Origin of the sequence: Streptomyces araujoniae (assembly GCF_050871195.1) — a bacterium.
In the GTDB taxonomy this organism is placed as follows: Bacteria; Actinomycetota; Actinomycetes; order Streptomycetales; family Streptomycetaceae; genus Streptomyces; species Streptomyces bacillaris.
The window spans coordinates 6,433,346-6,488,731 of record NZ_CP194070.1 but is presented as its reverse complement, the minus strand read 5'-3'; the positions used below and the strand labels follow the sequence as shown (position 1 = coordinate 6,488,731).

51 protein-coding genes and 2 pseudogenes (1 of these 53 running past the window's edge) are annotated in these 55,386 nt (G+C 73.0%); 26 read left to right on the top strand and 27 right to left on the bottom strand.

Translation table 11 applies throughout. The features are described from left to right. The first annotated feature begins 210 nt into the window (after window positions 1-210). The gene (locus tag ACQ9ZG_RS27765) at window positions 211-1,320 is read left to right on the top strand and encodes a DUF2637 domain-containing protein (protein ID WP_028418173.1); all 1,110 of its coding nucleotides are present in this window, start codon (window positions 211-213) and stop codon (window positions 1,318-1,320) included. Window positions 1,321-1,363: 43 nt separating this feature from the next. Here the strand turns inward: ACQ9ZG_RS27765 and ACQ9ZG_RS27760 are convergent, their stop codons facing one another. The 3 genes from ACQ9ZG_RS27760 to ACQ9ZG_RS27750 form a co-directional block, all read right to left on the bottom strand. After that, the gene (locus tag ACQ9ZG_RS27760; RefSeq protein ID WP_202439343.1) at window positions 1,364-1,738 is read right to left on the bottom strand and encodes an ATP-binding protein; all 375 of its coding nucleotides are present in this window, start codon (window positions 1,736-1,738) and stop codon (window positions 1,364-1,366) included. Window positions 1,739-2,052: 314 nt separating this feature from the next. Then, on the bottom strand, window positions 2,053-3,795 hold the full coding sequence (locus tag ACQ9ZG_RS27755) for a pyruvate dehydrogenase (RefSeq protein WP_028418172.1): 1,743 nt from the start codon (window positions 3,793-3,795) through the stop codon (window positions 2,053-2,055). Window positions 3,796-3,910: 115 nt separating this feature from the next. After that, entirely contained in the window at window positions 3,911-5,764 is a 1,854-nt protein-coding gene (locus ACQ9ZG_RS27750; protein WP_499281336.1) for a protein phosphatase 2C domain-containing protein, read from the bottom strand. Between the two features lie 674 nt (window positions 5,765-6,438). Here ACQ9ZG_RS27750 and ACQ9ZG_RS27745 point away from each other — a divergent pair. Further along, window positions 6,439-7,563, top strand: a complete 1,125-nt coding sequence (locus ACQ9ZG_RS27745) for a helix-turn-helix domain-containing protein (RefSeq protein WP_499281335.1) — start codon at window positions 6,439-6,441, stop codon at window positions 7,561-7,563. A 36-nt stretch (window positions 7,564-7,599) separates the two neighbouring features. Further along, window positions 7,600-8,082 (top strand): DUF456 domain-containing protein, encoded by a 483-nt coding sequence (locus ACQ9ZG_RS27740; RefSeq protein ID WP_018491582.1) that lies wholly within the window; start codon window positions 7,600-7,602, stop codon window positions 8,080-8,082. Here ACQ9ZG_RS27740 and ACQ9ZG_RS27735 read toward each other — a convergent pair. Both ACQ9ZG_RS27735 and rsgA read right to left on the bottom strand, forming a co-directional pair. Continuing rightward, a complete protein-coding gene (locus tag ACQ9ZG_RS27735; protein ID WP_499281641.1) occupies window positions 8,007-9,464 on the bottom strand; it encodes a DNA-3-methyladenine glycosylase 2 family protein in 1,458 nt (485 codons plus the stop codon). The two genes, ACQ9ZG_RS27740 and ACQ9ZG_RS27735, sit on opposite strands and share 76 nt — an antisense overlap. Before the next feature lie 76 nt (window positions 9,465-9,540). Beyond that, window positions 9,541-10,713 (bottom strand): ribosome small subunit-dependent GTPase A, encoded by a 1,173-nt coding sequence (gene rsgA, locus ACQ9ZG_RS27730; protein ID WP_109916928.1) that lies wholly within the window; start codon window positions 10,711-10,713, stop codon window positions 9,541-9,543. Window positions 10,714-11,058: 345 nt separating this feature from the next. On the opposite strand from rsgA, the gene ACQ9ZG_RS27725 reads away from it, so the two are divergent. Further along, on the top strand, window positions 11,059-11,559 hold the full coding sequence (locus ACQ9ZG_RS27725; protein WP_018491585.1) for a DUF5949 family protein: 501 nt from the start codon (window positions 11,059-11,061) through the stop codon (window positions 11,557-11,559). 163 nt (window positions 11,560-11,722) lie between these two features. On the opposite strand, the gene ACQ9ZG_RS27720 is transcribed toward ACQ9ZG_RS27725, so the two are convergent. The 6 genes from ACQ9ZG_RS27720 to ACQ9ZG_RS27695 form a co-directional block, all read right to left on the bottom strand. Then, complete coding sequence (locus ACQ9ZG_RS27720) at window positions 11,723-12,130, bottom strand: rodlin (RefSeq protein WP_018491586.1); 408 nt, start codon at window positions 12,128-12,130, stop codon at window positions 11,723-11,725. Between the two features lie 135 nt (window positions 12,131-12,265). Beyond that, complete coding sequence (locus ACQ9ZG_RS27715; protein ID WP_028418166.1) at window positions 12,266-12,502, bottom strand: hypothetical protein; 237 nt, start codon at window positions 12,500-12,502, stop codon at window positions 12,266-12,268. 138 nt (window positions 12,503-12,640) lie between these two features. After that, entirely contained in the window at window positions 12,641-13,051 is a 411-nt protein-coding gene (locus ACQ9ZG_RS27710) for a rodlin (RefSeq protein ID WP_018491588.1), read from the bottom strand. An 80-nt stretch (window positions 13,052-13,131) separates the two neighbouring features. Beyond that, the gene (locus tag ACQ9ZG_RS27705) at window positions 13,132-13,422 is read right to left on the bottom strand and encodes a hypothetical protein (protein ID WP_018491589.1); all 291 of its coding nucleotides are present in this window, start codon (window positions 13,420-13,422) and stop codon (window positions 13,132-13,134) included. A 243-nt stretch (window positions 13,423-13,665) separates the two neighbouring features. Further along, window positions 13,666-13,899 (bottom strand): chaplin, encoded by a 234-nt coding sequence (locus ACQ9ZG_RS27700; RefSeq protein ID WP_028418165.1) that lies wholly within the window; start codon window positions 13,897-13,899, stop codon window positions 13,666-13,668. Window positions 13,900-14,193: 294 nt separating this feature from the next. Then, a complete protein-coding gene (locus ACQ9ZG_RS27695; RefSeq protein ID WP_018491591.1) occupies window positions 14,194-14,595 on the bottom strand; it encodes a rodlin in 402 nt (133 codons plus the stop codon). Between the two features lie 597 nt (window positions 14,596-15,192). On the opposite strand from ACQ9ZG_RS27695, the gene ACQ9ZG_RS27690 reads away from it, so the two are divergent. After that, window positions 15,193-16,107: a chaplin gene (locus tag ACQ9ZG_RS27690; protein WP_165271919.1), complete on the top strand. Its 915-nt coding sequence runs from the start codon at window positions 15,193-15,195 to the stop codon at window positions 16,105-16,107. Between the two features lie 128 nt (window positions 16,108-16,235). Further along, window positions 16,236-16,436, top strand: a complete 201-nt coding sequence (locus ACQ9ZG_RS27685; RefSeq protein ID WP_109915692.1) for a hypothetical protein — start codon at window positions 16,236-16,238, stop codon at window positions 16,434-16,436. Here the strand turns inward: ACQ9ZG_RS27685 and ACQ9ZG_RS27680 are convergent. After that, entirely contained in the window at window positions 16,426-17,646 is a 1,221-nt protein-coding gene (locus ACQ9ZG_RS27680) for an acetyl-CoA C-acetyltransferase (protein WP_084991350.1), read from the bottom strand. The two genes, ACQ9ZG_RS27685 and ACQ9ZG_RS27680, sit on opposite strands and share 11 nt — an antisense overlap. Before the next feature lie 118 nt (window positions 17,647-17,764). Then, complete coding sequence (locus tag ACQ9ZG_RS27675; RefSeq protein ID WP_099219893.1) at window positions 17,765-18,670, bottom strand: LysR family transcriptional regulator; 906 nt, start codon at window positions 18,668-18,670, stop codon at window positions 17,765-17,767. 154 nt (window positions 18,671-18,824) lie between these two features. Here ACQ9ZG_RS27675 and ACQ9ZG_RS27670 point away from each other — a divergent pair, with 154 nt between their 5' ends. From ACQ9ZG_RS27670 to ACQ9ZG_RS27655, 4 genes are all read left to right on the top strand, one after another. Next, window positions 18,825-19,766 (top strand): CoA transferase subunit A, encoded by a 942-nt coding sequence (locus tag ACQ9ZG_RS27670; RefSeq protein WP_181398265.1) that lies wholly within the window; start codon window positions 18,825-18,827, stop codon window positions 19,764-19,766. Then, window positions 19,763-20,548: a CoA-transferase subunit beta gene (locus ACQ9ZG_RS27665; RefSeq protein ID WP_109915691.1), complete on the top strand. Its 786-nt coding sequence runs from the start codon at window positions 19,763-19,765 to the stop codon at window positions 20,546-20,548. Before ACQ9ZG_RS27670 ends, ACQ9ZG_RS27665 begins: the two co-directional genes overlap by 4 nt. A gap of 43 nt (window positions 20,549-20,591) precedes the next feature. Next, entirely contained in the window at window positions 20,592-22,139 is a 1,548-nt protein-coding gene (locus ACQ9ZG_RS27660) for a 3-hydroxyacyl-CoA dehydrogenase (protein ID WP_499281334.1), read from the top strand. Between the two features lie 156 nt (window positions 22,140-22,295). Continuing rightward, a complete protein-coding gene (locus tag ACQ9ZG_RS27655; RefSeq protein ID WP_181398153.1) occupies window positions 22,296-22,733 on the top strand; it encodes a VOC family protein in 438 nt (145 codons plus the stop codon). Here ACQ9ZG_RS27655 and ACQ9ZG_RS27650 read toward each other — a convergent pair. Both ACQ9ZG_RS27650 and ACQ9ZG_RS27645 read right to left on the bottom strand, forming a co-directional pair. Next, window positions 22,628-23,431 carry a helix-turn-helix domain-containing protein gene (locus ACQ9ZG_RS27650; protein WP_136017677.1) on the bottom strand — a complete coding sequence of 268 codons (804 nt, stop codon included), beginning with the start codon at window positions 23,429-23,431 and terminating at the stop codon, window positions 22,628-22,630. The two genes, ACQ9ZG_RS27655 and ACQ9ZG_RS27650, sit on opposite strands and share 106 nt — an antisense overlap. A 20-nt stretch (window positions 23,432-23,451) precedes the next feature. Further along, entirely contained in the window at window positions 23,452-24,711 is a 1,260-nt protein-coding gene (locus tag ACQ9ZG_RS27645) for a YihY/virulence factor BrkB family protein (protein ID WP_499281640.1), read from the bottom strand. Between the two features lie 74 nt (window positions 24,712-24,785). Here ACQ9ZG_RS27645 and ACQ9ZG_RS27640 point away from each other — a divergent pair, with 74 nt between their 5' ends. From ACQ9ZG_RS27640 to ACQ9ZG_RS27575, 14 genes and pseudogenes are all read left to right on the top strand, one after another. Continuing rightward, window positions 24,786-26,423 carry an acyl-CoA dehydrogenase family protein gene (locus tag ACQ9ZG_RS27640; RefSeq protein WP_109916937.1) on the top strand — a complete coding sequence of 546 codons (1,638 nt, stop codon included), beginning with the start codon at window positions 24,786-24,788 and terminating at the stop codon, window positions 26,421-26,423. A 241-nt stretch (window positions 26,424-26,664) separates the two neighbouring features. Then, window positions 26,665-27,957: a GAF domain-containing protein gene (locus ACQ9ZG_RS27635; protein ID WP_499281333.1), complete on the top strand. Its 1,293-nt coding sequence runs from the start codon at window positions 26,665-26,667 to the stop codon at window positions 27,955-27,957. 50 nt (window positions 27,958-28,007) lie between these two features. Beyond that, complete coding sequence (locus ACQ9ZG_RS27630) at window positions 28,008-28,616, top strand: GNAT family N-acetyltransferase (RefSeq protein WP_109914031.1); 609 nt, start codon at window positions 28,008-28,010, stop codon at window positions 28,614-28,616. A gap of 198 nt (window positions 28,617-28,814) precedes the next feature. Then, a pseudogene (locus tag ACQ9ZG_RS27625) lies at window positions 28,815-28,886 on the top strand (putative leader peptide); the annotation flags it as partial. 117 nt (window positions 28,887-29,003) lie between these two features. Then, the gene (locus ACQ9ZG_RS27620; RefSeq protein ID WP_084991367.1) at window positions 29,004-30,701 is read left to right on the top strand and encodes a nitrite/sulfite reductase; all 1,698 of its coding nucleotides are present in this window, start codon (window positions 29,004-29,006) and stop codon (window positions 30,699-30,701) included. Next, a complete protein-coding gene (locus ACQ9ZG_RS27615; protein WP_028418153.1) occupies window positions 30,698-30,877 on the top strand; it encodes a hypothetical protein in 180 nt (59 codons plus the stop codon). The genes ACQ9ZG_RS27620 and ACQ9ZG_RS27615 overlap by 4 nt, the downstream gene beginning before the upstream one ends. Further along, the gene (locus ACQ9ZG_RS27610; protein WP_028418152.1) at window positions 30,874-31,590 is read left to right on the top strand and encodes a phosphoadenylyl-sulfate reductase; all 717 of its coding nucleotides are present in this window, start codon (window positions 30,874-30,876) and stop codon (window positions 31,588-31,590) included. The genes ACQ9ZG_RS27615 and ACQ9ZG_RS27610 overlap by 4 nt, the downstream gene beginning before the upstream one ends. 23 nt (window positions 31,591-31,613) lie before the next feature. Next, window positions 31,614-32,159, top strand: coding sequence for an adenylyl-sulfate kinase (gene cysC, locus ACQ9ZG_RS27605; protein ID WP_018491606.1), 546 nt, complete (start codon window positions 31,614-31,616; stop codon window positions 32,157-32,159). Then, window positions 32,156-33,094: a sulfate adenylyltransferase subunit CysD gene (cysD, locus tag ACQ9ZG_RS27600; RefSeq protein WP_018491607.1), complete on the top strand. Its 939-nt coding sequence runs from the start codon at window positions 32,156-32,158 to the stop codon at window positions 33,092-33,094. The genes cysC and cysD overlap by 4 nt, the downstream gene beginning before the upstream one ends. 2 nt (window positions 33,095-33,096) lie before the next feature. Further along, window positions 33,097-34,437 (top strand): sulfate adenylyltransferase subunit 1, encoded by a 1,341-nt coding sequence (locus tag ACQ9ZG_RS27595; protein WP_018491608.1) that lies wholly within the window; start codon window positions 33,097-33,099, stop codon window positions 34,435-34,437. A 230-nt stretch (window positions 34,438-34,667) separates the two neighbouring features. Further along, window positions 34,668-35,783, top strand: coding sequence for an aliphatic sulfonate ABC transporter substrate-binding protein (locus ACQ9ZG_RS27590; RefSeq protein ID WP_028418150.1), 1,116 nt, complete (start codon window positions 34,668-34,670; stop codon window positions 35,781-35,783). A 41-nt stretch (window positions 35,784-35,824) separates the two neighbouring features. Continuing rightward, the gene (locus ACQ9ZG_RS27585; RefSeq protein WP_018491611.1) at window positions 35,825-36,616 is read left to right on the top strand and encodes an ABC transporter ATP-binding protein; all 792 of its coding nucleotides are present in this window, start codon (window positions 35,825-35,827) and stop codon (window positions 36,614-36,616) included. After that, entirely contained in the window at window positions 36,603-37,529 is a 927-nt protein-coding gene (locus ACQ9ZG_RS27580) for an ABC transporter permease (protein WP_028418149.1), read from the top strand. Before ACQ9ZG_RS27585 ends, ACQ9ZG_RS27580 begins: the two co-directional genes overlap by 14 nt. An 8-nt stretch (window positions 37,530-37,537) precedes the next feature. After that, window positions 37,538-38,290 (top strand): sirohydrochlorin chelatase, encoded by a 753-nt coding sequence (locus ACQ9ZG_RS27575; protein WP_109914032.1) that lies wholly within the window; start codon window positions 37,538-37,540, stop codon window positions 38,288-38,290. Window positions 38,291-38,312: 22 nt separating this feature from the next. On the opposite strand, the gene ACQ9ZG_RS27570 is transcribed toward ACQ9ZG_RS27575, so the two are convergent. The 10 genes and pseudogenes from ACQ9ZG_RS27570 to ACQ9ZG_RS27525 form a co-directional block, all read right to left on the bottom strand. Continuing rightward, window positions 38,313-38,930, bottom strand: a complete 618-nt coding sequence (locus ACQ9ZG_RS27570) for a mycothiol-dependent nitroreductase Rv2466c family protein (protein ID WP_028418147.1) — start codon at window positions 38,928-38,930, stop codon at window positions 38,313-38,315. A gap of 228 nt (window positions 38,931-39,158) precedes the next feature. Next, a complete protein-coding gene (locus tag ACQ9ZG_RS27565) occupies window positions 39,159-40,940 on the bottom strand; it encodes an ABC transporter ATP-binding protein (protein WP_499281332.1) in 1,782 nt (593 codons plus the stop codon). Beyond that, window positions 40,937-42,823 (bottom strand): ABC transporter transmembrane domain-containing protein, encoded by a 1,887-nt coding sequence (locus tag ACQ9ZG_RS27560; protein WP_499281331.1) that lies wholly within the window; start codon window positions 42,821-42,823, stop codon window positions 40,937-40,939. Before ACQ9ZG_RS27560 ends, ACQ9ZG_RS27565 begins: the two co-directional genes overlap by 4 nt. 238 nt (window positions 42,824-43,061) lie before the next feature. Continuing rightward, window positions 43,062-43,445, bottom strand: a complete 384-nt coding sequence (locus ACQ9ZG_RS27555; RefSeq protein ID WP_018491617.1) for a nuclear transport factor 2 family protein — start codon at window positions 43,443-43,445, stop codon at window positions 43,062-43,064. Continuing rightward, a complete protein-coding gene (locus ACQ9ZG_RS27550; protein WP_109915321.1) occupies window positions 43,438-43,986 on the bottom strand; it encodes a DUF1697 domain-containing protein in 549 nt (182 codons plus the stop codon). Before ACQ9ZG_RS27550 ends, ACQ9ZG_RS27555 begins: the two co-directional genes overlap by 8 nt. Window positions 43,987-44,129: 143 nt before the next feature. Beyond that, window positions 44,130-45,335 (bottom strand): S8 family peptidase, encoded by a 1,206-nt coding sequence (locus ACQ9ZG_RS27545; protein WP_109915318.1) that lies wholly within the window; start codon window positions 45,333-45,335, stop codon window positions 44,130-44,132. A 626-nt stretch (window positions 45,336-45,961) separates the two neighbouring features. Beyond that, window positions 45,962-47,152, bottom strand: a pseudogene (gene mgt, locus ACQ9ZG_RS27540) (macrolide-inactivating glycosyltransferase); the annotation flags it as partial. A 78-nt stretch (window positions 47,153-47,230) separates the two neighbouring features. Further along, complete coding sequence (locus tag ACQ9ZG_RS27535; RefSeq protein ID WP_109915319.1) at window positions 47,231-48,520, bottom strand: ABC transporter substrate-binding protein; 1,290 nt, start codon at window positions 48,518-48,520, stop codon at window positions 47,231-47,233. Next, window positions 48,520-49,359, bottom strand: coding sequence for a carbohydrate ABC transporter permease (locus tag ACQ9ZG_RS27530; protein WP_028418140.1), 840 nt, complete (start codon window positions 49,357-49,359; stop codon window positions 48,520-48,522). The genes ACQ9ZG_RS27535 and ACQ9ZG_RS27530 overlap by 1 nt, the downstream gene beginning before the upstream one ends. Before the next feature lie 55 nt (window positions 49,360-49,414). After that, window positions 49,415-50,386: a carbohydrate ABC transporter permease gene (locus ACQ9ZG_RS27525; RefSeq protein WP_109915320.1), complete on the bottom strand. Its 972-nt coding sequence runs from the start codon at window positions 50,384-50,386 to the stop codon at window positions 49,415-49,417. 125 nt (window positions 50,387-50,511) lie between these two features. Here ACQ9ZG_RS27525 and ACQ9ZG_RS27520 point away from each other — a divergent pair, with 125 nt between their 5' ends. Then, complete coding sequence (locus tag ACQ9ZG_RS27520) at window positions 50,512-51,378, top strand: phosphotransferase enzyme family protein (RefSeq protein ID WP_499281330.1); 867 nt, start codon at window positions 50,512-50,514, stop codon at window positions 51,376-51,378. A 43-nt stretch (window positions 51,379-51,421) separates the two neighbouring features. Here the strand turns inward: ACQ9ZG_RS27520 and ACQ9ZG_RS27515 are convergent, their stop codons facing one another. Together ACQ9ZG_RS27515 and ACQ9ZG_RS27510 are read right to left on the bottom strand one after the other, a co-directional pair. Continuing rightward, window positions 51,422-52,135 (bottom strand): 3'-5' exonuclease, encoded by a 714-nt coding sequence (locus ACQ9ZG_RS27515; RefSeq protein WP_099219880.1) that lies wholly within the window; start codon window positions 52,133-52,135, stop codon window positions 51,422-51,424. 98 nt (window positions 52,136-52,233) lie between these two features. Continuing rightward, window positions 52,234-53,469 carry a DUF5919 domain-containing protein gene (locus ACQ9ZG_RS27510; protein ID WP_026238151.1) on the bottom strand — a complete coding sequence of 412 codons (1,236 nt, stop codon included), beginning with the start codon at window positions 53,467-53,469 and terminating at the stop codon, window positions 52,234-52,236. A 407-nt stretch (window positions 53,470-53,876) separates the two neighbouring features. Here ACQ9ZG_RS27510 and glgX point away from each other — a divergent pair, with 407 nt between their 5' ends. Then, window positions 53,877-55,386, top strand: the 5' portion of a protein-coding gene (gene glgX, locus ACQ9ZG_RS27505; RefSeq protein ID WP_028418136.1) for a glycogen debranching protein GlgX. It continues 620 nt past the right edge of the window; only the first 1,510 of its 2,130 coding nucleotides appear in the window; its start codon is at window positions 53,877-53,879; the stop codon falls past the right edge of the window.

The window sequence follows — 55,386 nt, the reverse complement described above, 5'->3', positions numbered from 1 at the left end:
CGAAACGGAAGGCCCTGATCCACACCGCTCTTCCGGATGACGTGGAATCGAACGCAACTCGCTTTCACCGCGCGACAGTTCGGGAAGATTCCACCCATCGATAGCCTCTCCCACCCCCATGGCGTGCTCTTGTCCCGAAACCCGCGGAGCGGGACGGGAATTCCGTCACGATGGCGCACGAAACGCCCTACGTGATGCAAGGGACCGCGCATGAGACTGACCGACATATCGCTTGACTGGCTGCTTCCGGGCGCCGTGCTGCTCGTGGGAGTCATGGCGGCGGTGACGGTGGTCGCTCGCGGCAGGCGTGCCGCCGGCAAGGCCGCGGCTGACGACTCCTGGGAACGCAGCGAGGAGCGCCGGCGACGCAAGGAAGCGCTGTACGCCACCGCCAGTTACGTCCTGCTGTTCTGCTGCGCGGCCGTCGCCGCCGCGCTCTCCTTCCACGGGCTCGTCGGCTTCGGCCGGCAGAACCTGAACCTGAGCGGCGGCTGGGAGTACCTGGTCCCGTTCGGCCTGGACGGGGCCGCGATGTTCTGTTCCGTGCTGGCCGTTCGGGAGGCGAGCCACGGAGACGCGGCGCTCGGCTCCCGGCTGCTGGTGTGGACGTTCGCCGGGGCCGCCGCCTGGTTCAACTGGGTGCACGCCCCCAGAGGCATGGACCACGCGGGCGCCCCGCACTTCTTCGCGGGGATGTCCCTCTCGGCCGCGGTGCTCTTCGACCGCGCGCTGAAGCAGACCCGGCGGGCCGCGCTGCGCGAACAGGGCCTGGTGCCCCGCCCGTTGCCCCAGATCCGGATCGTCCGCTGGCTGCGGGCCCCCCGGGAGACCTTCGGCGCCTGGTCGCTGATGCTCCTGGAGGGCGTGCGCACCCTGGACGAGGCGGTGGACGAGGTGCGGGAGGACCGCAAGGAGCGGGAACAGGACCGGGTGCGCCGCCGCGACCAGGCCAAGCTGGAACGGGCCCGTATCAAGGCCCTCAACCGGCAGAACCGGGCCTGGGGGCGCGGCCGCATCGGCCACCAGGTGGACGTCCAGGCGCTCGCCCCGGCGGGCTCCGCGACGGGCGGCACGGCGCCGCCCGTCGCGGAGCCCGCCATAGCAGAGCCGGGTCAGCTGCCTCTGCGCCCCCGGCCATCCCTGCAAGCCGTCGGCCCGACACAGCCGGCGGACGGTTCGAGCTCGAAGAGCCGTGGCCCTTCGAACCCGGGAAGTGACCCGGGGACCGTCGACCTCACCGCCGAGGACGACACCCAGACACTCCCCCGGCTCGACTCGCTGGAGCAGAAACTGAAGGATCTGGAGCAGCAGTTCGGCTGAGCGTGCGGGCCGCCGGCCCGCACGCCGTGCGGCGGAGGGGCGTTCAGACCCCTTCGCCGCGCAGCTCGAACCAGACCACCTTCCCCAGGGCCCGCGCCTCGACCCCCCAGGCGTCGGCCAGGCTCCGCACCAGGATCAGCCCCCGGCCGTGCGTACCGTCGTCGGCGTTCGGTACGTACGGCGCGGGCAGATCCGCCTCGAAGTCCTGGACCTCCACCCGGAGCGCAGCGGTCGTGGCCGTCGCGGTGACCACGGCCCCGTGCCGGGTGTGGATCAGCGCGTTGGTCACCAGCTCGCTCAGCAGCAGCTCCGCCTCCTCGATCCGCTCGGCGCCGGAGCGATGTCGGAGGAACTCCCGCAGCTCGCGCCGGACCTCCCCCACCGCGGACCGTTCCGTATGGCCCACTCGTCGGCGCATCCGGGCAGGCTGCTGCGCCTCGCCCGGTCTCCGTCCCCGGGGGCCCCGCCCCTCGGTGGCCCGGTCTCTCTTCTGACGCTTCACCGTTTCCCCCGCCCGCACAGCGATCGGACCTCCTCCGTCTCGGCCGTCCGTCGAACAGCCTCACGGGATGCATGCCCCTGTACGCGCACGGTCACGCTTGCCGATCCGGCCGGAGGAGCACGGGCCGGGGCAGCGGGGGGCGCATGGGGAACGCCGCCCCACGGATGCGGTCAGGGGCGCTCCGGGCGGCGCAGGGAGCGCATCAGAGCCGGGAGGAGTCGCTCACGGTCTCAAGGACGGGGCACGTTACGGAGGTTGGAGCGGGCCATCTGGAGCATGCGCCCCACTCCGCCGTCCAGGACGACCTTGCTGGCCGAGAGGGCGAAGCCGGTGACCATGTCGGCCTTGATCTTCGGCGGGATGGAGAGCGCGTTGGGGTCGGTCACCACGTCGACGAGGGCCGGGCCCTTGTGCTTGAAGGCGTCCTTCAGCGCGGCCTGCAGCTGCTTGGGCTTCTCCACCCGCACCCCGTACGCCCCGCAGGCGCGGGCCACGGCGGCGAAGTCGGGGTTCTTGTTGGTGGTGCCGTAGGCGGGCAGCCCGCCGACCATCATCTCCAACTCCACCATGCCCAGAGAGGAGTTGTTGAAGAGGACCACCTTCACCGGCAGGTCGTACTGGACGAGGGTGAGGAAGTCGCCCATCAGCATGGAGAATCCGCCGTCGCCCGCCATCGCCACGACCTGCCGTCCGCGGTCCACGAACTGGGCGCCGATCGCCTGCGGCAGCGCGTTGGCCATCGAACCGTGGCTGAACGAACCGATCACCCGCCGCTTGCCGTTGGGCGTCAGATAGCGGGCGGCCCAGACGTTGTTCATGCCGGTGTCGACGGTGAACACCGCGTCCTCGTCGGCCATCTCGTCCAGCACGGAGGCCACGTACTCGGGGTGGATCGGGGTGTGCTTCTCGACCTTGCGGGTGTAGGCCTTGACGACCCCCTCCAGCGCGTCGGCGTGCTTCTTCAGCATCCGGTCGAGGAACTTGCGGTCGCTCTTGGGCTTCACCCGGGGCGTCAGACAGCGCAGCGTCTCACGGACGTCGCCCCAGACCGCGAGGTCCAGCTTCGAGCGCCTGCCCAGGTGTTCGGGCCGCACATCGACCTGCACGATCTTCACGTCGTCGGGCAGGAACGCGTTGTACGGGAAGTCCGTGCCGAGCAGGATCAGCAGATCGCACTCGTGGGTGGCCTCGTAGGCGGCGCCGTAACCGAGCAGCCCGCTCATGCCGACGTCGTACGGGTTGTCGTACTGGATCCACTCCTTGCCCCGCAGCGCGTGGCCGACCGGGGCCTTCACCTTCTCGGCGAACTCCATCACCTCGGCGTGCGCGCCCGCCGTCCCGCTGCCGCAGAACAGCGTCACCCGTTTGGCCTGGTCCACCATCCGGCAGAGCTTGTCGATCTCGTCGTCGCCGGGGCGCACGGTCGGCCGCGAGGTGACGAGCGCGTGCTCGACGGACTTGTCCGGGGCGGTCTTGGAGGCGACGTCCCCCGGCATCGTCACGACGCTGACGCCACCGCGCCCGATGGCGTGCTGGATGGCCGTCTGGAGCAGGCGCGGCATCTGCTCCGGGTGGGAGATCATCTCGTTGTAGTGGCTGCACTCCTGGAAGAGCAGCTCGGGGTGCGTCTCCTGGAAGTAGCCGAGCCCGATCTCGCTGGAGGGGATGTGCGAGGCGAGGGCGAGGACCGGGGCCATCGAGCGGTGCGCGTCGTACAGCCCGTTGATCAGGTGCAGGTTGCCCGGGCCGCACGACCCGGCGCAGGCCGCCAGCGCTCCGGTGACCTGGGCCTCGGCCCCGGCGGCGAAGGCGGCGGTCTCCTCGTGCCGGACGTGGATCCAGTCGATGGCCGAGTTACGCCGGATGGCGTCCACGACGGGGTTCAGGCTGTCGCCGACGACCCCGTACAGCCGCTTGACGCCCGCGCGGGCGAGGATGTCGACGAACTGCTCCGCCACGTTCTGCTTGGCCATGGGTGCGCGCCCTTCTCCCTCTGCTCCGTGCCCTGTCGGCTGTCCGGACTCCGGAGACCGAAACATCGGCCGGACCGCTCGGTCTCCGGAACCCATCAACCCACGGCGGACGCGGTTACGCCTCCCAGACGGCCGCGCAGGTGCGGTCGTCGGCGTACCCCTTGATCCGGAGCTGGGTGTCGGCGAGGAAGGCGGGCAGACCAGGCGGACCCGGCGGGCGCCAGCGCTCGGCCAGCTCGGCGGGCAGCTCCGGTTCGCCGCGCATCGGCTCGGCCAGTCCGTTGCTGCAGAGCAGCAGCGTGTCGTCCGGCCGGGCGACGGAGGCCCGGAAGCGGAACAGCTCGGCGGGCGGCGGGGCGGGGCCGTCGCCGTACGGGGACGGGGGCGTGGTGATCTGGAGGTCCATGGTCAGCCGGTCGCCGTCCGCCCCCTCCTCGGCGGGACTGTCGGCCGCCGCGGAGGGCTGCTGCTCCGGAATCACCGGCTCCAGGTCCTGCCACCGTCCGTCGCGGAGCCGGAACAGACCGCCGCTGCCGACGCCGAAGAAGACCCGGGTACGGCAGTCGGGGTCGGCGGAGAGCAGCAGGCACCGCAGGCTGGTGGTGTACTCCTGCGGTGCCAGGCCGAGTTCGGCGGCGCGGGCGCGGAGCTTGCCGTACGTACGGTCGGTGAGCCGGTGCAGCCCCGACTTGAGGTCGGCCCGGCGGCCCGCCCTTATGTCCTCGGAGAGCCGGGCGTGGCTGCGGGCCACGGCCCCGCCGATCCAGCGGCAGGCGTCGGCCGCCGCGAGGTGCGCCCCCTCACCACCCCGTACGCCCCCGGCGACGGCGACCAGCACGAGGGCGCTCTCGGCGGCCCCGAACCGCGCGGTGAGCAGCGCGTCCCGGCGGGGCTCGCCCCGGAACCGCGCGGAGTCCCCCCGCACGGAGGCGGCCCGCAGGGTGTACGTCCCGTACCGCGCGCCGTCCAGCACGGTGTCGGGGACCAGGGCGTCCAGGTTCTCCGAGGTGGCGGCGGGGAGCGCGGCGGGATCGGCGTCGTAGGTGGGAGGCCGGTCCCCCAGATGGCCGACGAGCGGCCGGGTCCCTCCGCCCCCGTCCGCCGGTGCGTCGCTCGCGGCCCAGTCCGGCGGGAGCTGGTGCAGGGCACCGGGATCCGGGACGGTGGCGGTCTCGTCGGCCGTCACCTCGGGTTCCGGCGCGGGCGGCTTCGGCGCCGCGAAGGTACGGGGGCGGGGCCCGGGCGGACCTGAGGGGGCTTCCCAGGGGGCGGGGAAGACGATGTCACGGGGCCCGGGAACGGCGGCGGGAGCCGGGGGCGCGGCGGACGGGGTGACGGCCGGGGCGGGTGGGGCGGCCGGGATGGACGGGGCGGAGGGCGCGGGATCGGGGGCCGGGGCCGAGGCGGTCGAGGGGGCAGGGGCGGTGACGGGGGCCGCTGGATACGCGTCCCAGGCGGACCGGGGGTCGGGGGCCGGGTCGGCCGGCCGTTCGGACTGCGGCACGGGGGCGGGCCCCGGTACGCCCGGCTCCCGCGGTGGCTCCGCAGGCCTTCCGGGCGGCGGCGCGGGCAGGTGCCCGAGCTCGCCCTGCCGCTCGGGTCCCCGCTCCGTCCGCGCCCCCGGCCAGGGCTCCGACGGCAGGTCTTCCGCCCCCGGTTCCGGTCCCCGCTCCGTCCGCGGCCCGGTCGGCCGTCCGGGCGGCGGCGCGGGCAGGTGCCCGAGCTCGCCCTGCCGCTCGGGTTCCCGCTCCGTCCGTGGCCCGGTCGGCCGTCCGGCCCGCTCCTCGGGTCCGGGTGCCGGTCTCCGCTCCGGGGCCGCTGCTCCGCTCACCGTGTCCGACACGGAGTCGAAGCGGTCGTCGAGGCTGTCGGGCGCGCTGCCCGGACCCGTGTCCGGCGCGGTCTCGTCGTACAGCTTCCGCCACCAGTCGTCCTCGTGGGCGGCGGGCTTCTCCCCCTGCTGACTCATGCCCTTATTGTCCACCGCGGAGCCCGCCCGAAAACGGGGCATCGGGAAAAAGTCCGCGGGCGAACTACCCCGCGAACAAGGCCCACCGGGCGGCCCCACCCCCATGGGAAGGACGCCCGGCGGACCGGTCGGTGTGATCGGCGGATCATCGTTCCAGCGGGTGACCGGCGTACCGTCCGCGTGGTCGACGGGCGCCGGTCGACAAGCGCCGCCCGCTTACCGCCCTGCCGGTCCGTGGCCGCCGCGTGCCAGCTCTCGCCGTACGAGAAGGAGACGGTGGCGGCGGTGATCCGGCCGGGGGGTGACCGGCACGGCCGGTGGCCGGGGGCCGAGGCGCGGGCCGGCCGTCGCGGGGACGGCCTTCATCCCGCCGGGCTGCCGGCCCCGACGACCGGAACGGTGCGGGCAGGGTGGCGGCGGGGGCGGAGGCCCCCGAGGCGCCCGTACGCGGTATCGGGCGCATCGCCCTCCCCCGGCCGTTCCGGACGAAGCAGCCCAAGGAACCGTATTCCGGAGGTTGCTGGTGCTGCGGTGGCGCAACAGTGGCAGCGGGGCCAGGGGTACAGGGGATGATGTGCGCGGCGGGTTCACGCCGTGGCCCTTTCCCGCCACGGCGCCGACCGGCCGGCACGGGCGCTGCGACGCGCGATCACCACACCGGGGAGGTCGAGGGAATGCTGGGGGCCATAGGTCTCGACGAGCGGCAGGAGGCCGTGTACCGCGTACTGGTGGCGGCCGGGGCGGCGGAACTCACCGATCTCGCCCACCGGCTCTCCCTCCCGGAGGCGGAGGCCGGGCGGGTGCTGCGCCGGCTGGAGCAGCAGGGGCTGGCCGCGCAGTCCTCGGCGCGCCCGGGCCGCTGGGTGGCGGCCCCGCCGGGCGTGGCGCTGGGGGCCCTGCTCACCCGGCAGCGTCAGGAGCTGGAGCAGGCGGAGCTGGCGTCGGCGCTGCTGGCGGAGGAGTACCGGGCGGAGGCGAGCGAGCCCGCGGTGCACGATCTGGTGGAGGTGGTGACCGGGGCGGCGGCGGTCGCCCGGCGCTTGCACCAGGTGCGGCTCGGGGCCGCCTCCGAGGTGTGCGCGCTGGTCACCGGGAAGCCGGTCGCGGTGACCGGCACGGAGGAGGGGTCCGAGGAGCGGGCGGCCTCGCGCGGGGTCGTCCACCGGGTGGTCGTCGAGCGCGAGGTGCTGTCGCTGCCGTCGGGGATCCTGGAGCTGTCGGCCGCGCTGGGCCGGGACGAGCGGTGCCGGGTGGTCGACCGGGTGCCGACGAAGCTGGTGATCGCGGACGGCACCACGGCCATGGTCCCGCTGACCGGCCGGGGCGCCGAGCCCGCCGCCCTGGTCGTCCACGCCAGCGGGCTGCTGGAGTCGCTGACGGGCCTCTTCGAGGCGGTGTGGCGGGAGGCCCTGCCGCTGCGGCTCGGGGCGGGCGGGTGCGGGGTGCGCGAGGAGGGCGTCGGCCCGGACGCGACGGATCTGGAGATCCTCTCCCTGCTGCTGGCCGGACTGACCGACGCCAGCGTGGCCAAGCAGCTGGAGCTGGGGCTGCGCACCGTGCAGCGCCGGGTCAAGGGGCTGATGGAGCTGACCGGGGTCTCCACCCGGCTCCAGCTGGGCTGGCACGCGTACGAACGCGGTTGGGTGGCCCGCTCGGGACCTCAGGCGGTGACCGGGACGACGGCGACGCCCGGTACGACGGCAACGGCCCCCAGGACACTCGCAGCACCCGGAGCAGCCGTCACCCCCTCCGCCCCGCCCGCCGCGCCCCCATCGGCGCAGGTCGCCGGGGTGCGCTGACGGGCGGAGCGGTGCTCTCTCCGGCACGCTGGTCGGATGAGTGTGTGGCAGCTCGTCGCCGTGGGCCTGGTCATGCTGCTGGGGCTGGTCGGGGTCCTGCTGCCGGGCGTGCCGGGCCAGGCGATCGTCTGGGCCGCGGTGCTGTGGTGGGCGCTGACGGACATGACCCCGACGGCCTGGGGTGTCCTGATCGGCGCAACGGCCCTGATGCTGTTGAACCAGGCCCTGAAGCCGCTGCTGCCGCCCCGCCGCCCGGGTGAGTCGGGGGCGCCCCGCCGGACGGTGCTGATCGGCGGGGTCGCGGGGATCGTGGGCTTCTTCGTGGTGCCCGTGGTCGGCGGGATCGCCGGGTTCGTGGGGGCGATCTACGGGGCGGAGCGGCTGCGGCTGGGCAGTCGCGGGGCGGGATGGACGTCCGTGCGCTCGGTGATGCGGGCGACCGGCTACGCGACGCTGGTGGAGCTGTTCGCCTGCCTGCTGGTGGCGGGCGCCTGGCTGGGCGCGCTGCTCTGGGGGTGACCGCTCCCGGCGCGCGGAGCGGCCTCCCGTGCGGCGGTCTCCCGGTGCCGTACGGCGTACGAGCGCCACGGCTGCCACCGCTCGGCCCCCGGTGTCCCGTACGGATCCACGTCCGGGTCGCCCAGCGCCCGCATCCGGATCAGCGCGGCGGTCCGCCGGTCCACCCCGGGCAGGGTGGCGAGCACGCGTCCGGCCTCCGCCCGGTCCGCCCCGGCGTCCAGCCGCAGCTGCCCGTCGGCGAGCGCGGTGGCCAGGGACTTCAGGGCGGGGTCGGGGACGGCACCCGCGAGCACGCCCGGCTCGGGGAACACGTGCGTCAGCGCGCCGCACGGCACGTCCAGCACCTTCCCGTACCGCTCGACCAGTTCCTCGGCCCGCTCCCGCCCCACCAGCGCCCGTACGGCCTCCTCCTCCGGGTCCGCGGCGCCCGGCGAGCGCAGCCCCGGGCAGGCGGCGACCAGCGGGGCGAGCCGGGGGTCGGCGGCCAGGGCCTCGTCGACGGCGTACGGATCGGCGTCCAGGTCGAACAGGCGCCGAAGCCGCTGGACGGCGGTGGTCATGTCGCGCAGATCGGTGAGGTGGATCCGGGCCTCCAGCCACGGCCCGGGGGACGCCTCGTCGACCGCGACGATCCCGGTCCCGTACGGCAGCCGCAGCGTACGCCGGTAGGTGCGGCTCCCCGGCTCCCCGGTCAGCTCCTCGACCCGGGCCACGGTCCCCTCCCCGAGCAGGTCGAAGACGGCCCCGGCGGCATACGGGCCCCGGTGGGCGAGCCGCAGCGGGATCCCCGCGCGCAGCCCCGTGGCCCGGCCGCCGCCGAGCCCGGTCCCGGCCTCCGCGCGCAGGGCGCTGGGGGTGCGGGCGTAGATCCGGCGGATGGTGTCGTTGAACTGCCGCACACTGGCGAACCCGGCCGCGAAAGCGATCTCGGTGACGGGCAGCACGGTGGTCTGGAGGAGCACCCGGGCGGTGTGCGCGCGCTGGGCGCGGGCGAGCGCGACGGGTCCGGCGCCCAGCTCGGCGTTGAGCTGGCGCTGGACCTGCCGGGCGCTGTAGCCGAGCCGCCCGGCCAGCCCGGGGACGCCTTCGCGGTCGACCACCCCGTCACCGATGAGCCGCATGGCCCGGCCGACGACGTCGGCGCGGACGTTCCACTCGGCCGAGCCGGGCACGGCGTCGGGGCGGCAGCGGCGGCAGGCCCGGAACCCGCCCGCCTGGGCGGCCGCCGCCGTGGGGTAGAAGCGCACATTGGGGCGTCGGGGGGTGACGGCGGGGCAGCTCGGCCGGCAGTAGATGCCGGTGGTCACGACGGCGAAGAAGAAGGCCCCGTCGAACCGTGCGTCGCGGCTGCTCACCGCCTCGTACCTGCTCCGGTCGTCCATCACACCGTCCAGTGTGCGGCAGCCGCCGCTGCCGCACTGGCGGTTTTCGGACGTCCAGCCGTACGGGCTCCGGGGGCTACCGCACCCGGCCGCCGCGCTTGGCCTGCCCGGCCGCACGCCCCTCGGCGCCCTTGCGCTTCCAGCCCTTGAGGATCTCCGAGCGGACCCGGGCGTCCGTCTTGGCGACGATCCGCTGGTTCTCGCGCAGCAGCTTGCGGTAGCTCTCCAGCCTCCGGTCGGGGAGCGACCCGTCCTCCAGCGCGCCGAGCACGGCGCAGCCGGGCTCGCTGCGGTGGGCGCAGTCGTGGAACCGGCAGCGGGCCGCCAGCTCCTCGATCTCCGCGAACAGCTCGCCGACCCCGGTCCCGGCGTCGTAGAGGCCCACCCCGCGCAGCCCGGGGGTGTCGATGAGGACGCCTCCCTGCGGCAGGACGAGGAGGTTGCGGGTCGTGGTGGTGTGCCGGCCCTTGCCGTCGGTCTCCCGGGCCGCCCGGACCTCCATCACGTCCAGGCCGAGCAGGGTGTTGGCGAGGGTGGACTTGCCGGCCCCGGAGATGCCGAGCAGCACGCTCGTACCGCCGGAGACGAGGGCGCCGAACACGTCGAGCCCTTCCCCGGTGGTGGAGCTGACGGGCAGCACCTGGACGCCGGGGGCGACGGCCTCGACGTCCTGGACGAGGTGGGAGAGGGTGACCGCGTCGGGCACCAGGTCGGCCTTGGTGAGCAGGACGACCGGCTCCGGCCGGTGCTCCCCCGGTCCGTGGCCGTCGCCCAGCAGGGCGGCCCCGTCGGAGCTGGAGAGGGCGAGGGCGAGGAAGCGCTCGATCCGCCCGAGGTCCAGTTCGACGGCGAGCGAGACGCAGATGGCGATGTGGTCGATGTTGGTGGCGAGGACCTGCCCCTCGGACCGCTCGGACGAGGTCGAGCGGACGAAGGCGGTACGGCGCGGAAGCAGCGTACGGACGAACCGCGGGTCGCCGTCCGCGTCGAGCGCCACCCAGTCGCCGGTGCAGACGATCCGCATGGGGTCGCGCGGCACCACGAACGCGGTGTCGGCCCGGACCGGGCCGTCGGGGGTGATGACATCGCACCGGCCGCGGTCGACGCGCAGCACCCGCCCCGGCACGAGGCCCTGACCTGCGCAGGAGGAGAAGGCGGCCGCCCAGCCGTGGTCCCAGCCGTACGGGGTCAGCGGGTGCGAGGAGGGAAAGGAGGAGGAGGACGGAACCGGAAGGAACGGGAGAGACAAGGGAAACCCTTCACAGGGTGGCCCCGGCAACGCGCTCTCGGCGCGGGAGGAAGACGTACGGCGTGTACGTGGAGTGGGTCAGCCGGTGGCCACGGGGGTGGGAACGACGCTCTTCGGCTTGTGGGCAGCGCCCACAGCGACGACAGTCATCAATGTCCTCACCTCCTGGTTCCTCGAAACGGTTCGCCGGGACCGGTTCACCGGCCGGCCGACGCGCCCACCTTAGCTCCGCGGCTCCCGGCGGCGTCAACGGATTTTCCGGCTCCCGCCCCGATCCCACCCATCTCCCTCGATCGGGTGATACGCGTGCATAACGACCGGTCCGGGGCCATTAGGGTGCCGGTCATGACCACACCTCAGACCTCCACCGGCACCTTCACCCCTGCCCAGTTGGGCACCCAGATCCTGATCGGCTGGAGCAGCCGCCAGCCCGACGCCGACCAGGACACCGCCTATCTGCTCTCCTACTCCCTCGGGGACGGGCAGGACGGCCCGGAAGCGGGCCGGGAGGCGCTGAGGATCGCGCTGGAGCGGGCGGGCCTCCAGGTGGGCGGCCCGATCCAGGACGCGGCCGAGGCCCCCGGCATCCAGGCGAAGCTCCTCGTCCAGGCGGGCCAGGCCGTCCTGACGATGCCTCATCTCAAGGCGCAGTACCCCGCTCCCCCGGAGTGGCTGGCGGCCGCGCTGGCGCAGGGCCAGGTGTACGGGATGTTCGCCACCGCCCCGTGGCCGGAGGCCGTTCCGGGCCGGCCGGTCAGCGAGGACCAGCTGCGGGCCTTCGCGGCGAACGAGGAGGTCGTCCGCACCGCCGCCCACTGCCTGCTCCCGGTCCGCTCCCTCGGCTGATCGGCGCCTCCCCCGGCCGACGGCGCGTACGGCGATGCCCACCACCCCGCGCGGGGTGGTGGGCATCGCCGTACGCGCCCCGCACTGCCGCCACAACACGGGCGGGCGGCCCGGGGAAGAACCCCGGGCCGCCCGCGCTCGATACGTGTCAGGCCGTGGTGCGTCAGTTGTTGCCGACGCCGTTGCCCGAGAGGACCGGGATGTCGTCCAGGATGTGCGACAGCGGCTCGTCGCCCTTGGCCTGGGTCGAGTTGTCGGTGCACTGCTGGTTCTGCGGGTTGGACAGGACGTTGATGTCCTGGACCGTGACCGGCACGAGACCGACGAGCGAACCGACGTTGACCTTGGCGGGCAGGCCGACGCAGAGCTTGTTCAGGGTGCCCTGGACGAGCTGGTTCTGCGGGCTCCAGTCGCCCTTGGTCACGGCGTTGCCGATCTCCGACTCGGCACCGTTGCCGTTGACGGTGGTGGTGCCACCGTCGTTGCCGATCGCCATGGCCGTGGGAGCCGCGACAGCGGACAGGCCGAGCAGGGACACGGCCACTGCGGCGCCGGCCATCATCTTCTTCATCAACTTCACCTTTCGGAGCGTCCCGTTGTGGAACGTACTGATCAACTGCCCGGGGGCCCGATCGGTTGCGCAGTACCACTCAAATGGGTTCGTTCCGGCGCAAGGTCGACGCCACTGCCCAGTTCCCCCACGGGTTCAGCCGCCGAGCGTCTCCTCCGGCACACGGGCCGCCGGTACGAAGGTGCCGCGCGGCGCCGGCTCCTGGTGCGGGCGTTCGGGCGACGGGGGTTCGGACGGGGACGGTGCGGCCGGCGGGTGCTCGCGCCCGGCCGCCCGCCACTCGGCGACGAGCCGGTCGTAGATCGGGGTGCCGCCGGCCGGTGCGGGCCACGGCTCTCTGCTCTGCGAGGTCTGACTGTCGTACGGATCCATGCGGAGGCCCTACCCGGCCGGGCACCGTCCGTCAGCCGGGGCTACGGCATCCGGCCCAACCGGATACCCCGGCCGGAGGCACCGGGACACGGCGAAGGGCCGGTCCGTGCGGACCGGCCCTTCGCGTACTGGCCGGACTCAGTTGTTGCCGGCGCCGTTGCCCGAGAGGATCGGGATGTCGCTGAGCAGGTGCGACAGCGCCTCGTCGCCCTTCGTCTGGGTCGAGTTCTCGGTGCACTGCTGGTTCTGCGGCGAGGACAGGACGTTGATGTCCTGGACCGAGATCGGCACGACGCCGACGAGGGAGCCGAGGTTCCCCTTGAGCGGCAGCGCGATGCAGGGCTTGTTCAGCGAACCCTGGATCAGCGCGAACTGCGGGGACCAGTCGCCGTAGGTGGCGGAGTTGCCGTACGCCTGCGAGGCGCCGTTGCCGTTGACCGTGGTGGTGCCACCGTCGTTGGCGATCGCCATCGCGGCGGGGGCGGTGGCGGCGGAGACGCCGACGACCGAGGCGGCGACCGCCGCGGAGGCCATGATCTTCTTCAGCATGGGGGGGACCTTCCGGAAAGTGATGCGGATGGGGATGCGGAGCGGTGAAGGGACCAGCGGAACGGCTCGCGCCGCGGCGGTCAGCGCCCGAGCGGGATCCCGCCGAGCAGCGGGGCGGCACCCTCGGCGGCACCGGTCGCCTGGCCCGCCAGCTTGCCGACCGTGCCGTCCTTGGAGACCGTCTCGGTGGTCTCGGCGACCGTGTCCACCAGCGGGTCCACGACCTGCGGGGCGCTGGCCATCACCTGGTTGAGACCACTGTCGAGGCTGAAGTTGGGGGCCGTGGGGGTCGTAACCGCGAAGGCGGGAGCGGCCGTTCCGAGGGCGGCCACGGAACCGACGACAAGGGCGGCGGTCTTCGCGTACTTCACTTTTCTGGTTCCCTTCTACGCGGCGTCGGCCTCGGTCACGTTTCCGTGCCGCACACAGGCTTTCTTCGCCTGTGACTTCTGCCGCTTTCCCCCGGGATAACGATCGGCTCGCGGACGGGAAACTACGCCCGTGGGAATTTCTCCGGCGAGGCCGAAAGGACCGGTGGACAGAACAGAGGCCCCGGACGGCAGTTGCCGTCCGGGGCCGACCGATTCCGGGCGCGAGCCCGGCCGGTCACCTGCTTACTGGTTGACGCAGGTGTTGCCGAAGGCCGGGTTCAGCAGGCCGATCACGTTGACGGTGTTGCCGCAGAGGTTGACCGGGATGTGCACCGGGACCTGCAGGACGTTGCCGGACAGCACGCCCGGGGAGCCCGCGGCGATGGCCTCGGCGCCCGAGTCGGCCATGGCCGGCGCGGCGACGCCCATCGCCATGAGCGTTCCGGCGGCGACGGCGGCAACCTTGGTGTACTTCACTTTTCTTTCCCTTTCCTCGGCGGAGTCCGGTGCGGTCACGACGGTCGTGTCCGCCCGAGCCAGGTCCTGATCTCTCGGGACTCCGGCGCTGTCCTACGTAACGATGAACGCCCGGGTTCGAAACTGTCCGACGAGCGGATTCCCGGATATACCCCCGAATGCCGCAATGCCCGGCGGGATGTACGGCGGTGGGCGCGGGCGGCGGACCGGTGACCGTGTCCGGGGGCAGACAAGGGCCCGGACCGTTCGGTGGAGGAACGCCGACGGTCCGGGCCCGAGCAGGGCGGCTGAGGATCAGCCGTTGCCGGCACCGTTGCCGGAGAGGATCGGAATGTCGTTGAGGATGTGCGACAGCGCCTCGTCGCCCTTGGCCTGGGTGGAGTTCTCGGTGCACTGCTGGTTCTGCGGCGAGGACAGGACGTTGATGTCCTGGACCGTGACCGGCACCAGACCGACGAGCGAACCGAGGTTGGCCTTGGCGGGCAGCGCGATGCAGGGCTTGTTCAGCGAACCCTGGATCAGCGCGAACTGCGGGCTCCAGTCGCCGTGGGTCTCGGAGTTCCCGTACGACTGCGAAGCGCCGTTGCCGTTGACCGTCGTGGTGCCGCCGTCGTTGGCGATCGCCATGGCCTGCGTCGAGCCGAGCCCGAGGATGGAGGCGGCGACAGCGCCCGTAGCCAGAACCTTCTTGATCACGATTAACCCTTCTCGTACCGGTCGCCCCGTGGCGGGGCTCCCTGATCAACTCGGCGGCGGGTGTTTGGTTCCGTGCATTCACCCGAATGCCGGGTACGGGGGCGCGGGGCGCACAGGAAGCAGGTCCAGCCTGCGCCCGCGTGCGCCTATAGCACTCGCTCACCACCCCCTCTGTTCGCACGACCATCTGTTCGTGAAGGAATTGCGGACACGGCATCGGGGGCGCTCGCCCGAACGGGTTGAAGCCGTCCCGGGCCGATGCCCTCCGCACGCCACCGGCGACGACGTGCCCGATGAGGTCAACACCACTCGCGCAAGCGAAAGTTGGAGATGAATCGTTTTCCTCCAACAGCGGGGAGGGAAAGGGGGCGCACATCAGGTCCACCCGTTCGGGTGATTACACAATTTGCACGCCCCTCCGAGTTTCCCGTGCACCCCTCGGTCGTTATGGCAATCGTCCAGCGCGCATGTGTAACGGCTTTCACCATGGCTTCCCGCGGTGATCCGGGGGCCGCCACAGCAGCGGCACCGCCCGACGGCTCCGCGCGCGAAGCACCCACGCGATGTCCTCGCGAATGTCCTAAGGAAGGGCAAGTAATGCGACAGGCCTTGAACAAGAGCATGATCGTCATGGCGGCCGCGTCGGGCCTCCTGGCCGCGACCGGCGGCGCCGCCCACGCCGACGCGTCGGCCGAGGGCGCTGCCGTCGGCTCGCCGGGGGTCGGTTCGGGCAATGCCGTACAGGTCCCGGTGCACGTCCCGGTCAACGCGTGCGGCAACACCGTCAATGTGATCGCCCTGTTGAACCCCGCGTTCGGCAACTCCTGCGCGAACGTGAGTTCCAGCGGTCAGGACGACGACTACGGCCACGGTGGCGGCGGGAACGGCACCGGCGGTTCCAGCGCCGAGGGTGCGGCGGTCGGCTCCCCCGGGGTCCTCTCCGGCAACCTCGTGCAGGCCCCGGTCCATGTCCCGCTGAACGTGTGCGGCAACACCGTGAATGTCGTCGGTGCGCTCAACCCGGTCTTCGGCAACAAGTGCGCGAACGTCAGCGACCCGAAGGGCGAGCACCCGCCGACCGAGCCGCCGGTCGAGGAGCCCCCCACCGAGGAGCCCCCGACCGAAGAGCCTCCCACCGAGGAGCCCCCCACCGAGGAGCCCCCGACCGAGGAGCCCCCCACCGAGGAGCCGCCGGTCGAGGAGCCCCCCACGGAGGAGCCGCCCACGGAGCAGCCCCCGACGGAGGAGCCGCCCACGGAGCAGCCGCCGACCGAGGAGCCGCCGGTGGACGAGCCGCCCACCGAGCAGCCCCCGGCCGAGCAGCCGCCGACCGACACCCCCGGCTCGGAGACCCCCGGACCCAACACCCCGGGTACGCACACCCCCGGCTCCGAGACCCCGGGGCTGGCCGACACCGGTGCGGCCGGTCTCGGCCTGGCGGCAGGCGCCAGTGCCGCCATGCTGCTCGGCGGGACGGTGCTGATGCGCCGTACCCGTGACGCGCGGGACTGATAGCCGCCGCAGGAACGAGGTCCGGCCGGACAGCGGGGACTGTCCGGCCGGACCTTTCGCATGCCCGGAGGCGCCCGGAAAGGCAGGGGAACGTCCGGGATTCTGTGAGCTCCCGGAGGAGTCAGGGCATGGCAGACGCGATGCGTACCGGGGTGTCCGGCGGCAGCGTCGCCGGGTGTCCGGCCGTCGGCACGGGCAGCCGCGCCGGGGCGGACGTCACCGGGTACGAGCGGCATGGAGACGGCCCCGTCGCGCCCCGGGCCCCGCCGGTCCGGGAGCCGGGCGGGCGCTCGACACGGGAGCCGGGCATGACACCCGCTACGCCCTGATCCGTTCGAAGACCGCGGCGAGGGCCTGGCCGCCGCCGATGCACATCGTCTCCAGCCCGTAGCGGCCCTCGCGGCGGTGGAGTTCGCGGGTGAGCGTGGCGAGGATACGGGCTCCGGTGGCGCCGACCGGGTGGCCGAGCGAGATGCCCGATCCGTTGACGTTGACGCGCTGCTCGTGGTCGCGCTCCCCGAGGCCCAGTTCCCGGGTGCAGGCGAGGACCTGGGCGGCGAACGCCTCGTTCAGCTCGATGAGGTCCAGGTCGGCGAGGGTGAGGCCGGCCCGGTCGAGGGCCGTGCGGGTGGCGGCGACGGGGGCGATGCCCATGGTGGCGGCGGGGACCCCGGCGCGGGCGCAGGAGACCAGGCGGACGAGCGGGGTGAGGCCGAGGCGTTCGGCCGTCCCGGCACTGGTGACCAGGCAGGCGGCGGCCGCGTCGTTCTGGCCGCTGGCGTTGCCCGCCGTGACGGTGGCCTCCGGGTCAGTCTTCGCCATCACCGGCCGGAGGGCGGCGAGTTGCTCGGCGGTGGTGTCGGGGCGGGGGTGTTCGTCGGCGGTGACGGTGGCCTCGCCCCCGCGGGTGCGTACGGGGACGGGGACAATCTCCGCCGTGTACCGGCCCTCGGCGGTGGCGGTAGCCGCCCGCCGCTGCGAGCGCAGTGCCAGGGCGTCCTGGTCGGCTCGGCTGATCCCGTACTCCCGGCGCAGGTTCTCCGCCGTCTCGATCATGCCGCCGGGGACCGGATGGTGGCGGCCGCCCGCCGTGACCCGGGCGCGGGCGAGGGCGTCGTGGAGCTGGAGGCCGGGGCCCTTGATGCCCCAGCGCCCGTCGTGGGTGAAGTAGGGCGCGGCGCTCATGACGTCGACACCGCCGGCGATCACGACCTCGCTGAACCCGGCCCGGATCTGCATGGCCGCGTCCAGGACCGCCTGGAGCCCGGAGCCGCAGCGGCGGTCGATCTGGGTGCCCGTGACGGTGGTGGGGAGTCCGGCGTCCAGGGCGGCGACCCGGCCGATGGCCGGGGCCTCCCCGGAGGGGTAGGCGTGGCCCAGGATGACCTCGTCGACACGCTCGGGGTCGATGCCCGTACGCGCGACGACCTCGGCGATGACGTGTGCGGCGAGCGAGGCCGGGGTCTGCTGCGCGAACGCCCCGCCGAAGCGGCCGATGGGGGTGCGCAGCGGTTCGCAGATGACGACTTCGAGCGACACGGCGGGGCCTTCCTCGGGGTGGCGGGCCGCAGGGGCGCATTGCGGTGGAATGACCTTCGCATTACGTCACTGAGTCGGTCCAATATCGAATGCGTACGGAATTGAGATGTCGCCCGTCTCAATCGCGGTGGTGCGTGGGGGTCGGCAGGGCCTCTTCGGCCACCGCGAGGACGGCGCGCAGGGCGGCGGAGGGGTTGTCGGGGCGCCAGGCCAGGGCGGCGCTCAGCCGGATGGGCGGTCCGGCGATCCGGCGGTAGACCAGACCGTTCTGCTGGATGTGCTGGACGGAGGTGACCGTGACGGTGACCCCGACCCCGGCGGCGACCAGGGCGAGGATCGTGTACGAGTCGGGCGCCTCCTGGACCACGCGCGGGGTGAACCCGGCGCTCTCGCAGGCCTCGGTCATGGCGTCGCGGACGGTGGAGCCGGAGTTGGCGGGGAACGAGACGAACGGCTCGCCCGCGAGGACGTCCAGCGGTACGGAGACCAGGCGGGCCAGCGGGTGGTCGGAGGGCAGGGCGCAGATCAGCTCCTCCTGGTCGATCACCCGGTGGGCGACGCCGGGGCGGGTCACCGGCAGCCGGACGAAGCCGAGGTCGAGGGAGCCGTCCGCGACCCGGGTGAGCGCGGTGTTGGCGTACGTCTGGCCGGTCATGACGAGTTCGAGCCCGGGGTGGGCGGCGCGCACGGCCCGGGTGAGCCGGGGCAGCGTCTCGTGGCTGGAGGCCCCGGCGAAGCCGATGGCGACCCGGCCGTACTCGCCCTTCCCCGCCGACCTGGCCGCCCGTACGGCGGTGTCGAGGTCGTCCAGGACGGTCCGTACGGGGTCGAGGAAGGACTCCCCCGCGCTGGTGAGCCGGACCGAGCGGGTGTTGCGGTGGAAGAGCTGGACGCCCAGCTCCCGCTCCAGCTGGCGGATCTGCTGACTGAGGGGCGGCTGGGCCATCTGGAGCCGTTTGGCGGCCCGGCCGAAGTGCAGCTCCTCGGCCACGGCGAGGAAGGCGTTCAGATGGCGCAGTTCCACGGGGCTCCCTCGGATCCCGGGGTCTCCCTCGGACCATTGATACTCCTGGCGTCTCGGTACGACCTTAATTCGGTATTGGACAGCCATCAATGGGGGCTGACACCGTGGGGGTGGCGTATGCGGACGAGGGCGTTCGCGGACGGTGAGGAGAACCGTGGACCGGACGGCCGGCAAGGTCATGTCGATGAGGGAGGCCGTCGCCGCCTTCGTCCATGACGGGGACACCGTGAGCCTGGAGGGGTTCACCCATCTCGTTCCGACCGCCGCCGGGCACGAGATCATCCGGCAGGGCCGCCGGGACCTCACGGTCGTCCGGATGACGGCGGACATCGTGGTGGACCAGATGCTGGCCGCCGGGTGCGTGACGCGGCTGGTCTCCTCCTTCGTGGGCAACTCCTCCGCCGGTTCGCTCGGTGAGCTGCGGCGGCGCATCGAGCACGCCGACCCCGAGCCGCTGGCGTACGAGGAGTACAGCCACTACGGCATGGTCTGCCGTTACCTCGCCGGGGCCCAGCGGCTGCCGTTCCACCCGCTGCGCTCCTACGCGGGCAGTGATCTTCCGCGCGTCAACCCCGGTATCCGCAAGGTCACTTCGCCCTACCCGGCCGCCGACGGGACCGTCGAGGAGATCTACGTCGTACCGCCCGTCAACCCGGATGTGACGATCATCCACGCCCAGCGCGCCGACCGCCGGGGCAACACCCAGATCTGGGGTCTCACCGGCATCCAGGCCGAGGCGGTGTACGCGGCGGAGAAGGCGGTCGTGGTGGTGGAGGAGCTGGTGGCGGACGAGGTGGTCCGCGCGGACCCGAACCGCACCGTCGTCCCGGCCCACGCGGTCGACGCGGTGGTCGTCTGCCCGCGCGGCGCGCACCCGTCGTTCGCGCAGGGCTACTACGACCGGGACAACGCCTTCTACCGGTCGTGGTCCGCGATCAGCAAGGACCCGGTGCGGCTGCGGGAGTGGCTGGCGGAGTGGGTGTACGGGACCGCCGACCACGCGGAGTACGTGGCGAAGCTGGGCGAGGAGTTCTGGGCGTCGCTCGCGGTGGGCGAGGCGCTGAGCGGGCCGGTGGACTACGGGAGGCGGCTGTGAGCCAGGAGCGTACGAAGTCCGCGGGGGCCGCCACCGTCTCCGAGCTGCTCTCCGTCGTCGCCGCGCGGGAACTGACCGGCCGGCGGGCCGTGTTCGCGGGGATCGGGCTGCCGACGCTCGCCGCCGAGCTGGCGCGGCTGACCGTGGCGCCGGAGATCGAGGTGGTGTACGAGTCGGGGGTCTGCGGCGCGCACCCCTCCCATCTTCCGGAGACCATCGCGGACGCCGTGCTGATCACGGGCGCCGAGGCGGTGCTGTCGATGCCCGCGCTCTTCGGGTCGGTGCTCCAGGGCGGCCACATCGACGTCGGCTTCCTGGGGGCCGCGCAGATCGACCGGTGGGGGAGCCTCAACACCTCGGTGATCGGGGAGTGGGAGCGGCCGGCCGTACGGCTGCCGGGCTCCGGGGGCGCGGTGGAGGTGATGGCCAACGCCCGGGAGGTCTTCGTGGTGATGCGCCGCCACACCCCGCGCTCCTTCGCCGCCGCCCTCGACTTCTGTACGACGCCCGGCCCGGACCGGGCGCTCGCGGACGGCATCCGGCCGCTGGGCGCCGGTGTCACCCGGGTCGTCACCGAGCTGGGCGTCCTCGCCCGGGACGGCGTCGGGGACGAACTGCGGCTGGTCGCCGTGCACCCCGGGGTCACCGTCGAGCAGGTGCGGGCCGCGACCGGCTGGGAGCTGGCGGTGGCAGACACCGTCGCGACGGTGGACCCGCCCACGGACGCGGAGCTGCGGCTGCTGCGCGACGATGTCGACCCGCACCGCGTCTACCTCCGCTGACCCCCTCTTCATGATCGTCTCCACCGGAAGGGCCTCAACTGCCATGCGTATCAGGATCGTCGGAGCCGGGGCCATGGGCCGCGGCATCGCCCAGTGGGCGGCGAGCGCGGGACACACCGTCGAGCTGGCGGACGTACGGGCCGAGGCGGTGACGGATGCCGTGGGGTTCGTCGCCTCGATGCTGGAGCGGGCGGTGGCCAAGGGCCGGATGTCCGCGGCCGACCGGGACGCGTCCCTCGCGCGGCTGGTGCCGCTGGCCGATCCGTGGGCGGCCGGGCCGGACGTGGAGCTGGTCATCGAGGCCGTACGGGAGGATCTGGAGACCAAGGCCGAGGTGTTCGGGAAGCTGGAGCGGGCGCTGCCCTCCTCCGCCGTCTTCGCCACCAACACCTCGTCCCTGTCGGTGACCCGGATCGCGGCGACCCTCCAGGACCCCTCACGCCTGGCCGGGCTGCACTTCTTCAACCCGGTGCCGCTGATGCGGATCGTGGAGGTGGTGCCGGGAGCGGCCACCCGCCCGGAGATCCCGGCCGCGCTGACCGCGCTGGTGGAGGGGTGCGGGCACCGGGCGGTGACCGTGGCGGACTCCCCCGGCTTCCTGGTCAACCACGCGGGGCGCGGGCTGGTGACGGAGGCGCTGGCGCTGCTGGAGGAGTCGGTGGCCGGGCCCGCCGCCATCGACCGGATCGCACGGGACGTGCTGGGGCTGCGGATGGGCCCGTTCGAGCTGATGGACCTGACCGGGCTGGACGTCACCGCCGCGGTGATCGACTCGATCTGGCAGGGCTTCCGGTACGAGGACCGGCTCCGCCCCTCGTACCTCACACCGAACCGGGTGGTGGCGGGGCTGCACGGCCGCAAGACCGGGCGGGGCTGGTACGCGTACGGCGAGGGCGCCGGGGGGCCCGCTCCGGAACCGGAGGTGACCGGGGACGGGGACCGGCCGGTGTTCCTGGCGCCGGGCGGGTCGGCGGAGTCGGCACCGTACGCGGACGCCCTCGCCGGCTCCCTGGAGGCGGCGGGGGTCCGCGTCGAGCGGGGTGAGGGGCCGTCGGCAGAGGCGCTGGTGCTGGTGCCGGTCTGGGGGACGACGGTGTCCGGGGCGGTCCGGTCCGGCGGGCTGCCGCCGGGGCGCACGCTGGGCGTGGAGGTGCTGCCCGCGGCCGGTCGGCGGCGGGTGCTCGCGGTGACGGCGGCCACCGGTCCGGCGGCGGCCCGGGACGCCCGGGCGGTGCTGGCGCGGGCGGCGGGCGGCGAGCGTTACGCCGTGACGGTGGTGCGGGACACGGCGGGCTCGGTCGCGCAGCGGCTGCTGTCGTCGATCGTGGCGGTGGGCGCCTCGATCGCGGAGCGGTCGCTCGCCACCCCCGCCGACATCGATCTGGCGGTGACGACCGGGCTCGGCTATCCGGCCGGGCCGCTGGCGTGGGGCGAGCGGATCGGGGCCGCCCGGCTGCTGGAGCTCCAGCGTGCCCTGCACGCGACGACGGGCGACCCGCGCCACCGGCCGACGCGCTGGGTGACCGAGCGGGCGGACCTGGGGCTGGCGCTGACGGAGGCGGGGACGGCGGTGGGCGACTACTGGGGGTGACCGCCGGGCCTCGGTGGGGGTGTCGGGAGGCCCCGCGGGGCGGCCGGAGGTCCCGCGAGGCGGCCGGACGTCCCGCGAGGCGGCCGGACGTCCCGCGAGGCGGCCGTGTCCGATTCGTACAAGACCACCGGTACGGCGGGCGCCTACGGTCGTCCCATGACTCCACGACTCGACGCCATCAGCATCATCACGGCCGACCTCCCCGCCTCGCTCGCCTTCTACCGCAGGCTCGGCCTCGCCGTCCCGGCCGGGGCCGAGTCCGCCCCGCACGTGGAGGCGGTCCTGCCGGGCGGGCAGCGGGTGCTGTGGGACACCGAGGACGTCATCCGCTCGATCGACCCGGGCTGGGAACGGCCGGCGGGCGGGGAGCGGCTGGGACTGGCGTTCCTGTGCGACGGCCCGGAGGAGGTGGACGCGCTCTACGCGGAGCTGACCGGGGCCGGTCACACCGGCCATCTGAAGCCCTGGGACGCGGTGTGGGGGCAGCGTTACGCGGTGGTGCTGGACCCGGACGGCTGCGGTGTCTCGCTGTTCGCGCCCGCCACGCCCGCCACCGCTCCCGCCGCGTCCACCGGGTCGCCCGGGGAGAAGTAGGCGCCCAGCGTCGTACCGGCCAGGGCGCGCATCTCGCGGGCCAGGTGCGCCTGGTCGGTGCAGCCCGCCGCGCAGGCGGCCTCGGCGTACGGGAGTCCGGTGCGGATGAGGGCCAGGGCGCGCTGGAGGCGGAGGATCCGGGCCAGGGTCTTGGGGCCGTAACCGAAGGCGGCCAGGGAGAGGCGGTGGAGGCGGCGGGCACCGAGCCCGGTCTCCGCCGCCGTGGCCGTGACGCTCCCGCCGCGGCGCAGGGCCTCGGCGACGGCGACCGTACGCGGGTCGGGCGGCCCGGTCTCGGCGATCCGGTCCAGCGCGAACCGCTCCAGGGCCGCCGCGGGGTCGGCGGCCTCGTCGAGCCGCTCGGTGAGCCGGCGTACGGCTGCCGCCGGCCAGAGGTCCGCCAGCTCGGCCCGGTGGTCGCGCAGTTCGTGCGCCGGTACGCCGAGGAGGACGGGCGCGGTGCCGGGGGCGAAGCGGATCGCGGCGCAGGAGCCCCGGTCGCCCGGGGCGACCTGGAAGGCGTGGGTGTCCGGTCCGGCCACGACGAGGCGCCCGCCGGTCCGGATCAGGTCCATGCAGCCGTCGGGCAGCACGGAACGGGGCTCGCGCGGCGGACGGTCGGAGGCGTCCCAGGTCCAGACGACGGCACCGGGCAGGCGGGAGGGCCGTTCCTGGTAGCGCGGGCGTTCCTCGGACATGTCTCCACGCTAGCGCGGGGTCAGGGGGGCGGCTGCGCGGACTTGTCGCGCGGGCCCTCGGCCGGGTCTCCGTGCCCGGTGCGCTCTCCACGTCCGGAGTGCTCGGCGCGTTCGGCCTGCCGGCCGCTCTCACTGCCGTCCCTGGCGTCCCTGCCGTCCTTCGGGCCCTTGGGCTCCTTGGGTTCCTTCGGCTCCTTGGGTTCCTTCTCCCACTCCCAGGTCGACTGGAGCCGTGACTTGACGTCGTCCGGCGGCAGGAAGCGCGACCAGCGTTCCGGGAACTCCGAGGGCATGTACGCCGGTCCGTCGTCCTCGTCCTCCTCGTCGTCCGCCCCGCCGTGCGCGGCCGGGCGGGTGCGGGCGACGAACTCGGCGGCCTGGACGGCCCGGGCGCGCTCGGTGGCCTCGCGGGCGGCGGCGGTGGCGAGCGAGGGCCACACCCGGTCGATGGCCGCGTTGACCGCCGCGCCGACGAGGACGGCGAAGGCGGAGATCCCGATCCAGAGCAGGACGGCGATCGGTGCCGCCAGGGAGCCGTAGATCGTGGGGCCTTCGACCGTGCTGGTGAGGTAGATCCGGAGCAGGAAGCTGCCCAGCACCCACATCCCGAGCGCCACCAGCGCCCCGGGGACGTCCTCGATCCACGGCGAACGCACCGGGACGGAGACGTGGTAGAGCGTGGTGAGGAACGCGATGGTCAGCAGTATCACCACCGGCCAGTACAGGACGGCGACGACCTCGGTTCCGCCGGGGACCCATTCGACCACCCGGTCCGGGCCGACGACGAGCAGCGGCAGCACCACCGCGCCCAGCAGCAGGGCGACGACGTACAGCAGGAAGGCGAGCAGCCGGGTCTTGACGATGCCCCGGTGGCCGTCGAGGCCGTACATGACGGTGATGGTGTCGATGAAGACGTTCACCGCGCGGGAGCCGGACCACAGGGCGATGGCGAAGCCGAGGGAGATGACGTCGGGGCGGGCCCCGGTGGTGACGTCGGCGAGCAGCGGTTTGGCGAACTCGTTGACCCCGCGCTCGGAGAGCACGGCCTCCGAGGCGGAGAGGATGTTGCGCTCGATGGAGGCGACCGTCTCCGTGGTCGTCCACTCGTCGACGTAACCGAGCAGTCCGATCAGGCCGAGCAGCAGCGGGGGCAGGGAGAGCAGGGTGAAGAACGCCGCCTCGGCCGCGAGCCCCAGGATCCGGTACTCGATGCACGAGTTGACGGTGTCCTTGAGCAACTGCCACGCCATCCGGCGCTTCGAGACGTTGCGGTAGAGCACTCGGGCCCGGTGGAGCCGGCCCGGTGGCCGCTCGGGTGTTTCATTTGCTGCCTGCACCTCCTTACCGTATCGGCATGGCAGCCACCACCCACACAGTGACCAATCAGGTTCCGCCGCTGGTCGGCTATGACGTCTTCGCCGCCGACCGGGCCCTCTCCGAGGCCGTCGAGCGGCACATCGAGCCGGGCGTCCTGCCCGTGGCGCGGGAGGAACTCGGGGAGCTCGGACGGTCCGCGGGCTCCGCGCAGGCCCAGGCGTGGGGTGCGCAGGCGAACGAGCACCCGCCCGTTCTGCGCACCCATGACCGTTATGGAAACCGGATCGACGAAGTGGAGTTCCACCCGGCCTGGCACCGGCTCCTGGGGCACGCGGTCGCCGCCGGGCTGACCGACGCCTGGGGCCGTCCGGCCGGTCATGTCCGGCGCGCGGCCGGGTTCCTGGTGTGGACGCAGGCCGAGGCCGGGCACGGCTGCCCGCTCTCGATGACGCACGCGGCGGTGCCGGCGCTGCGGACCGACCCGGTGCTGGCGGCCGAGTGGGAGCCCCGGCTGACCTCGTACGTCTACGAGGAGGGGCTGCGGCCCGCCTCGGATAAGGCCGGGGTGCTCTTCGGGATGGGCATGACGGAGAAGCAGGGCGGCACCGACGTGCGGTCCAACACGACCCGGGCGGAGCCGCTGGCCGGGGACGGGGAGTATCTGCTCACCGGGCACAAGTGGTTCTGTTCGGCGCCGATGTCGGACGGGTTCCTGGTGCTGGCGCAGGCTCCGGGCGGGCTGAGCTGCTTCCTGGTGCCGCGCGTGCTGCCCGACGGTTCGCGGAACGTGTTCGCGATCCAGCGGCTCAAGGACAAGCTGGGCAACAGGTCGAACGCCTCCGCCGAGGTGGAGCTCGACGGGACCTGGGCCCGCCGGGTCGGCGAGGAGGGGCGCGGGGTGCGCACCATCATCGAGATGGTGGCGGCCACCCGGCTGGACTGCGTGGTGGGTTCGGCGGCGCTGATGCGGCAGGCGGTGGCACAGGCGATCCACCACGCCACGTACCGCTCCGCGTTCGGCGGGCTGCTGATCGACAAGCCGCTGATGCGCAACGTGCTGGCCGATCTGGCGCTGGAGTCGGAGGCGGCGACCGTCCTGGCGATGCGGCTGGCGGCGGCGTACGACACCGACACCGAGGAGGAGCGGGCGTTCCTGCGGATCGCGGTGCCCGCCGCGAAGTACTGGGTCACCAAGCGGTGCACTCCGGTCGTGGGCGAGGCGCTGGAGTGCCTGGGCGGCAACGGGTACGTGGAGGAGTCGGGGATGCCCCGGCTGCTGCGCGAGGCACCGCTCAACTCGATCTGGGAGGGGTCGGGGAACGTCCAGGCGCTGGACGTGCTGCGGGCGCTCCAGCGGGAGCCGCAGGCGCTGGACGCTTTCCTGCGGGAGGTCGGCAGGGCGCGCGGGGCCGACCACCGGCTGGACGCGGCGATCAAGGACCTGCTGACCGAGCTGGCGGACCTGGAGGGGATCGAGGCGCGGGCCCGGCGGCTGGTGGAGTGGATGGCGCTGGTGCTCCAGGGGTCGCTGCTGGTGCGGTGGGCGCCGCCGGAGGTGTCCGACGCGTTCTGCGCGTCGCGGCTGGGAGGGGACTGGGGCGCCGCGTTCGGGACGCTGCCGCACAGTCTCGATCTGGCCTCGGTGGTGGCCCGGGCCCGGCCGGTGGCCGATTAGGCGGTGAGCGACGGAGGGTGGTGCTGCGCCGACACGGCACCACCCTCCATGCTTGAACCGCGCCGCTCGCCGGGCACGGGCCCGGCGTACGGCACGCTGCCACTCTCGTACGTTCTGGTGCGGCATCGCCAGAGTTGCAAAGGGTTGCAACCATTGTGTGGACTGCGCAGCGGCCCCGTCGGGGCAGCGGCAGGATGGGGCCGGAGAGCGTGGAGTGCTGGGCGGGGAACGGGTGGGGGCGATGGGTCAGAAGGGTTCTGCCGGAGTGGTGCGGGTGATCGGCCAGGAGGCGGACCGCGCGGTCCGGCTCCTCCACCGGGCCAGGGAGGCCCGGCTGGCGGGCGAGCGGGCCGCCGTCGCACCGCGGGCGGAGATCGACGCCTCCTGGGACCGGGTGGCGCGCAGCGGCATCGACCCCGGGCAGTCGCCGGAGAGCGAGCTGCTGCGGGCGGAGGAGATCGAGCACCGGCGGCACAGCACGGTGCTCGGTGAGGTGATGCCGGTGCTGCGGGCGGGGCTCGCCTCCATCGCGGACGCCGCGCAGCAGATCATGGTGGTGACCGACGCGGAGGGCCGGGTGCTGTGGCGCCAGGGCAACAGCGCGGTGATGCACCGGGCCCATGACATCTGCCTGGAGGAGGGGGCGGCCTGGGCGGAGGCGGCGACGGGGACGAACGCCATCGGTACGGCGCTGGCCGCCCGGGCGCCGATCCAGGTCCACTCGGCCGAGCATTTCATCCGGGCCCTGCACAACTGGACGTGCGCGGCGGCCCCGGTCCGCGATCCGCGCGACGGGCGGCTGGTGGGCATCGTCGACATCAGCGGTCCGGCCACCACCTTCCACCCGGCGACCCTGGCCCTGGTGGACTCGGTGGCGCGGCTCGCGGAGGCCGAGATCCGCACCCGCCACCTGGGGGCGATCGAGCGGCTGCGGGCGGTGGCGGCGCCGATCCTGTGCCGGCTGGAGGGCCGGGCGCTGGCGGTGGACTCACACGGGTGGCTGGCGGCGGTGACGGGGATGCCGCCGGTGGACCGGCTGCCGCTGCCGAAGTCGCTGCGGCCGGGCCGGGTGTGGCTGCCCTCGCTCGGCATGTGCCGGGTGGAGCCGCTGCCGGGGGGCTGGCTGGTGCAGGTGGCGGACGGTGCGGCCGAGGGGGCGCCGCGGCGGGTGGTGCTGGACCTGAGCAGGCCGCGGGCGCTGGCCGTGCATCTGGTGGGGCCGCTGGGAACCTCGACGCAGCGGCTCTCGCCGCGCCACGCGGAGCTGCTGTACGCGCTGGCGGTGCACCGGGAGGGGCGTACGGCCTCCGAGCTGGCGCGGGACATCTTCGGGGACGGCACCCGGACGGTGACGGTACGGGCCGAGGTCTCCCGGCTCCGGCGCCATCTGGCGGAGGTGCTGGCCCACCGCCCGTACCGCTTCGGGGACGGGGTGGAGGTGGAGGTGGTCCACCCGGAGCACCCGGCCGACCTGTTACCCCGCTCGAAGGCACCGGTGGTGACGGGGGCGCGGCGGGGGCCGGCCCCCTGCTGACCTGGGGGGCGCTGTGCGCGCGGGGGCGGCGGCATGGTTTTCTGGCCGCCATGAGCAACCCCGCGCAGCCTCCCGCGTCCGGCACCGTGACCACCATCGAGGTCACCGTCTGGTCGCTGGAGCAGACCTCGCCCGACGATCTGCGGCCCGCCGCCGTACCGGAGGGTGATCTGCGGATCGTCCGGTCCGAGGTGCCGCTGCCGGAGTTCAACCGGTTCCTCTACACCGCCGTGGGCGGCGACATCCGCTGGACCGACCGGCTGGGGATGACGTACGGGCAGTGGCGCGAGGAGCTGGAGCGGCCCGGGGCCGAGACCTGGGTGGCGTACGCGAACGGGACCCCGGCCGGCTACGTCCAGCTGGACCCGCAGGACGACGGCGCGGTCGAGATCCTGTACTTCGGGCTGATCCCGGCCTTCCGGGGGCGGCGGATCGGCGGTCACCTCCTCTCGTACGGGGTGGCACGCGCCTGGGACCTGGCGGAGCGCTGGCCGGACCGGCCCGCGACGGAGCGGGTCTGGCTGCACACCTGCTCGAAGGACGGTCCCTACGCGATGGACAACTACCTGCGCCGGGGCTTCCGGCTCTTCGACACGAAGACCGAGGTGGAGCCGGAGGTGGCGACCCCCGGGCCGTGGCCGGGGGCGTACGGCGCCTGAGCCCGCCGCGGAGCCGCTGCCGGGGCCGCCACGGGGCCGTCAGCGGCTCCACCCGGGGGCGTTTTGTCCTCATTGCCGCCGACGTGACATGTGACCTGCGCCATACCGTCTCACCCTACGGGACCATCTCGTCCACATATTGGATAGTGGTGGACTGGCCCGAGATCCGCGTGACACGCTTCCGTCATGTCTGGAACTGGAATTGCCTTGGTGAGTCGACGCCACGTCGACCTCTGCCGCATGTCCAGCGCCATCTGTCCGGCGGGCTGAGAGTCCCAGCACCGCCGCACTCCTCTTACCTCTGACACTGCCCCGCGCACCGCCGCGCCTCCGCGCGAGTGTGCCGCTCAGAGCCGCCCTCCTGCAGTCCCGAAGGACGTACCTGTCATGGCCGCTACCCCGGAACAGCCTGCGACCACCACGCCCCGCCGCAAGGCCGGACGCCACCGTGGCGAGGGTCAGTGGGCCGTGGGCCACCACACCCCCCTCAACGGGAACGAGCAGTTCAAGAAGGACGACGACGGTCTCAACGTACGGACACGTATTGAGACGATCTACTCCAAGCGCGGCTTCGACTCCATCGACCCCAACGACCTGCGCGGACGCATGCGCTGGTGGGGGCTCTACACCCAGCGCAAGCCCGGCATCGACGGCGGCAAGACGGCGGTGCTGGAGCCGGAGGAGCTGGACGACAAGTACTTCATGCTGCGCGTGCGCATCGACGGCGGCCGGCTGACCACCCAGCAGCTGCGGGTGATCGGGGAGATCTCCCAGGAGTTCGCGCGCGGCACCGCCGACCTCACCGACCGGCAGAACGTGCAGTACCACTGGATCCGGATCGAGGACGTGCCGGAGATCTGGCGGCGGCTGGAGGAGGTCGGCCTCTCCACCACCGAGGCCTGCGGTGACACGCCCCGCGTGATCCTCGGCTCCCCGGTCGCGGGCATCGCGGAGAACGAGATCATCGACGGCACCCCCGCCATCGACGAGATCCAGCGCCGGTTCATCGGCAACCCCGACTTCTCCAACCTGCCCCGCAAGTTCAAGTCGGCGGTCTCCGGCTCCCCGCACCTGGACGTGGCGCACGAGATCAACGACATCGCCTTCGTCGGCGTGAACCACCCCGAGCACGGCCCCGGCTTCGACCTCTGGGTCGGCGGCGGACTCTCCACCAACCCCAAGCTCGGGGTGCGGCTCGGCGCCTGGGTGCCGCTCGACGAGGTGCCCGACGTCTACGGCGGGGTCATCGGGATCTTCCGCGACTACGGCTACCGGCGGCTGCGCACCCGTGCCCGGCTGAAGTTCCTGGTCGCGGACTGGGGCGCGGAGAAGTTCCGCCAGGTCCTGGAGGACGAGTACCTGAAGCGGAAGCTGGTCGACGGGCCCGCGCCCGAGCAGCCCGCCCAGACCTGGCGCGACCACCTCGGGGTGCACCGGCAGAAGGACGGCCGCTTCTACGTCGGCTTCGCCGCGCGGGTGGGCCGGGTCGACGGCGCCACGCTCACCAAGATCGCCGAGGTGGCCGAGGGGCACGGCTCCGGCCGGGTGCGGACCACGGCCGAGCAGAAGATGATCGTGCTGGACGTGGCCGAGGACCAGGTGGACTCCCTGGTCTCGGCGCTGGAGGCGCTCGACCTCAAGGTCACGCCCTCCCCGTTCCGGCGCGGCACGATGGCCTGCACCGGCATCGAGTTCTGCAAGCTGGCGATCGTCGAGACGAAGGCGCGCGGTGCCTCGCTCATCGACGAACTGGAGCGCCGCATCCCGGAGTTCGACCACCCGATCACCATCAACATCAACGGCTGCCCGAACGCCTGCGCCCGGATCCAGGTCGCGGACATCGGTCTCAAGGGCCAGCTGATGCTGGACGGCGAGGGCAACCAGGTGGAGGGCTACCAGGTGCACCTCGGCGGGGCGCTCGGGCTCGACGCCGGGTTCGGCCGCAAGGTCCGCGGTCTGAAGGTCACGTCGGCCGAACTGCCGGACTACGTCGAGCGGGTGCTCGGCAGGTTCCAGGAGGAGCGCGAGGAGGGCGAGCGCTTCGCCACCTGGGCGGCGCGCGCCAGTGCGGAGTCGCTGTCATGAGCGAGCGAGCCGCCCCGTTCCACTGCCCGTACTGCGGCGACGAGGACCTGCGCCCCAACGAGACGGGCCACGGCGCCTGGGAATGTGCCTCCTGCAACCGTGCGTTCCAGCTGAAGTTCCTGGGCCTGCTGGCCCGGGGCGTCCAGCGCAACGACGGTGAAGGGGACCGGACATGACGGACACTCTGATCAGCGGCGAGCTGACCGACCGCGAACTCCGGGAGCTGGCCGAGCGGGCGGGCCGGGAGCTGGAGGACGCCTCCGCCACCGAGATCCTGAAGTGGGCCACCGACACCTTCGGACCGCGCTTCTGCGTCACCTCCTCCATGGAGGACGCCGTGGTCGCGCACCTGGCCTCACGAGTGCTGCCGGGCGTGGACGTGGTCTTCCTGGACACCGGCTACCACTTCCCGGAGACCATCGGCACCCGGGACGCGGTGGACGCGGTGATGGACGTCAACGTCATCACGATCACCCCCCGGCAGACGGTGGCCGAGCAGGACGCGGAGTACGGCGAGAAGCTGCACGACCGCGACCCGGACCTGTGCTGCGCGCTGCGCAAGGTCAAGCCGCTGGAGGACGGCCTGACCGCGTACGCGGCATGGGCCACGGGGCTGCGCCGCGACGAGTCCCCCACCCGGGCGAACACCCCGGTCGTGGGCTGGGACGCCAAGCGCCGCAAGGTGAAGGTCTCCCCCATCGCCCGCTGGACCCAGGACGACGTGGACGCGTACGTCCTGGAGCACGGGGTGCTCACCAACCCGCTGCTGATGGACGGCTACGCCTCCGTCGGCTGCGCGCCCTGCACCCGCCGGGTGCTGGAGGGCGAGGACGCACGGGCCGGCCGCTGGGCCGGCCGGGGCAAGACCGAATGCGGGCTGCACGGCTGATGACGACTGATCAGGAGAGTTCGATGAGCGTGACGGAGACGGGAGCCACGATCTGGCTGACCGGTCTGCCGAGCGCGGGCAAGACCACCATCGCGTACGAGCTGGCCGCCCGGCTCCGTACCGAGGGCCACAAGGTGGAGGTGCTCGACGGCGACGAGATCCGCGAGTTCCTCTCCGCGGGGCTCGGCTTCTCCCGCGAGGACCGGCACACCAACGTGGCCCGGATCGGCTTCGTCGCCGAACTCCTCGCCGCCAACGGTGTGAAGGTGCTCGTCCCCGTCATCGCCCCGTTCGCCGACAGCCGCGAGGCCGTCCGCAAGCGGCACGCCGCCGAGTCCACCACCTATCTGGAGGTGCACGTCGCGACGCCCGTCGAGGTGTGCTCCGTACGCGATGTGAAGGGGCTGTACGCCAAGCAGGCGGCCGGCGAGATCAGCGGTCTCACCGGGGTCGACGACCCCTACGAGGCGCCCGAATCGCCCGACCTGCGGATCGAGTCGCACCAGCAGACCGTGCAGGAGTCAGCGGCGGCGCTCCACGCGCTGCTCACCGAGAGGGGCCTGGCGTGAGTGCCGTCACCACCACCGTGTCCGAGGACACCGCGAACCCGTACGCGCTCAGCCACCTGGACTCCCTGGAGTCGGAGGCGGTCCACATCTTCCGTGAGGTGGCGGGGGAGTTCGAGCGGCCGGTGATCCTGTTCTCCGGCGGCAAGGACTCCATCGTGATGCTGCACCTGGCGCTCAAGGCGTTCGCGCCCGCGCCGGTGCCGTTCTCGCTGCTGCACGTGGACACCGGGCACAACTTCCCGGAGGTCCTGGAGTACCGCGACCGCACGGTCGAGAAGCACGGGCTGCGGCTGCACGTGGCCTCGGTGCAGGAGTACATCGACGCCGGGAAGCTCCGCGAGCGCCCCGACGGCACCCGCAACCCGCTCCAGACCGTGCCGCTGACCGAGGCGATCCAGCAGCACCGCTTCGACGCGGTCTTCGGCGGCGGGCGGCGCGACGAGGAGAAGGCCCGGGCCAAGGAGCGGGTCTTCTCGCTGCGCGACGAGTTCTCCCAGTGGGACCCGCGCCGCCAGCGCCCCGAGCTGTGGCAGCTGTACAACGGGCGGCACGCCCCCGGAGAGCACGTGCGGGTCTTCCCGATCTCCAACTGGACCGAGCTGGACGTCTGGCAGTACATCGAGCGCGAGGGGATCGAGCTGCCGGAGATCTACTTCGCCCACGAGCGCGAGGTCTTCTCCCGCAACGGCATGTGGCTGACGGCCGGCGGCTGGGGCGGCCCCAAGGAGCACGAGCCCGTCCAGACCCGCCAGGTGCGCTACCGCACGGTCGGGGACATGTCCTGCACCGGGGCCGTCGACTCCGACGCCACCACGCTGGACGCCGTGATCACCGAGATCGCCGCCTCCCGGCTCACCGAGCGGGGCGCGACCCGCGCCGACGACAAGATGTCCGAGGCCGCGATGGAAGACCGCAAGCGCGAGGGGTACTTCTAACCATGACCACACCCATCCTCTCGGCCGAGCAGCTGTCGGCCACCACCCTGCTGCGCTTCGCCACCGCCGGGTCCGTCGACGACGGCAAGTCCACCCTCGTGGGCCGGCTGCTGCACGACTCCAAGTCGGTCCTCACCGACCAGCTGGAGGCCGTCGAGCAGGTCTCGCTGAGCCGCGGCCAGGAGGCGCCGGACCTGGCGCTGCTCACCGACGGGCTGCGGGCCGAGCGCGAGCAGGGCATCACCATCGATGTCGCCTACCGCTACTTCGCCACCGCCCGGCGCCGCTTCATCCTCGCGGACACCCCGGGCCATGTGCAGTACACCCGCAACATGGTCACCGGCGCCTCCACCGCCGAGCTGGCCGTGGTCCTGGTCGACGCCCGCAACGGGGTCGTCGAGCAGACCCGCCGCCACGCCGCCGTCGCCGCCCTGCTGCGCGTCCCGCACGTGGTGCTGGCCGTCAACAAGATGGACCTGGTCGACTACGCGGAGCCCGTGTTCGCCGCCATAGCCGAGGAGTTCACCGCGTACGCCGCCTCCCTCGGCGTCCCGGAGATCACCGCCGTCCCGATCTCGGCGCTGGCCGGGGACAACGTGGTGGAGCCCTCCGCGCACATGGACTGGTACGGCGGGCCGACCGTCCTGGAGCACCTGGAGACGGTCCCGGTGAGCCACGACCTCACCGCCTGCCACGCGCGCTTCCCCGTGCAGTACGTGATCCGGCCGCAGACCGCCGAGCACCCGGACTACCGGGGGTACGCGGGTCAGATCGCGGCCGGGGTCTTCCGGGTCGGCGAGGCCGTCTCCGTACTCCCCTCGGGGCGTACGACGACGATCACCGGCATCGACGCGCTCGGCGAGAGCGTGGACATCGCCTGGGCGCCGCAGTCGGTGACGCTCCGGCTGGCCGACGACATCGACATCTCGCGCGGCGACCTGATCGCCCCGGCCGCCGACGTGCCGCCGGTGACGAGGGACGTCGAGGCGACCGTCTGCCACGTGGCCGACCAGCCGCTCTCGGTGGGCCAGCGGGTGCTGCTGAAGCACACCACCCGCACGGTCAAGGCGATCGTCAAGGACATCCCCTCCCGGCTGACCCTGGACGACCTCTCCCAGCACCCGGCCCCCGGGCAGCTGGTCGCCAACGACATCGGGCGGGTCGTCGTGCGGACCGCCGAGCCGCTCGCGCTGGACACGTACGCCGACTCCCGGCGCACCGGCTCGTTCCTGCTGATCGACCCGGCGGACGGGACGACGCTCAGCGCCGGCATGGCGGGCACCGCGTTCGCCGCGGCCACGGAGCCGGTCGTGGCCGACGACGACGCCGAGTGGGACTTCTGATGAGCGACGACTTCTTCTCCACCTTCGCGAAGGAGGGCGGCCGGGTGGGCAGCGGCGCCCTCGGCAGCGGCCAGGGAGGCGTGGGGCGATGTGCGTGATGACGTACGCGCACCGCTCGCGCGCCCTGAACCCCCCGCATCCGTACCGCCGAAGACCTGCCGATCTCCCGGCCGCGCCCCCCTGACCAGCAGCGGGACGCGAGTACCGGGCCAACGAGAGGAAAGCCTCCCGTGCCTGCCCCCCGTTCCACCGTTCGCCGCTCCATAGCCGCCGTCGCGGTCCTGCCGCTGCTCGCCGTGGCCGCCACCGCCTGCGGCTACGGTTCCGAAAGCACCGACGACGGCGCGAAGAAGGCGGACGTCTCCAGCGGCGGGAAGAAGCTCTCCGCCGACACCGTGAAGATCGGCTACTTCCCGAACCTCACGCACGCCACCGCCCTGGTCGGTATCCAGGAAGGCACCATCCAGAAGGAACTGGGCGGCACCAAGGTCGAGTCCACCACCTTCAACGCGGGCCCGTCCGAGATCGAGGCGCTGAACGCCGGATCGATCGACATCGGCTTCATCGGCCCCTCCCCCGCCATCAACGCCTACGTCAAGTCCCAGGGCAAGGGCCTGCGGATCGTGGCGGGTGCGGCCTCCGGCGGGGTGAAGCTGGTGGTCAACCCGGACAAGATCAAGACGCTGGACGACCTCAAGGGCAAGCGGATCGCGACCCCGCAGATCGGCAACACCCAGGACGTGGCCTTCCTCAACTGGATCTCCGAGAAGGGGTGGAAGGTCGACCCGCAGAGCGGCAAGGGCGACGTCTCGGTGATCCGCTCGGACAACAAGGTGACGCCGGACGCCTACAAGTCCGGTTCGCTGGACGGGGCGTGGGTCCCCGAGCCGACCGCGTCCAAGCTGGTCTCCGAGGGCGCGAAGGTGCTGCTCGACGAGAAGGACCTGTGGCCGGACAAGAAGTTCGTGATCACGCACATCATCGTGTCGCAGAAGTTCCTCGACCAGCACCCCGACGTCGTCGAGGCCGTGATCAAGGGTTCGGTCTCCACCAACAAGTGGATCAACGACAACCCGGAGGAGGCCAAGGCCTCCGCCAACAAGGCGCTGGAGAAGCTGAGCGGCAAGCCGCTGCCCCAGGACATCCTCGACCCGGCGTGGGAGTCCATCGAGATCCTCAACGACCCCCTGGCCACCACGCTCAAGACGCAGTCGGAGTTCTCGGTGAAGGCCGGTCTGCTGAAGGACCCCCAGCTGGAGGGCATCTACGACCTGGGCCCGCTGAACAGGATCCTCAAGGCCGAGGGCCAGCCCGAGGTCGCCGACGCCGGTCTCGGCGTCAAGTAACCCACCCGAACCGGACCCAGGATTCCCAGGAGGTGACGACCATGGCGACCACCACCCTCACCAAGGCCGAGGACCGTACGACGGTCGAGCACGCCGCCCGTCTCTCGCATGTCTCGAAGTCCTTCGCCGGACCCACGGGGCAGCAGCTCGTGCTGGACGACATCTCGCTCGATGTCGCTCCGGGTGAGTTCGTCACCCTCCTGGGAGCCTCCGGGTGCGGCAAGTCGACGCTGCTCAATCTGGTGGCCGGACTCGACCGCCCGTCCGCGGGGTCCATCGAGACCCCCGGCGGGCGGCCGGCCCTGATGTTCCAGGAGCACGCGCTCTTCCCGTGGCTCACCGCGGGCAAGAACATCGAACTGGCCCTGCGGCTGCGCGGGGTGCCCAAGTCGGAGCGGCGCACCGAGGCCGAGCGGCTGCTCGAACTCGTCCGGCTCGGCGGCGCGTACGGCAAGCGGGTGCACGAACTCTCCGGCGGTATGCGGCAGCGGGTGGCGATGGCCCGCGCGCTCGCCCAGGACAGCCAACTGCTGCTGATGGACGAGCCGTTCGCGGCCCTGGACGCCATCACCCGCGATGTGCTGCACGACGAGCTGACCCGGATCTGGCGCGAGACGAACGCCTCGGTCCTCTTCGTCACGCACAACGTGCGCGAGGCTGTGCGGCTCGCGCAGCGGGTCGTCCTGCTCTCGTCCCGGCCGGGCCGGATCGCCCGGGAGTGGACGGTCGACATCGAGCAGCCGCGCCGCATCGAGGACACCGCCGTGGCGGAGCTGTCCGTCGAGATCACCGAAGAACTGCGTGGGGAGATCCGCCGACATGGCCAGCACTGACATCACGTCCGACCGGAAGCGGCCGGGCGGGCCGGCCTCCCCCGCCGACGCCAGGCCCGACGACATCGCCGGTCTGGAGGCCGGTCTCGACGCCCTGGACGCGGTGCAGATCCGCCGCACCCCGGTCCGCGAGGTCCTGAGGGCCAAGGTGCTGCCGCCCGTCGTGGCGGTGGCGCTGGTGCTGATCGTCTGGGAGCTGCTGGTCCGGGCCGAGGTCACCGAGGTCTACAAACTGCCGCCGCCCTCCGCGGTCTGGGACAGCGCGGTCGACATGTGGCTGAAGGGCACGCTCCTGGAGGTCGTCTGGACCAGCGTCTCGCGCGGTCTGCTCGGCTTCCTCCTGGCGGTGGCCATCGGTACGCCGCTGGGGCTGCTGGTCGCCCGGGTGAAGCTGGTCCGGGCGGCGATCGGGCCGATCCTCTCCGGGCTCCAGTCGCTGCCGTCGGTCGCGTGGGTGGCCCCGGCGGTCATCTGGCTCGGGCTGAACGACAGCATGATGTTCGCGGTGATCCTGCTGGGCGCGGTGCCCTCGATCGCCAACGGACTGGTCTCGGGCGTGGACCAGGTGCCGCCGCTGTTCCTGCGGGCGGGCCGTACGCTGGGGGCCACCGGCATCCGGGGCACCTGGCACATCGTGCTGCCGGCCGCACTGCCCGGCTATCTGGCGGGCCTCAAGCAGGGGTGGGCGTTCTCCTGGCGCTCGCTGATGGCCGCCGAGATCATCGCCTCCTCCCCGGAACTCGGTCTGGGGCTCGGGCAGTTGCTGGAGAACGGCCGCAGCAACTTCGACATGCCCGGGGTCTTCCTCTCGATCCTGCTCATCCTGTTCGTCGGCATCGCGATCGACCTGCTGATCTTCAGTCCGCTGGAGCGGTGGGTGCTGCGCAGCCGCGGCCTCCTCGTCAAGAACTGAGTCCCGCCATGACCCACCCCGTCCTCCTCGTCATCGCCCACGGCAGCCGCGATCCGCGGCACGCCGCGACCGTGCACGCGCTCACCGAGCGGGTGCGGGCGCAGCGACCGGGGCTGCGCGTCGAGACCGGGTTCCTGGAGTTCAACGCCCCTTCCGTGCCCCGGGTCCTGGAGCGCCTGGCCGCGGAGGGGGCGGACGAGGTCATCGCCCTGCCCCTCCTCCTCACCCGGGCGTTCCACGCCAAGAGCGACATCCCCTCGGTCCTGCGCGAGGCCCGCGCCCGGCTGCCCCGCCTGCACATCCGCCAGGCCGACGTCCTCGGCCCGTCCCCGCTGCTCAACGCCACGCTGGGCCGGCGGCTGCGGGAGGCCGGGGTCCGCCCCGGCGACCTCCCCCGGACCGGGCTCGTCCTGGCCTCGGCGGGATCCACAGACCCGGAGGCGATCGCAGTGATCGCTGAAATCGCGCGGGAGCTGCGGCACACCGGTTGGTGCGCCGTGCGGCCTGCGTTCGCCTCCGCCGCTCTCCCCCGTACCGAGGAAGCGGTACGGGCCCTGCGCGCCGAGGGGGTCGACCGGGTGGCGGTGGCCCCGTACGTCATCGCCCCCGGCCGCCTCCCGGACCGCATCGCGGCGGGCGCGGAGGCCGCCGGAGCCGACGTACTGGCCGATGTCCTGGGCCCGGCCCCCGAGCTGGCGCGCCTGCTGCTGGACCGGTACGACGGGGCACGGGTGCCGGTGGGGGCCTCGCTGTCGGCGTGAGGCAGCCGCTGCCCCGCGGCCGTCAGTCGAAGGAGAGGCCTCCGGTGCGGCTGCGCTTCAGTTCGAAGAAGCCCTGGTGGTTGGCGAGGACGCGGAAGCTGTCGAAGAGTTCGGCCGCGTTCTCGCCGCGCGGGATCGCGTTGAGGACCGGGCCGAACCAGACGGTGCCGTCGACGTGGATCGTCGGGGTGCCCACGTACGCGTCCTTCTCCGGCTCCTTGCCCGCGTCGTGGCTGCGGGCCACGTCCTCGTCGTACGCCGTCGAGTGCGCGGCCTTCGCCAGCTCGGCGGGGAGGCCCGCCTCGGCGAGGGAGGCGGCGATCACCGCGTCGAAGTCCTCCTCCTTCTGCTGGTGGATGCGGGTGCCGAAGGCGGTGTAGAGGTCCCGGAGGACCCCGTCTCCGTGGGCGGCGGCCGCGGCGACGGCGACCCGGACCGGGCCGATCGACTTGTCGACCAACTCGCGGTACCAGGGGGCCAGTTCGTTGCCCTCGTTGTGCAGGTAGAGGCTCATGGGGCGGAAGCGGAGGTCGATGTCGCGCAGCTGCTCCACCTCCAGCATCCAGCGGGAGGCGATCCAGGCGAAGGGGCAGGCGGGGTCGAAGTAGAAGTCGACGGCCGTGCGGTCGTGGGTGCTCATGACCGCGATCCTAGACAGTGCCGGGCACGGACCCCCGGGCCAATGTGATTCGGGTGTGATGGGCCACTCCGCCCGCGTTCCGCCGCACCCCGCGGGCGCGGCCGGAACCTTCCCGGTGGTCGGGGACGACCGCATCTGCCGGGCCGGCGTGGTCTCGGCGGCGGCGTACTGCCGCTCGGTCGCCGAGAGGGCGTCGGCGGGGATCCGGTCCGGGCCGTCGCCCGGGGGTCAGGGGCGACGGTCCGCCGTGGCGCGGCTGCCGGACCAGGCGCGCCAGAGCGCCGCGTACGGGCCTTCGGCGGTGCGCAGTTCGTCGTGGGTGCCGCTCTCGACGACCCGGCCGGCCTCCAGGACCACGATCCGGTCGGCGGCGACGGCCTGGGTGAGGCGGTGGGCGACGATCAGGGCGGTGCGGCCGGCGAGCGCGGCCCCGGCGGAGCGCTCCAGGGCGCGGGCGCCCGCGCTGCCCGCCTCGGCGGTGGCCTCGTCGAGGACGGCGACCGGGGGGTCGGCCAGGACGAGCCGGGCGAGGGCGAGTTGCTGGGCGCGGGCCGGGTCGGGACGGTGACCGCCCTCTCCCACGACGGTGCCGAGCCCCTCGGGCAGGGCCTCGGCCCACTCCAGGGCGTGCACGGTGGCGAGGGCGGTGCGGAGGTCGGCGTCGGTGGCGTCGGGGCGGGCGAGGCGGAGGTCCTCGGCGAGGGTGCCCGTGAAGACGTGGACCTCCTGGGTGACGAGGACGACGGAGGGGCCCGCCGTGTCCTTCGCGGCCACGGAGACCGAGCCGCCGGTGGGTTGCTGGACGCCCGCGACGATGCGGGCCAGGGTGGACTTCCCGGCGCCGCTCGTGCCGACGAGGGCCACGTGTTCGCCCGCACGGAGGGTGAGCGACACCTCGTCCAGGACCGTGCGGCCGGGACCGTAGGCATGGCTCACGGCGTCGGCGGTGACGGCGGCGCCGGGCTCGGACCGCTGCCCCGGCAGCCGTACCGCGTTCTCCTCCAGATCGGTCACCCCGACCAGCCGCGCCAGCCCGGCCGCCGCTGACTGGGCCTCGTCGAGCAGGACCAGGGCCGCGTTGACGGGCCCGAAGAGGCTGTGGAAGTAGAGGGCGGCGGCGGTCGCCGTGCCGATGGAGACGGACCCGTCGCGGACCAGGAGGAACCCGGTGACCAGGACGGCCGCCAGCCCCACGTACTCCGCGATGTGCAGCCGGGCGTAGAAGCCGAGCACCAGGTGGACGCTGCGCATGGTCAGCTCGACGGCCCTGCGCGAGGCCCGGGCGCTCTTCTCGGTGTGCCGCTCCTCCAGGCGGTGGCCGCGTACGGTCACCGCTCCCCCGATGGTCTCCAGGAGCTGTTGCTGCTGGGCCCCGTTGGCGACCCGCTGGTCGGCGTAGACGGTGGTGGCCCGGCGGACGTACCACCGGGCGGTGAGCGCCTGGACGGGTACGGCGAGGAGCGCCGCGAGCAGGAACCGTACGTCCAGCAGGGCCATCGCCCCGAGCGTCAGCACGATCGCGAGGACCGAGCGCGCCATCTCGGGCAGGGCCGAGCGGACGGCCTCCGCGACCCGGGCGACGTCGCCGGTGACCCGGGCGGTGAGGTCGCCGGACCCGGCGCGCTCCAGCCGGTCGGCGGGGAGGTGCAGGGCCCGCTCGACGAACTGTTCGCGCAGCCGGGCGAGTACGGTCTCGCCGAGCCGGGCGACCTGGGTCAGCCCGTACGTGGTCGTGGCGCCCTGGACGACGGCGACCGCCAGCAGGAGGACGACGGGGAGGGTCAGCGCGTCGGCGGGGCGGCCGTCGGCCACGATGTCGACGATGCGGCCGAGCAGCGGCTGGACCAGGAGCCCCACGGCCGTCGCACCGACGAGCACGCCGAGGCCCAGGAACGCCCGGCCCCGGTCCGGACGGATCAGGGCGCGCAGGGCGGCCCGGGTGCGGGCACCGGTGGCGACGGGCAGCAGGTCGGCGCGGTCGTCGGCCGTGCCCGGTGGAGTGCTGGTCATGTGAGCACCGCCGAGCGGTAGACGGGATGGTCGCGTACGAGGTCCTCGTGCGGGGCCTCGGCGGTGACGGTGCCGCCGTCGATGAGGACGACCCGGTCGGTGGCGGCGAGGAGGGCGGGGCTGCTGGTGACGAGGACCGTGGTGCGGCCGGAACGGGCGCGGCGGATCCCGGTGGCGATCCGGGCCTCGGTGGCGGCGTCGACGGCGGTGGTCGGGTCGTGCACGACGAGGACGGTCCGGTCGGCGGCGAGCGCCCTGGCCAGGGCGACGCGCTGGCGCTGGCCGCCGGAGAGGGTGCTGCCGCGCTCGCCGATCCGCCCGGCGGTGCCGCCGGGCAGGGTGGCGGCGACCTCGTCGACGGCGGCGGCCTCCATGGCGGGGTGCGGGTCGGCTCCGGCGGGGGCGGCGGCCGTGACGTTGTCGAGGAGGGTGCCGTCGAAGAGCCGGGCGTCGTGCTCGGCCACCAGGAGCGTGGCGCGCAGGGCGGCGGGCGCGAGTTCGGTGAAGGGGGTGCCGTCGAGTTCGACGCGCCCCCGGTCGGGGTCGCAGCGGCGGGCGAGGCAGCGGAGCAGGGTGGCCGCGTCGGCGGTGTCGGTGACGACGATGCCGAGGTGCTCGCCGGCCCGGACGGTGAGATCGATCCCGTCGAGCCCGCCGTGCCCGAGGCGGTGCAGGCGGAGTTCACCGGAGGGGGGAGCGCCTGCGGGGGCGGAGGTGGCGGCACCGGCAGCGACTGCCGGACCGGCAGTTCCGGTAGCGGACGCAGAGGCGGCCGGTCCGGAGGCCGAGGCGGAGGTCGCCGGTCCGACGAGCCCAGCAGCGGCCTGCCCCGCGGGCCCGGCCGCGGACACACCCGCTCCGGACGCCACCCGCGCAGCGGCACCGCCCGGAGCGGACGGTTCCGCCGTGCCGCCCGTCGTCTCGCCCGGCGCGGCCAGCACGTCCGCGATCCGGGCGGCGGACGCGCGCGCCTTGGCGAGTTCGGCGCCGACCCAGGCCAGTACGGCGATCGGGCCGGGCAGGAAGAGGGCGAGGCCGACGGCGGAGACGAGGGCACCGAGGCCGATGGAGCCGCTGAGCACCAGGCGGCCGCCGACGAGGGCGACCAGGGCGATGAAGGCCCCGGTGAGGGTGAGCATCAGTCCCGTCTGGAGGGCGGCGGCGCGGGCGGCGCGCACGTTGGCGTCGCGGGACGCCCGGCTGGTGGCCCGGTACCGGGCGACGGCGGCGTGCTCGGCCCGGAGCCCCTTGAGCACCCGGACCCCGGCGACCAGGTCGGCGGCGACCCCGGAGGCGTGGGCGGCCCGCTCCTGCTCGGCCTCGCTGCGGTGCTCCAGCGGGCGGGCGAGGCAGTGGCCGAGCGCCATCAGGACCGGGGCGCCGACCAGGACGAGGAGGCCGAGCGGTACGGAGGCCCGGAGCAGCAGGACCGCGCCCGCGACGACGCCGACGACGGCGGCGATGCCGAGGGTGAGGGCCATGTTCAGGGCCCCGACCCGCCGTGCGTCCTCGGTGGCCACGTTGACCAGGGCCCCGGGCGGCCGCCCGGCCTCGGCACCGCCGTGCGGCGCGAGGACCCGGCGTACGACGTCGAGGCGCAGGTGGTGCGCGGCCTGCTCGGCGGCGCGTTCCCCGGCCCGGGCGCCGAACCGGAAGCCGTACGAGAGCATCGCGTAGACCAGGGCGAGGACCACCAGCCACAGGGCCAGCGCTCCCCCGTCCGGCCGGACCACGGCCCGGTCGACGATGAGCCCGATGAGGACGGGGACGAGCGCCTCGCCGGTCTGATGGGCGGCGCCCAGCAGCGAACCGACGGCGACGTCCCGGCGCTGTCCTGCGACGGCGCGGCGGATGACACCGCGCCCGGACGTGTCAGCCCCCACCCACCTGCTCCTCCCAGCGTGTACCGGACCATGTACCGGACAGAGAGGAGGGGCGATTTTCAGCCATCCGTCTCCAGCCAAACGACAGCAAGGCTAACCCGGCCCCGCCCGGCGCCGGCCCCCCGCCCCCGCGGGCACGACCGCGCCCGGCCCGCGGGCACGGCCGCTCCCGGGCCCGTATGCGCGACGGCGCCAGGCCCTGCGGACGACCGCCCCGGCCGCACCGGCACGCGCGGGCTCAGAACTCCGCGAACGGATCGTCGGCGAACGGGGTCGCCTGGTGGAAGTAGAGGCGCCACCCCGCGCCCGTCAGCCGCCACAAGGAGCTGCGGTGGGAGCGGAGCCCCTTGGACTCGGTGTCGAAGGTGAGGTGCACCAGGTCCGAGCAGAGCTCCTCGCCCCGCATCCGGGAGGCGGTGAGCGGGCCGGGGCTCGGGGCGTCGTCGGCGGTGAGCGCCGCGATGATCGTCTCCCGGTTCCAGAGCCGGCCGCTGCTGCCGATCTCCCGGAACTCCGGGTGCAGCAGGGCGACGAGGAGATCCGCGGAGGCGCGCACCACCGGGTCCAGCAGGCGGAGCTCGCCTTCGATGGCCGCGGCGACGGCGGGCGAGGGCTCAGACACGGGTCATCTCCACGAGTTTCGCCACGGTGTTCCAGTTACGGGTGGTGGCGGTGAGGCCCTGTGTCTGGCGGGGGCGCGCCAGCGCCTCGGCCAGCTTGGAGCGGCCGAGCCCGTCGGGGGCGTACAGGTAGAGACAGCGGTCACCGAGCGCGAAGGCCTCGGGCAGAAACGTCTCGGCGTCGAGCGCGGCGAAACGGCCGGCGTCGACCGGGCGGTCGAAGTAGGTGACGTGGAGCTGCCTGCCCTCCAGCTCGGCGGCGGGGTAGGGACAGGCCTCGGCGACGGCGGCGAGGTAGGCGCCGCTGCGGACGACGCAGCCGACGGGGAAGCCGAACCGCTCGTGGACCGCCTGCTCCAGGGCGGCGGCCAGGGCGTCCTCGTCCTCGGTCCCGCTGCGGAAGACGGCGTTGCCGCTCTGGAGGTGGGTGGCGATGTCGGTGTGTCCCAGGCCGGCGAGGACCGTGCGCAGTTCGGGCATCGGGACCCTCTTGTGGCCGCTCACGTTGATCCCGCGCAGCAGGGCCGCGTACTTCGTCGTCATGGCGCCCCACACTAGGACGATCTTCCGCCGGGCGCGCAGCCGCCGCGCCCCGTGGGGGAGGGCGCGGCGACGGCTGTGCGTGGGGGGTGTGGCCGGACGGTGGCGGTGGGGCGCCACCGTCCGGCAGGAGTGATGCGTGGTGACTACTCGACGATCTTGAGGAGCTTGTTCGCCGTGCCCTCGGTCGCGTTGGAGATGGCGTCCGGGGTGGCTCCCTCGGTCAGCGCCGTGGCGACCGCCTCCGGGGTGGCGTCCGGGTTGCCCGCCAGGTAGACGGCGGCGGCGCCGACGACGTGCGGGGTCGCCATGGACGTACCGGAGATGGTGTTGGTGCCGGTGTCGCTGTCGTTCCAGGTCGACGTGATGTCCGAGCCCGGGGCGTAGATGTCCACGATGGAGCCGTAGTTGGAGAAGGAGGACTGCTCGTCGGCCTCCGTGGACGAGGCGACGGTGATCGCCTCGGGAACCCGGGCGGGCGAGACCTGCCCGGCGTCGCTGGACTCGTTGCCCGCGGCCACACCGAAGGTGACGCCCGCGGCTATGGCCTTCTGGACGGCCGCATCGAGGGCCGGGTCGGCGCCGCCACCGAGGCTCATGTTGGCGACGGACGGGCCGGACGCGTTGGCGGCGACCCAGTCGATGCCGGCGATGACCTGCTCGGTGGTGCCCGAGCCGTTGTCGTCCAGGACGCGGACGGCCACGATCTTGGCCTTCTTGGCGACACCGTGCGAGGCCCCGGCGATGGTGCCCGCCACGTGGGTGCCGTGCCCGTTGCCGTCGTCGGCGTCGTCGTCGTTGTCCACGGCGTCGAAGCCGGAGGTGGCGCGGCCCTCGAAGTCCTCGTGGGTGACGCGGACCCCGGTGTCGATGACGTACGCGGTGACGCCCTCACCCGCGGTGTCGGGGTAGTTGTACGCGTTGTCGCCCGCGGTCTCGGTCTGGTCGACGCGGTCCAGACCCCACGACGGGGGGTTCTCCTGGGTGGCGTTGATGCTGAACTTCTTGTTCTGCACCACCTTGGCGACGGCCGGGTCGGCGGCGAGGCGCTTGGCCTCGGTCTCCGAAAGGCCGCTGGCGGAGAAGCCGTTGATGCTGGAGGAGTAGTTGCGCTGGAGCTTGCCGCCGTACTCCTTGGCGAGCTTGGACTTGTCCGCCTTCTCACCCAGCATGACGATGTAGCTGCCGGAGACGGCGGTCTCGGCGTCCGCGCCGTAGACCGTGCCCATGGGAACCGGTGCGGCTCCGGCGAACGAGGTTCCGAACAGAGTGACTCCGGCTGCGGCTGCCACGGCGGTGATCGCGGCGGTCAGCTTGGTCCGGCGGGTGATGGTGCGCTGGTGCTTGGCCATGATGAGGGGTCTCCTCGTCAATCTCTGTGGGGGGATTGACCTCCGGCCGGAAGATCTCCGGGGGTTGGCTCGAAACCCTGACCGATTGACGAGCACAGATCAAGACCCCCTTGCATCTGCGACTTACTCAACAAGCTTTCGTAACAAGGAATCGGCCATGGCGGTCCACAGCGGGCGGCGGGCGGCGACGCCCCGGTGGCAGCGCCGGAACGGCGGCCCGCGAGAAGGCTGCTTACCCGGGGAAACGCCAGGTCACAGGCGCTCCCGTGCCGCACGTCCGACCGCGCGCCGAAGGCGCGTCACCCCGGAACCGGTGCTGCCGGGCGCAGTTGGGCATGCGTGAAGACCCGTGAAGGTGCGTGAAGAAGTACGCAAGGAGGGTGAAGTCCCCTGCCGGGGGTGTGGAGTCCCCAGGGGGGTGCGTGCAGATGCAACGCCCATGCGCCCCGCACATACGGACGCCCCGTCCCGGACCACCGTGTTCCGTGGTGGCCCGGGACGGGGCGGACAACGTCCGGATACCAGTCAGGCCGATCCGCTCAGCGAGGCGGTCCGGCCCCTCCTCCCGGCGGGACGGCCCGGCTTCCGACCTCGGCGAGGCGGTTCGGCCTCCGCCCTCGACCAGGCAGTTCGGCTTCGATGAGGTCGGCGGCCCGGAGCGTGCCGCCCTCCTTCGCCATCCGCTCGCGCAGCCGATCCGACCGCGCCGCCACCTCCGGATCCCCGACCAGGGCGAGGACCGCCTCGCGCAGCGTCGCCGCGTCGGCCTCCTCCATCGGGACGTGCCGGGCCACCCCGAGCGCCTGGAGCCTGTCGGCGTTGCCGAACTGGTCGACGGCCTGCGGCACGGCCACCATCGGCGTCCCCGTGGCGAGCCCCTCCTGGCTGCCGCCCGCCCCGGCGTGGGTGATGAACGCGTCGGCCCGCTTCAGCACCGCCAACTGCGGCACCCACGGGTGCACTTCCACGTTCGCCGGTACGTCGCCCAGCTCGGCCGGGTCGACGTGCGCGCCGATCTGGAGCACCACGTGCCAGCCGGGCAGGCCGCCGAAGGCCGCCACGCACTCCCGGTAGAAGGCGGGCTGCTTGGTGAACGAGGAGCCGAGCGAGACCAGGAGCACCTTCTCCGCCCCGGCCGGCCGCTGCCACTCCCCCTGATCCGCCCGGTCGCCCTGGCAGGCGCCGACGAAGGTGAACACACCGTGGTCCACCCGGTCCGCGTTGGGCTGGAGCGCCTCGGGGATCAGGACCAGGCCGCGGCGCGGGCGGGCCACGAAGTCGTCGCTGGAGAGATGGCCGAGGCCGTTCCCGGCGAGCCAGGCCGCGAAGCGGTCGTAGTACGCGCGGCCGCGCCCGGTCCCCTTCAGCTCGGCGGTCATCGGCTCGCCGACCTCCTTCTCGTACCCCTCCCAGGGCACCAGGTTGGGCCAGAGGGCGACGGCGGGAACGCCCCAGCGGTGGGCGAGGACGCGGGCGGGATAGGAGGTGATGTCGTGCAGGACGAGATCGGGCTCGTCCCCGGCGAAGGCGGCGGCGAGCCGCGGCAGCGCCTGCACGGCGTCGTCGAGGAAGGGTTCGAGGTTGTCGATCAGCTCGGTGCCCCAGGCCTCGGGGTCCTCCTCGGTCGGCAGGGTCGAGGTGTAGATCACCGGCTCGGCGCCGGTGGCGGCGACCTTCCCGGCGAACGAGGCGGGGATCGCGTAACTGACGCGGTGCCCGCGGACGACGAGCTCCCGGATGACGTCGAGGCTCGGGTTCACATGCCCGTGGGCGGCGATGGAGAACATGGCGATGTGGGCGCGCGGCGATCCGGTCATGCACTCCACCCTAAGCGAGACGATACGTCTCGTCTAGTTATTTCGTGGCTCCCCTCCGGAGCCGGTTGCGAGGCTGCTTCAGCGCTGGTAGCGGGCCAGGACCCGGTTGCCGTCGTCGACCAGGCGTTCGCGCAGCTCGGCGGTGCCGATCGCGCCGCTGTAGTACTCCTGGAGGGCGGGGGTGGCGACCTTGTCCTTCCACTCGGGGTAGCCCCGTACGGTCTGCGCGGGCGCCGGGCGGAGGTGCTTCGCGAGCGCCGTCCCGGTGGCCCAGCCGTGCTCGGCGGTGTGCAGGGAGGGATGGGCGAGGGCGGTGGTGCCGGTGGGCAGCATCCAGTCGCCGCGGGCGAGGCGGACCATGTTCGGCGGCCGGAGCAGGAAGTCGATGAAGGCGACGGCCTCCTTTTTGTACGGACTGTCCTGCGCGACGGAGAGGGTCTGCGGGCTCACCCCCTGGTCCGGCCCGCCGGGGCCCGCCGGTGCGGGCAGCACCGTCCAGGCGAACCCTTCGGGGGCCTGCTCCACGATCTGCTGGCGGTAGGCGAAACCGAGCGGGACCATGGCGTACCGCCCGCCGAAGAAGCCGGGCAGGGTGTCCGAGCCGCCCATGCCCAGGGCCGTACGGGCCGCGCTGCGGTCGGAGTTGACCTGGTCGCGGATGGTGCCGGTCACCACCCGGTCGCCCGCCTCGAAGCGCAGCTCGGCCTTGCCGTCCGGCGCGCGGTGGAAGAGCTTCCCGCCCCCGGAGAGGCCCAGGTTGAGGGTGACGGAGACGGGCTCCTTGAGCGGCCAGGCGACCCCGTAACGGCCCTTCCCGGTCAGCGCCTTGGACACCTCGCGGAACTCCGCCCAGCTCCAGGGGCGCTCCGGCGTCGGGATGCGGGCCCCCGAGGCCTTCAGCAGCTTCGTGTTGGCGATGAGGACGCGCGGCTCCTGCAGGAAGGGGACCCCGTAGACACCGCCGTCGAACGTGGTGGTGCGCCAGGACTGTTCGGGGATGTCGGCCTTCAGCCGGCCGGGGAGGAGGGGGCGCAGGTCGGTGAGGTAGCCGCCGTACGCGAAGTCCGCGAGGTCGTCGGAGGCGTCGTGGATGATGTCGGGCGCCTCACCGCCCTCGAAGGAGGTCAGGAGCTGGTCGTGGACGTTGTCCCAGCTGCCCTGGACGTACTCCACCTGGACATCGGGGTGGGCGGCGTTCCACTCCCGCACCAGCTGCTTGTTGGCGTCGACGGACTCCTTCTGCCAGGCGAGCGACTGGAACCGGAGCCGGACCGTGCCGTCGGCGTCCCGCCCGTCGCCGGTGCTCGAACAGCCGGTGAGCAGCAGCGCGAGGGCGGTGGCCGCCGCCCGCCGGACCAGGGCGCGCATCAGCCCCTCACCGCCCCGGCCGTCATCCCGCCGGTGATCCGCCGCTGGATGAAGGCGAAGAGGACGAGGGAGGGCAGCGTGGCGAGGAACGCGGCGGCGGCCAGCGGCCCGAGGTCGGCCACGCCCTCCGCGCCGAGGAAGTGGGTGAGGACGACGGGCAACGTCTGCTTCTCCGGGGTCTTGAGGAGAACGAGCGCGAAGAAGAACTCGTTCCACGCGGTGATGAACGCGAAGAGGGCGGTGGCCACGATCCCGGGGGCGAGCAGCGGGGCGACGACCGAGACGAGGGTCCGTACGCGCCCCGCCCCGTCGACGGCGGCGGCCTCCTCCAGCTCCGTGGGCACGGCCCGTACGTATCCGGCGAGCATCCAGAGCGCGAAGGGCAGCGACCAGACGACGTAGACCAGGATCAGCCCCCAGAGGGAGTTGATCAGGTGCAGGTTCTTCAGGACCAGGAAGAGCGGGATGATCACCAGCACGAACGGGAACGCCTGGCTGACCACGACCCACCCGGTGGCGGCGGTGGCGAGCCGGCCCCGGTGGCGGGCCATCACATAGGCCATCGGGGTGGCGATGGTGACGGCGATCAGGGCGGCGGAGACGGCGGCGATCAGCGAGTTGGCCGCCGCCTGGAGCAGCGGCTGCTCGTCGAAGGCCTGGCGGAAGTTGTCCAGGGTGGGGTCGTCGGGGATCCAGGTGGGGTGGAGCGAGCCGAGTTCACGGGCGGGCTTGAAGGCGGTGGAGAGCAGCCAGAGGAACGGGAAGGCGAGGAAGACCAGATACGCGAGCAGCGCCAGGTACTGCCCGGCGCGGGCGGCACGGCCGGTGGGCAGGCTCATCGCGTCCCGCCTCTCCCGTGGGCGCCCCGCCCGGGAACGGCTCTCCGGAGGATGCTCATCGCTCCCCGCCTCCTCCTCTGATCCGGCCGACGAGGAAGCAGGCGAGGAGCACGGAGATCACCGCGACCATCACACAGCCCATCGCGGCGGCGTAGCCGAACTGTCCGTAGCGGAAGGCCTCCTCGTACGCGAAGAGCATCGGCAGCCGGGTCCGGCCGCCGGGCCCGCCGCTCGTCAGGACGTAGACGAGGGCGAACGCGTTGAAGTTCCAGATCAGGTTGAGCGCGCTGACGGCGAGCGCGATGGGCCGGATCGCGGGCCAGGTGACCGTGCGGAACCGGCGCCAGGCGCCCGCGCCGTCCAGGGCCGCCGCCTCGTGGAGTTCGTGCGGGGTGTTCTGGAGTCCGGCGAGCAGGGCGACGGTGGTCTGGGGCATCCCGGCCCAGATGCCGACGAGGATCACGGCGGGGAGCGCGGTGGCCAGGCCGGTGAGCCAGTCGCGGCCGTCGCCGAGGCCGAGGCCCCGGAGGGTCTCGTTGAGGACGCCGGCGTCGGGGTGGTAGACGAGGCGCCACATGATGCCGACGACGACCTCGGGCATCGCCCACGGGATGATCGCCAGCGCGCGAGCCAGCCAGCGCAGCCGCAACCGCTGGTTGAGCAGGAGGGCGAGGCCGAGGGCGAGGAGGAACTGCGGGACGGTGACGCCGATCGCCCAGAGGAGGCCGATCCGGAACGAGTCCCAGAAGAGGGTGTCGTACCAGAGGTCCTGGAAGTTGAGGGTGCCGATCCACTGGGTGGAGCGGGTGCGGCCGGACTGGGCGTCGGTGAAGGCCAGGGCGATGCCGTAGAGGAGCGGGCCGACGCTGAGGACCAGGATGGGGAGGAGGGCGGGCAGGACGAGGAACCAGGCGGCCGCGCGGTCCCGGACCGCTCCCGGTGCCGTGGCCGCCGGTCCTGCCGCCGCCGGTCCCCTGCCCGGGTGTCCGGGCCGGGGGCGCCGCCCCTTCACGGCCTCCGATGCCACGAATACCCCCCTTTCACCGCCTTGGAGGAGTTCATCCCGTTCTGGCCGCACGGGTGGCCTCCGTCATCGTGCTGACGGGCCGTCGGTTCGTCAAGGTGGCCTGCGCGGATGCGAAAATCGCACCCATGGACGAGATGCGTGCGCGCGAGGTGCTGTCGGCGGCCGGCTTCCCCGGTGCGGCGGAACTGCTGGCGCTGGGCGAGAACGCGGTCTTCGCGGCCGACGGGCTGGTGGTGAAGGTCGGCCGGGACGCCACCGGCCACCCGGAGCTGGCGGCCCGCGCGGAGCGGGAGGTGGCGGTCGCGGAGTGGCTCGCGGCGTCGGGCGTCCCGGCGGTCCGGCCCGCCGGACCCGGGGTGCGGCTGGTCGAGGGTCACCCGGTGACGGTGTGGCACCGGCTGCCCGCCCCCGTGCGCCCCGCCGAACCGCGCGACCTGGCGCCCCTGCTCTCCCGGATCCACACGCTGTCGGCCCCGGCGGACTTCACGCTCCCGCGCCGCGAGCTGCTCGGCGGGGTGGAGCGCTGGCTGACCCTGGCGGGCGACACGGTCGACCCGGCCGACGCCGACTACCTGCGCGCCCGCCGCGACGGCTTCGCGGCCGCGGCCGCCGCCCTGACCCCGCATCTGCCCCCGGGCCCGATCCACGGCGACGCGCTCCCCCGCAACATCCACATCGGCCCCGAAGGCCCGGTCCTGGTCGACCTGGAGACCTTCTCCTGGGACCTACGGGAACACGACCTGGTCGTCCTAGCCCTCTCCCGCGACCGCTACGGCCTGCCCGCCGCGGCCTACGACGCCTTCACCACCGCGTACGGCTGGGACGTCCGGGAGTGGGAGGGCTGCGCGGTCCTCCGCGGCGCCCGCGAGACCGCCAGCTGCGCCTGGGTCGCCCAGCACGCACCGACCAACCCGAAGGCCCTAACGGAGTTCCGCCGCCGGGTCGCCTCACTGCGCGACGGCGACCCGGAGGTGCGGTGGTATCCGTTCTGAACGCGGCCGGCCGACGCTTCCGCAGGTGCCCGTCCCGCTCGGGTCACCGCCCCCGGGGTATCACCGGCCACGCCTGCTCCACCACCGCTTCCGGGTTGGCCGTGCGGCGGAGGTAGGCCTGGAGGGAGGCGGACTGTTCGGCGGCGGCGCGGACCTGGAGGGCGTGGAGTTCGGTGGGGGGCAGGGTGCCGACCGGGCGGTGCCGCTCGCCCATGCGCCGGACCACGCGGACCGCCGCCACCGCGTCGGCCGCCGCGTCGTGGGCGTCGGAGAGGGTCACGCCGTAGTGCTCGCAGAGGGCCTGGAGGGCCCGCTTGCCCTTGCGGTACTTGTCGACGTGTTTGTCGATGACCAGGGGGTCGATGACGGGCGAGGGCACACCGCCGATGCGCTGCTCGACGGAGGCCAGGCCGTACCTCGCGCACTCGCGGTCCAGCAGCGACAGGTCGTAGCGCGCGTTCATCACCACCAGCGGCACCCCGGAGCGCAGCACTCCGGCGACCGCGTGGGCGATCTCCTCGACGGCCGAGGCGGCCCGGGCACCGTGCCTGCGGGCGTGGTCGGTGGCGATGCCGTGGATGGCGGCGGCCTGCTCGGGTATCACCACCCCCGGGTCCAGCAGCCAGGTCCGCATCTCGGTGACCGCGCCGTCCGGCTCCAGCCGGATCAGTGCGGCGGTGACGATCCGGTCGGTCTCGACGTCGGTCCCCGTCGTCTCCAGGTCGAAGCCGACCAGTGGTCCCTGATGCCAGCTCATCCCGATACCTCCTTCGTGGCGCTCCCCCGTGGTGCTCCCCCGAGTGATGACCACCTTCGCACGCGGCACTGACAACGAACGGGACGGGTGGCGGGGGCCTACGAGACCGGGCGCGAGTCCGTCCAGACCGATTCGAACTCCTCGCGGTAGGTCTCGAAGAGGCCGCTCTCGCTGTCCTGGCCCGCCCGCACCACCGTCCGCCGCCCCCCGCCCCGCAGCACCAGCACCGGCGCCTCCATGCCCCGGGCCCGCCGCAGATACGGCTGGACGACGCCCACCGCGTCCGCCCCGTCGCCGTCCACCAGGTACGCGGTGAAGCGCGGGGTCTCGTCGAAGACCTGGATCTCGAAGGCGCCCGGATCGCGGAGCTTGGAGCGGACCCGGCGCATATGGAGGATGTTCATCTCCACCGACCGGCTCAGCTCGCCCTTCTTGAGGCCCAGTTCCCGCTCCCGCCGCTTCACCGCGCTGCTGGCCGGGTTGATGAAGAGCAGCCGGACCCGGCACCCCGACTCCGCGAGCCGGACCAGCCGGCGGCCGGAGAAGTTCTGGACGAGCAGGTTGAGCCCTATGCCGATGGCGTCGAGCCGGCGCGCCCCGCCGAACAGGTCCTCGGCCGGCAGCTGGCGCTGGAGCCGGACCCGGTCCGGGTGGACGGAGACCACGTCCGCGTACCGGTCCCCGACCAGCTCCTCCACCGCGTCCACCGGCAGCCGGTCGGCGGAGGCCACCCCCGCCCCGCTGCCCAGGATGTCCAGCAGCCGGGCCGAGGCCCGCTCCGCCTGGGCGAGCACCGCCTCGTTCAGCGCGCGGTTGCGGGAGACGACGTTGCGGGCCACCTCCAGCTCGTCCAGGGCAAGCTCCACGTCCCGCCGGTCGTCGAAGTACGGCTCGAAGCACGGCCAGTGCTGGACCATCAGCTCCCGCAGCTGCGGGAGGGTCAGGAAGCTCAGGACGTTGTCGTCGGCCGGGTCCAGCAGATAGCCCTTGCGCCGCGAGACCTCGCGTACGGCGACGGCACGCTGCACCCACTCCTGCCCGGCGGGCCCGGCGGCGGCCACCACCCAGTCCTCGCCGTGCACCGGCTCGTAGATCGGCCGGAGCACCGCGGCGACCACCGCACGCAGCCGCTGTTCGACCAGATTCAGCCAGATATAGGCGCGCCCGGCCCGCTGCGCGCGGGTGCGTACCTCGCTCCAGGCCTCGGCGCCCCAGTCCAGCTCGGCGCCGATCTCCATGGGCTGCGCAAGGGACACCGCCCCGGGCGGCGCATCGGTCGATTCCCCCTCGTGACCTGCGTCACCTGGGGGTAGCTCGAACCCTCCCGAGCTCACCCGTCTACCGCCTTCCACTCCCCCACCCAACGATCAAGGAAGGGTACTCCGGGAGCGGGATCCGGTGCAGCCCGATGGCCGGGACGGTTTCCCAACTCCCCAGTTCCAGCGGCCTGTTCTTTGCGGTGAGATCGGGTGGAGTGAGCTGATTCATAGCGATTGGCGAACCCGGCGAAGGCCGCTTTCCGGACGCCCGCCGGCCGCGCGCGTCCGCAATCGCGTCCGGGGCGGCACCCCGGTGCCCGAAGTTGACCGGTGTGGCCGGAGACGGGCGACGGGACTGGGCCGCACCGCGTGACGTACTAGGTACGCGCCGCCCTTTCGGAGAGTATTCGTGGGTAACCGTCAGGGGGTAACAGGCCGAGAAAGGCCGACGCACCCGGATCAGAAATGGAAGAGTTCTGCCTATGCAGGTCTGGCCGGGACACGCTTATCCCCTCGGCGCCACCTATGACGGCGCCGGTACCAACTTCGCGGTCTTCTCCGAGGCCGCCCACCGGATCGAGTTGTGCCTGCTGCACGACGACGGTTCGGAGACGGCGGTGGAGCTGCGCGAGACCGACGCCTTCGTGCGCCACGCCTATCTGCCCGGGGTGATGCCCGGTCAGCGGTACGGCTTCCGGGTCCACGGGCCCTACGAGCCGCAGCACGGCCAGCGGTGCAACTCCGCGAAACTGCTGCTCGATCCGTACGCGCGTGCGATCGCCGGCCGGATCGAGTGGGGCGAGGCGGTGTACGGCTATCCGTTCGGGCGGCCGGACGCCCGCAACGACCTCGACTCGGCGCCGCACACCATGACCTCGGTGGTGGTGAACCCGTACTTCGACTGGGGAGACGACCGCCGCCCCCGTACGGACTACCACCGGACGGTGATCTACGAGGCGCACGTCAAGGGCCTCACGATGCTCCATCCGGGGCTGCCGCCCGAGCTGCGCGGCACGTACGCGGGGCTCGCCCACCCGGAGATCATCGCCCACCTCACCGAACTGGGCGTCACGGCGATCGAGCTGATGCCCATCCACCAGTTCGTCCAGGACCACCGCCTGGCCGACATGGGGCTGGCCAACTACTGGGGCTACAACACCATCGGCTTCTTCGCCCCGCACAACGCCTACGCCTCCTGGGGCGAGCGCGGCGAACAGGTGCTGGAGTTCAAGCAGGCGGTCAAGGCCCTCCACCAGGCGGGCATCGAGGTCATCCTCGACGTGGTCTACAACCACACCGCCGAGGGCAACCACCTGGGCCCCACGCTCTCCTTCCGGGGCCTGGACAACGCCTCGTACTACCGGCTGACCGACGATCAGCGGTACTACATGGACACCACGGGCACCGGGAACTCCCTGCTCATGCGGTCCCCGCACGTCCTCCAGATGATCATGGACTCGCTGCGGTACTGGGTGACCGAGATGCATGTGGACGGCTTCCGCTTCGACCTGGCGGCGACCCTCGCCCGCCAGTTCCACGAGGTCGACCGGCTCTCCTCCTTCTTCGACCTGGTCCAGCAGGACCCGGTGGTCAGCCAGGTGAAGCTGATCGCCGAGCCGTGGGACGTGGGCGAGGGCGGCTACCAGGTGGGGAACTTCCCGCCGCTGTGGACCGAGTGGAACGGCAAGTACCGCGACACGGTCCGCGACCTGTGGCGGGGCGAGCCGCGCACCCTGGCCGAGTTCGCCGGGCGGCTGACGGGCTCCTCCGACCTCTACCAGGACGACGGGCGGCGCCCCCTCGCCTCCATCAACTTCACCACCTGCCACGACGGCTTCACGCTGCACGACATGGTGTCGTACAACGACAAGCGGAACGACGCCAACGGCGAGGGCAACCGGGACGGCGAGAGCCACAACCGCTCCTGGAACTGCGGGGTGGAGGGCGAGACGGACGACCCGGAGGTCCTGGAGCTGCGGGGCCGCCAGATGC

What these genes read in the sequence shown, in the direction of transcription:
- ACQ9ZG_RS27565 (WP_499281332.1), bottom strand. Translation starts at nt 40,940, where the DNA reads ATGACCAGCACTCCACCGGGCACGGCCGACGACCGCGCCGACCTGCTG.
- ACQ9ZG_RS27595 (WP_018491608.1), top strand. Translation starts at nt 33,097, where the DNA reads ATGACCACACCCATCCTCTCGGCCGAGCAGCTGTCGGCCACCACCCTG.
- ACQ9ZG_RS27615 (WP_028418153.1), top strand. Translation starts at nt 30,698, where the DNA reads ATGAGCGAGCGAGCCGCCCCGTTCCACTGCCCGTACTGCGGCGACGAG.
- ACQ9ZG_RS27610 (WP_028418152.1), top strand. Translation starts at nt 30,874, where the DNA reads ATGACGGACACTCTGATCAGCGGCGAGCTGACCGACCGCGAACTCCGG.
- ACQ9ZG_RS27520 (WP_499281330.1), top strand. Translation starts at nt 50,512, where the DNA reads ATGGACGAGATGCGTGCGCGCGAGGTGCTGTCGGCGGCCGGCTTCCCC.
- ACQ9ZG_RS27535 (WP_109915319.1), bottom strand. Translation starts at nt 48,520, where the DNA reads ATGCGCGCCCTGGTCCGGCGGGCGGCGGCCACCGCCCTCGCGCTGCTG.
- ACQ9ZG_RS27630 (WP_109914031.1), top strand. Translation starts at nt 28,008, where the DNA reads ATGAGCAACCCCGCGCAGCCTCCCGCGTCCGGCACCGTGACCACCATC.
- ACQ9ZG_RS27750 (WP_499281336.1), bottom strand. Translation starts at nt 5,764, where the DNA reads ATGAGTCAGCAGGGGGAGAAGCCCGCCGCCCACGAGGACGACTGGTGG.
- ACQ9ZG_RS27580 (WP_028418149.1), top strand. Translation starts at nt 36,603, where the DNA reads ATGGCCAGCACTGACATCACGTCCGACCGGAAGCGGCCGGGCGGGCCG.
- ACQ9ZG_RS27760 (WP_202439343.1), bottom strand. Translation starts at nt 1,738, where the DNA reads ATGCGCCGACGAGTGGGCCATACGGAACGGTCCGCGGTGGGGGAGGTC.
- ACQ9ZG_RS27745 (WP_499281335.1), top strand. Translation starts at nt 6,439, where the DNA reads ATGCTGGGGGCCATAGGTCTCGACGAGCGGCAGGAGGCCGTGTACCGC.
- ACQ9ZG_RS27640 (WP_109916937.1), top strand. Translation starts at nt 24,786, where the DNA reads ATGGCAGCCACCACCCACACAGTGACCAATCAGGTTCCGCCGCTGGTC.
- ACQ9ZG_RS27655 (WP_181398153.1), top strand. Translation starts at nt 22,296, where the DNA reads ATGACTCCACGACTCGACGCCATCAGCATCATCACGGCCGACCTCCCC.
- ACQ9ZG_RS27755 (WP_028418172.1), bottom strand. Translation starts at nt 3,795, where the DNA reads ATGGCCAAGCAGAACGTGGCGGAGCAGTTCGTCGACATCCTCGCCCGC.
- ACQ9ZG_RS27725 (WP_018491585.1), top strand. Translation starts at nt 11,059, where the DNA reads ATGACCACACCTCAGACCTCCACCGGCACCTTCACCCCTGCCCAGTTG.
- ACQ9ZG_RS27710 (WP_018491588.1), bottom strand. Translation starts at nt 13,051, where the DNA reads ATGCTGAAGAAGATCATGGCCTCCGCGGCGGTCGCCGCCTCGGTCGTC.
- cysC (WP_018491606.1), top strand. Translation starts at nt 31,614, where the DNA reads ATGAGCGTGACGGAGACGGGAGCCACGATCTGGCTGACCGGTCTGCCG.
- ACQ9ZG_RS27545 (WP_109915318.1), bottom strand. Translation starts at nt 45,335, where the DNA reads ATGGCCAAGCACCAGCGCACCATCACCCGCCGGACCAAGCTGACCGCC.
- ACQ9ZG_RS27715 (WP_028418166.1), bottom strand. Translation starts at nt 12,502, where the DNA reads ATGGATCCGTACGACAGTCAGACCTCGCAGAGCAGAGAGCCGTGGCCC.
- ACQ9ZG_RS27660 (WP_499281334.1), top strand. Translation starts at nt 20,592, where the DNA reads ATGCGTATCAGGATCGTCGGAGCCGGGGCCATGGGCCGCGGCATCGCC.
- ACQ9ZG_RS27575 (WP_109914032.1), top strand. Translation starts at nt 37,538, where the DNA reads ATGACCCACCCCGTCCTCCTCGTCATCGCCCACGGCAGCCGCGATCCG.
- ACQ9ZG_RS27720 (WP_018491586.1), bottom strand. Translation starts at nt 12,130, where the DNA reads ATGAAGAAGATGATGGCCGGCGCCGCAGTGGCCGTGTCCCTGCTCGGC.
- ACQ9ZG_RS27690 (WP_165271919.1), top strand. Translation starts at nt 15,193, where the DNA reads ATGCGACAGGCCTTGAACAAGAGCATGATCGTCATGGCGGCCGCGTCG.
- ACQ9ZG_RS27650 (WP_136017677.1), bottom strand. Translation starts at nt 23,431, where the DNA reads ATGTCCGAGGAACGCCCGCGCTACCAGGAACGGCCCTCCCGCCTGCCC.
- ACQ9ZG_RS27620 (WP_084991367.1), top strand. Translation starts at nt 29,004, where the DNA reads ATGGCCGCTACCCCGGAACAGCCTGCGACCACCACGCCCCGCCGCAAG.
- ACQ9ZG_RS27685 (WP_109915692.1), top strand. Translation starts at nt 16,236, where the DNA reads ATGGCAGACGCGATGCGTACCGGGGTGTCCGGCGGCAGCGTCGCCGGG.
- ACQ9ZG_RS27585 (WP_018491611.1), top strand. Translation starts at nt 35,825, where the DNA reads ATGGCGACCACCACCCTCACCAAGGCCGAGGACCGTACGACGGTCGAG.
- ACQ9ZG_RS27765 (WP_028418173.1), top strand. Translation starts at nt 211, where the DNA reads ATGAGACTGACCGACATATCGCTTGACTGGCTGCTTCCGGGCGCCGTG.
- ACQ9ZG_RS27515 (WP_099219880.1), bottom strand. Translation starts at nt 52,135, where the DNA reads ATGAGCTGGCATCAGGGACCACTGGTCGGCTTCGACCTGGAGACGACG.
- ACQ9ZG_RS27530 (WP_028418140.1), bottom strand. Translation starts at nt 49,359, where the DNA reads ATGAGCCTGCCCACCGGCCGTGCCGCCCGCGCCGGGCAGTACCTGGCG.
- ACQ9ZG_RS27570 (WP_028418147.1), bottom strand. Translation starts at nt 38,930, where the DNA reads ATGAGCACCCACGACCGCACGGCCGTCGACTTCTACTTCGACCCCGCC.
- ACQ9ZG_RS27740 (WP_018491582.1), top strand. Translation starts at nt 7,600, where the DNA reads ATGAGTGTGTGGCAGCTCGTCGCCGTGGGCCTGGTCATGCTGCTGGGG.
- ACQ9ZG_RS27735 (WP_499281641.1), bottom strand. Translation starts at nt 9,464, where the DNA reads ATGGACGACCGGAGCAGGTACGAGGCGGTGAGCAGCCGCGACGCACGG.
- ACQ9ZG_RS27550 (WP_109915321.1), bottom strand. Translation starts at nt 43,986, where the DNA reads ATGACGACGAAGTACGCGGCCCTGCTGCGCGGGATCAACGTGAGCGGC.
- ACQ9ZG_RS27635 (WP_499281333.1), top strand. Translation starts at nt 26,665, where the DNA reads ATGGGTCAGAAGGGTTCTGCCGGAGTGGTGCGGGTGATCGGCCAGGAG.